The organism is Gemmatimonadales bacterium (assembly GCA_036265815.1).
Taxonomy (GTDB): domain Bacteria; phylum Gemmatimonadota; class Gemmatimonadetes; order Gemmatimonadales; family GWC2-71-9; genus CAVVWJ01.
Genome location: DATAOI010000024.1, coordinates 1 through 57,026, shown reverse-complemented (window position 1 = coordinate 57,026; position 57,026 = coordinate 1). Strand labels below are relative to the sequence as shown.

Below are 57,026 nucleotides of genomic sequence, written 5' to 3'. Positions count from 1 at the left end.
GTCCGCCCGACGTGCTGGTGCTGGGCTGTCATCGTGGTGGACCAGCCGGCGTGATCGAGGCGGGGAGCACCGCCCGGCGGGTGTCCCACACCGCGCCGTGCGCGGTGCTCACCATTCCACTGTAGGAGGGCCCGATGAGCCGCAACATGGAGCGGCTGGCGCGGCTTATTCTCGGCGTGCTGCTCCTGGGCTTGTACGGAGCACTGACTCCCCCATGGCGTTATCTGACGCTGGTGGGCTTGATTCCCCTGGGTACCGCACTCACGGGCCACTGCCCGCTCTATGCCGCCCTGGGCTGGAACCGTGGGTTGAAGAGGGAATCATGAGCCCGGATACAGCATATCTCGGGTCGCGGACGGCGCGACAATTCGCCCGATTCTGCAGCAGATCCACGCGCCCTGGCTTGCTCGAAACGCGCTCAGCCCGCACCCAGGCGAGTCCGCGCGCCGCCGGTTGATTCGGCGGCCCAGGCCGGCGCGTCGTCCAGCGCTGCCACGGCACCGATCACCGTGACCAGCGGCGCCTCCAGCCCCTCGCGGTCCGCCGCATCCGCGATGGTTGCCAGCGTAGCCCGGGTCACCCGCTGCTCGGGCGTGGTGGCCGATTGGATGCACGCCGCCGGCGTGTCCGGGTCACGCCCCGCCTCCATCAGTTGTGCCGTCAGACGAGCGAGCGACGCACGTCCCATCAGCACCACCAGGGTGTCCACGGCGGCAAGGCCGCGGAGATCGAACGTCTCATCGTCCGGACCTGCCTGGTGCCCAGTGACCACCGCGAACGAGCGGGCCAGCCCCCGCGCCGTGACCGGTATGCCGGCGGCCGCCGGTCCGGCGATGGCGCTTGAAACGCCCGGAACGACGTAGACCTTCACGCCGGCCTGCCGACAGGCCGAGGCCTCCTCGCTCCCTCGCCCGAAGACGAACGGGTCGCCGCCCTTGAGCCGCACCACGGTCCGGCCGAGCCGGGCGTGGGCCACCAGGAGCGTGTTGATCTCCTGCTGCGAGTAGGGCGCGAGGCCGGCGCCCTTGCCCACGTCGATCAGCTCGACGCCGGCCCGGGTTTCGTTCAGCAGCTCGGGCGCCACCAGCCGGTCGTGTACCACCACGTCAGCCCGCCGCAGCAGCTCGAGACCGCGCGAGGTAATCAGGCCGGGATCTCCCGGACCACCGCCCACCAGGTGCACCTCCCCGGAGACGCGGTGCGCCGGGCGGCCGGGACGCCCGCGAGATCGTGGCGGCGGCGGCGGAGCGTGCCGGCGGGCGAGGTCGACGACGATCTCCTCCAGTCCGGGATTCTCGCCGATGGCCGCGTCGACCAGGACGAGGCGGGAGCCGACCCGGCCGCGCCGGGGCACCCCACCGTCGGGCAGACCGAGCCGGTGCGGGAGGTCCTCCAGCGCGTGGATTCCGCCGCCGATCAGGAACGGCAGCGCGATCACATTGGGCATCCGGGTCCGGTGCAACACCTCGTCCACCGGTGGATCATCGTCCAGAAACGCCGCCAGCACCTCGCCGGCAACCCGCCGCCTCCGGAGGGTCTCCGCCAGAGCGTGAGTGGATGTGGTGCTCTCGGGGTGCCGCCGGGTGCCGTGGCCCACCAGCACCAGCGAGACCTGGGAGCGGTCGGCCTGCTGCTCCCGAAGGAGCTCAGTGACCCGGCGGGCCACCAGCGGGGCGATACCCCGATGGCTCCCGACCGGCGGGGTGCGGCTCAGCCGGATCTCGGTGTATCGCCGGTTACGCGCAAGCCCCTCCGGCAGGACGACATCGCTATAGTGCCCCGCGCTGGTGAGGAACGGCACCACGGTGACCTCGTCGGCCGTCAGCTCGTCGAGCACAGTATCGAATCCCGGTTCACCCTGGTGAAACGCCACCGCGACCTCGTCGAACAGCCGGCGCCCGCGGAGCGCCTCCGCCATCCGGCGCACCAGTGCGTTGGCGGCCGGATCCCGCCGCGACCCGTGGGCTGCCAGGACCAGGGCGCGTCCGCTCATCGCGCCACCTCGACCGGGATCCGGTCGATGGTCGGCAGCTCCCGGCCGGTCAGGGTGGTGCGCCGGGCACGGAGGCCCATCAACCGCTGGTAGAAGTCGCCCAGGCCTTCCCCCTGGGCCCGCTCCGCGGCCCAGCGCACCAGCAGCGGCCGGACGGCAGCGAGCAGCGCCTCCTGGGGCACATCCGCCCGGTAGAGGTCGACCAGGCGGTCGCCGGCCAGGCCGCCGCCCACGTAGACGTTGTAAAGGCCCAGCGAGCGGCCGACGAAGGCGAGGTCCGCCGTGTAGGGCCGCGCGCAGCCGTTGGGGCAGCCGGTCATCCGGATGGTGATCGGGGCATCCCGCAGGCCCAATACGTCGAGCTCCGCCTCGAACTCGTCGAGAATGCCGGGGATGGCGCGCTCCGACTCGGCCACCGCCAGGCCGCAGGTCGGGAGCGCGGGGCAGGCCATGGAGAAGCGACGCGCCGCGGAGAGCGCGGTCGGCAGCGCCACGCCGTGGGCCTGGAGGATCCGCGCCACCGTCTCGATACCATCCGCGTCGAGATCGGTGAGCAGCAGGTTCTGCTGCCCCGTCAGCCGCACGCCCGGCCGGAGCCGGGTGACAATCTCGTGCAACGCCGTCTTGAGCGCGTGACCCGGCGTGTCCACGATGCGCCCGCTCTGAATGAAGACGCCATAGAACAAGCGTCCGTCGTTCTGCCGGTGCCGGCCGAGATGATCGTGGAACGGCAGCGGAGGGAGCGCCACCGCGGGGCCGAGCCGGAACGAGGCACGCCGCTGGAACTCTTCCCTGAACCGCTGAATGCCCCACTCCGCGAGCAGGTACTTGAGCCGCGCGTGCCGCCGGTCGGCCCGGTTGCCGTGATCGCGGAAAATGGCCGCCACGATGCGCACCGCCTCGACCCCGTTGAGGATCGGCACGAAGCCGAGGGGCTCGGCCAGTCGGGCAGCGGTATCGCCCTTGTTGTGGGTCATGCCGAGCCCGCCGCCCACCAGGAGGTTGAATCCCTGCAGCCGGCCATCGGAGACGATGGCGAGCAGTCCGACGTCCTGAGACCAGATGTCGACGCAGTTGTCGTTCGACAGGCCCACCGCGGTCTTGAACTTCCGCGGCAGGTAGCGGTCGCCGTAGAACGGCTCCTCCTCTTCGGTGGAGATCTGTTTCTCGCCGTCCAGCCAGATCTCGTGGTAGGCGCGGGTGGCGGGGCGGAGCTCGCGGGCGATCGCACTCGCCACCTCGCGGACGGCCGCGTGATCGGCGTCGCCCAACGGTGCGGAACAGCCCATCACGTTGCGCTCCACGTCGCCGCAGGCGGCGATGGTAGTGAGCAGCTTCTGGTTCACCCCCGCGATGGTGGCCTTGAGGTCGCCCTTGAGGACGCCGTGGAACTGAAATCCCTGGCGGGTAGTGACCCGGAGGGTGTAGTTGCCATGCTGGTCGGCGATCTCCTCCAGACCGAGGTACTGCTCGGCGGTGACGGCGCCAGCGGGAATGGCGACCCGCACCATGAAGCTGTAGGCCTTGCCCTCGCCGGCGGTCTCCCGCGCCCGGCGGAGGTCGCGGTCGTCCTGCTGATACGTCCCGTGAAACTTGAGCAGGCTGACGTCGTCCTCGCCGAAGCGGGCGGCCTCGGAGGCGAGCGTCTCCCCGATGGTGCCGCGAAGATGTCTCCCCTCCCGCTTGGCGACCTCGACCTTCGATTCCGCGGTGACTCTAGGGGTCATCAGGCCTCCTTCCTGACCAGCTCGAGGCCGTTGGTGTGGAGCCCGCACTCGGTCTTGCTGGTCCCGGACCAGCGGCCGGCGCGGGAGTAATGGGTCGGCGACGCACCCAGCACCGCGATGGTGCAGTGGGTGCAGCCGATCGATGGGTAGCCCCGCTCGTGCAGCTCGTTGTAGGGCACGTCGTGCTGCCTGATGTAATCCCACACCCGCTGGCGGTCCCACCCGGCGAGCGGGTTGACCTTGATCAGTTGGTACTGCCAGTCCCATTCGACCACCCGGATGGCGGCGCGGGAGGCTGACTGGCTCCGCATCAGGCCGGTCACCCACACGTCCACGCCGGCGAGGGCCTGGCGCATCGGCTCGACCTTGCGCAGGCGGCAGCAGGCGTCGGCATTCCGGCGCCAGAGCTCGGGCCCGTACTGGGCGGCCTGCTGGTCGGGTGAGAGCGAGCTTCCGCGGTTCTCGAAGCGGAGCTGGGAATAGCGCGCGACCATGATGTCCCGCAGCCGATAGGTCTCCGGGAAGAGAAACTTGGTATCGAGATAGATGACCGGGATCGTGCCGCCGTGCCGCGCCACCATGTCGATCAGCGCGCAGCCCTCCATCCCGAACGAGGTGGTGAGCACCAGGTTGCGGTCGGCGAAGTGGTCCAGCATCCAGGCCACGATCTGTTCCGGCGGCGCGTCTTCTCCCACCATCGGTGTCTCAAGCGTCTCCACGGACATGTCCGCTCCAGCTCGAGGTAGCAAAAAAGAAAAAGCCCGCAGGACGGTACCTGCGGGCTTGGCATGGAAATGCGTGTGAAACGCGAGCCGCTAGGTCGTCCCGTAAGTGTGGAGAGTGGCCATACAACAACACGCCATGGCACCCGCGCGCGTGGCGGCGGGCGAGGCGAGTTCAGGGACGAGCGTGCAACGGAGGCTCATGAGGGTAGGTTACCGCTCCATGGGAAGGTTGTCAACACGGGCGGCCGCCACAGCCCTCGGGGCGCGCACTCCAGGAGGCCTGATGCCTGCGATCGAGTTCTCCCCTGCCGACGTCGTGCGCGAGGTCACCCTGGCGAAATCCCGCATCCGCGGGTTCGTGCGCGAGACGCCGCTCGAGCACTCCCCCACGCTGAGCGCCGCCGCCGGAAGCCCGGTCTACCTCAAGCTGGAGAACCTCCAGGTCACCGGCTCCTTCAAGGCGCGCGGCGCGTTCAACAAGCTGCTCTCCCTCACCGAGGAGGAGCGGGCGGCGGGAGTGGTCACCGCGTCCACCGGCAATCATGCGCTCGCCATGGCGCACGCGCTCGGGCTGCTCGGCATCCGGGGCGAGATCTTCCTGCCGAGCACGGCCTCCCCCCTCAAGCTCGAGGCGCTCCGGAGCCGCGGAGCCGAACTCCGCCTGGTGGACGCCGATCCGGGTCGGGTGGAGACCCTCGCGCGGACGCAGGCGTCCGACACTGGCAGAGTGTTCGTCTCGCCATACAACGACCCCCAGGTGATCGGCGGCCAGGGCACCATCGCGATCGAGCTGCTGCGGGACCTGGAGGGGGTGGACACCGTGCTGGTGCCCGCGGGCGGCGGGGGCCTGATCGCCGGGGTTGGGGCAATGCTCAAGGCGGAGCGTCCGGCCATCCGGGTCGTTGGCTGCCAGCCGGCGGCATCGCCGGTGCTTGCCGCCAGCGTCGCCGCCGGTCGCATCGTGGAGCTGCCCTCCGGCCCATCGCTCTCGGACGCCACCCTCGGCCTGGTGGAGCCGGGCGCGATCACCTTCCCGGTCTGCCAGCGCTGCGTGGACGAGTGGGTGACGGTCCAGGAGCCCGAGCTTCGGGCGGCGGTGCGGCTGATCCTGGAGCGGCATTCGCTGCTGATCGAGGGAGCGGCGGCGCTGCCGGTGGCGGCGCTGCTCGGTGCGGGCCCGCGCTATCGCGGGGGGAGCACCGTTCTGCTGTTGAGCGGATCGCACCTCGGACTTCATGACCTCGCCGAGGTGCTCCCAGCGTGCTGAGGCGAACGAAGGGGCCGAAGAGCTCGCCCCCGGCGGGCCTGACCGAGCCGGTTCTTGCGTCGGAGCCGCCGGCCGGTATAGGAATCGTCATGCCTCTATCCAGTCCTGCCTCCCTCGGAGTCGAGGAGGAGCGCTACCGCCGCCGGACGCCCGCCTCGGAGCGCTGCTACATCGAGGCTCGCCGCTACCTGCCCGGCGGCGATTCGAGGAGTCCGCTCTTCTACTCTCCCTATCCAGCCGTCATGGACCGGGGGGAGGGCTGCCGGCTGTTCGATCTGGACGGCAACGAGCTGATCGACTTCACCGGCAACCACTCGGCGCTGGCGCTCGGGTACGGGCACCCGCACGTGCTCGGGGCGGTTGAGCGGCAGCTCGAGCGGGGCACCTGCTTTCCCGGGCCGACCGAGCCGCAGGTGCGGCTCGCGCGGATGCTCGTCGAGCGCATCGGTTCGGTGGAGCGGGTGCGGTTCACCAGCTCGGGCACCGAGGCGGCAGCCAACGTCATCCGGGCGGCCCGCGCCTTTACCGGCCGGCCCAAGGTGGCCAAGGTCGAAGGCGGTTATCACGGTACCTCGGACGATGCATTGGTGAGCACTCATCCGACCGGCCCGGACGCCGGTGAACGCTCGCGCCCGCGCTCGCAGCCGAGCGCGCTGGGCCTCGCGCCGAGGACACTGGAGAACGTGGTGGTGATCCCGTTCAACGACGGCGCCGCCGCCGCGCGGGTGATCGAGGCTGAGCACCACCGGCTCGCCGCCGTGCTGGTCGAGCCGGTGCTCGGCTCAGCCGGCATGATCCCGGCCGAGCGGGGCTATCTGGAGACGCTGCGCGAGGTGACTCGCCGCCTGGGCGTCCTGCTGATCTTCGACGAGGTGGTGAGCTTCCGGGTGGCCTACGGAGGCGGGGAGGAGCACTTCGGGGTGGTACCCGATCTTACCATCCTGGGGAAGCTGATCGGCGGTGGCTTCCCGCTCGGCGCGTTCGGCGGACGGCAGGACGTCATGGCACTCTTCGACCCGAGCGCGGGCCGCCCCGGCATTCCGCACCCCGGGAGCCTCAACGCGAATCCCATCAGCCTGGCCGCGGGGATCGCCACGTTGGAGCTCCTGACCCGCGACGCGATCGAGACGATCAACCGCCGCGGCGAGTCACTGCGCGGCAGGATGCGCGGCGCGTTCGCCGAAGCGGGGGTCGCGGCGGAGATCACCGGGCTCGGCTCGCTCTTCGGCATTCACCTGACCGGCCATCCGGTGCGGGACTTCCGGGATACGCTCGACGTGGATACGGCGCTCCGGCACCGGATCTTTCTCGGGCTCCACAACGAAGGCGTGCTGATCGACCCGCGGGGCGTGGGCACGATCTCGACCGCGCTGGGAGAAACGGAGCTCGAGCGATTCATCGAGGCGCTTCGAGCGGTGCTGGCGAGGGTCGGCGATCGCACGCCGATCCGATAATGTATCCTGAGGAGGAGGTATATGAGCATCAAACCACAGACGCCTGGTATTCACCACGTAGGTTTGCGAGTCAGGGATTTCGCGCGTGCCAAGCAGTTCTACACGGAAACCCTCGGCTTTCCAGTTCTGCTCGACTTTCCGGAGGTGTTTCTCTTCGCCGCCGGGGGCACGGCAGTAGGCGTCCGCGGTCCGGCGGCGAATACCCCGCCAGGCGATCGCTTCAATCCGTTTCGGGTCGGGCTCGACCACGTCGCGTTGGGATGTGCCGACGAACTGGAACTGAAACGGGTGGCTGGTGCGTTGACGGCAGCGGGCGTCGAGAACACCGGCATCAAGCTGGATGAGGCGCTGGGGAAACGCTACGTCGGGTTCAAGGATCCGGACGGGATTGCCTGGGAGTTCTACAGCGTCTGAGTCGGGCCAGCGCCGATCGCTACAGCCGTCGGATCTTGAGAGCGGTGTAGGTCTCCTCGAGCTCGCCGACCAGCCGTTGGAATGCGGGCTTCTCCCGCAGGCTTTCGAGATAGGGATCGAGCCGGAAGAAAGGCCAGCAGGCAAACCCCGTTTCTACGCTGCGCTCCATCCACGCCATTGCGGTGTCCGTTTCCCCCAGCACCGCGTGAATACAGGCGATGTTGTAGTAGGTGTGGTGCGTGTGGCCGAAGGAGCGCGGGGAATCGAGTGCACGACGAACACACTGCAGGGCGAGGTCGCTCTCGCGCCGCCGGGCGTACAGCATACCTTGAAACGTGACAACCCAGGGCTCGTCGGGTAGTTGTCGCAAAGCCGCAGTCAGCCGGTCCTCGGCAAGCTCCAGGTCTCCACTCAACAGCGGAGGGTAGATGCGAGTACCGAGCACGTAGGAGCTTTCCGGGCGTTCTCGGAACCAAGCCTCCACTGCCTCTTCGGCCCGCGCGAAGTCCCCACTCAAGATATAGAACCACTCGGCGTTCCCGCTCCGGGTCTTGGGATTCGAGCGCTGACTCTGCTGGTGGGCCAGCAGCGCTTCGGGGAGCCGTCCGATATGGAGACAAATGCCCGACATCCGATTGTGGGCCCGCTCAAGATTTGGCCGTGCGGCCAACACCCGCTCCAGCGCGGCGATAGCATCCGAGTGCTGGAAGTTCTTCGCCGGGCTCCACAGGATCCAGGCCCGCGCCAGGTGTCCCTCCGGCAGTGCCGGGTCGAGTGCCAAGGCCCGGCGGCAGTGATCCTCCGCCTGTTGGATCCAGGTGCGCTGCGAGTCGAAGTGAAAGTGCATGTCCATCGAGACAAGGGCCAGCATGGCATGCGCCAACGCAAAGCCAGGGTCGCGCTCGACGGCCCTGGACAGATGCTCCGCGGCGCTCCGCAGCGTGTCTTGCCGATCAGGTGTGCTCTCTCGCAAGCCCGCCATGTATTCGTTGTAGGCGTCCTGGTCACTGCTGTATCGATCACGCGACTTCGGCACCGCCAGAGGAAACCGGGTCTGCAGGGATTCCACGACCCTGCGCCCAATTTCATCCTGGACCTCGAACACGCCGTCCAGGGTGAAATCATGTTTCTCGGACAGCGTGGCCTTGTGCGTCGCCGCATCGAACAGCTGGATCGAGACCCGCCATTGAGACCCGAACTGCTGGACCGTTCCCTGGAGGATGTGGCGGACCCCGAGATCGCGGCAGACCTGGGCCGGGTCGGCACCCGAGGCGTAGTTCAGGATCGCCGACGTCGGCGCGACGATCACGTCCTCCAAGTTGCCGAAGATCGTAATGAGCGCATCCGCAAAGCCCAGTGACAGCGCCCTGGTGTTGTCACCATCGCTCAGAAAGACGAAAGGCAAGACGGCAATCGACGTGAGCAGTGTCTGGCTGGTCCACTCCGCCGTAGCAGATTCGGGGGCAGCGTTCTCTTTCAACGCCTCAGCAAACTGAGTCGCGGTGGCGAACCGATCGGCCGGCAGGCGGGCCAGCGCCTTCCTCACGGCCCGCTCGACGGTGAACGGCACCATCTCACGGACGGTGCGCAGGTTGGGGATCTGGTCCACCATCTTGCGCGCCAGGATGGCCTGGGCGCTCGAGCCGGTGAACGGTGGGTCACCTCCCAGCATCTCGTACAGCACGCACCCCAGGGCGTAAATGTCGCTCCGACCGTCGAGGTGTTCCTCTCCGAAGGCCTGCTCGGGACTCATGTATGCGGGCGTCCCGACCGCGATCCCCTTCTCGGTCAGTCTCTCGCTCCCGGTGGCCGATATCACCCGGGCAATCCCGAAATCCGCCACCACCGCGTGTCCGGATTCCAGCAGCACGTTCTCCGGCTTGATGTCCCGGTGCACCACGCCGTGGCGGTGGGCGAAGCTCAGCGCGTCGGCGACCTCGCGGGCGATCTGGAGCGCGTCGTCGAGGGGGAGTTGCCTTTCGCGGGTCAGGCGGTCCCGGAGCGACTCGCCGTCCACAAAGGGCATGACGTAGAAGAGGAATCCCTCCGCTTCGCCCGAGTCGTACAACGGCAGGATGTGGGGATGATGCAGGCCGGCGGCGATCTCGATCTCCCGTAGGAACCGCTCCGGTCCCAGCGCGGCGGCGAGCTCCGCCCGCAGCACCTTGACCGCGACCTTGCGGCGATGCTTAGGGTCCTCGGCGAGATACACAGTGGCCATGCCTCCCCGGCCGAGCTCTCGCTCAAGGCGGTAGCGGTCGGCAAGAGCCGTAGTGAGGCGCTCACGCTCGTCGGCTATCTGCTACCTCGCATGGGCCATGGATGTTTGGTTTCGCTCATAAGATCGTGGCTCATTCGTCCCTTGTCGAGGTTGCTGACCTGGATACGAGCGAACACTGGGAGGTGCCTCCTCCAATACTTCCTCTTCTACTCCCTCCACGACCGGTTTAACGTTCCTGTGCCGCCAGGGGTATGGGGTGCGGTCGGCCCCATTGAGAAATCACCCTTGGAACCTGATCCGGCTCATACCGGCGAAGGGAGCGCGGCGCCCGCGAAGCTCCGCCAGCGCTGTGCTCCTCGCCGCCACTTTGGAGCGACAGCAATGGCCACCCGCACCCCCCGACGTCGGCCCCGATCCGCCAAGCCCGCCCCACCGACTCCGGTGTCGGGTCTCGAGCAGGCGTTCCCGAACTCAACCAAGGTGTACGTCGAGGGAAGCCGGAGCATCCGGGTTCCCTTCCGCGAGATCGCTCTCTCCGGCGGCGAGCCGCCGCTCCGGGTCTACGACAGCAGCGGCCCGCAACACTTCGACGTGCGCCAGGGCCTCCCGACGCCCCGCCGCGGATGGATCCTGGGCCGCGATATCGAAAACACCGGCCGTCGCACCGCGGGCAACCCGTCGCTCATACCCGAAGGGCTCCGCCGCCAGGTGCTGCGGGGCCGCGGACCACTCACCCAGCTTCAGTACGCCCGCCGCGGCGAGATCACGGAAGAGATGGAGTTCGCCGCGTTGCGCGAGGGCATGGCTCCCGAGCTGGTCCGGAGCGAGGTGGCGCGAGGCCGGGCGATCATCCCGGCCAACATCAACCATTCCGAGCTCGAGCCGATGGTCATCGGCCGCGCCTTCCACGTGAAGATCAACGCCAACATCGGCAACTCCGCCGTGCGATCCTCGATCGAGGATGAAGTCGAGAAGCTCCGCTGGGCCACGCTCTGGGGCGCGGACACGGTGATGGATCTCTCCACCGGCAGGAACATTCACGAGACCCGAGAGTGGATCGTCCGCAACTCCGCGGTCCCGATCGGGACGGTGCCGATCTACCAGGCGCTGGAGAAGGTGGGCGGCGCGGCGGAAGATCTGACCTGGGAGGTCTATCGCGACACGCTGATCGAGCAGGCGGAGCAGGGGGTGGACTACTTCACCGTCCACGCCGGCGTGCTGCTCCGCTACATCCCGCTCACCGCCAACCGGGTGACCGGCATCGTCTCCCGCGGTGGCTCGATCATGGCCAAGTGGTGCCTGGCCCACCACCAGGAAAGCTTCCTCTATACCCGGTTCGCCGAGATCTGCGAGATCATGGCGGTGTACGATGTGAGCTTCTCGCTGGGTGACGGGCTCCGGCCCGGCAGCATCGCCGACGCGAACGACGAGGCGCAGTTCGCCGAGCTCAAGACCCAGGGCGAGCTCAACCAGATCGCCTGGGAGCACGGGGTGCAGGTGATGAACGAGGGGCCGGGTCACATCCCCATGCACCTCATCAAGGAGAACATGGAGAAGCAGCTCGAGTGGTGTCAGGAGGCGCCGTTCTACACGCTCGGTCCGCTCACCACCGACATCGCACCGGGCTACGATCACATCACCAGCGCCATCGGCGCCGCGATGATCGGCTGGTACGGCACCGCCATGCTCTGCTACGTCACCCCGAAGGAGCACCTCGGCCTGCCGGACCGCGACGACGTCAAGGCGGGAGTGATCGCCTACAAGATCGCCGCGCACGCCGCCGACCTGGCCAAGGGACATCCTCGCGCCCGCCAGTGGGACGACGCGCTGAGCAAGGCCCGCTTCGAGTTCCGTTGGGAGGACCAGTTCAACCTCGCGCTCGATCCGGTCACCGCCCGCGCCTATCACGACGAGACGCTCCCGGCCGAGGGGGCCAAGGTGGCGCACTTCTGCTCCATGTGCGGGCCGAAGTTCTGCTCGATGAAGATCACCCAGGACGTCCGCGACTACGCGGCGGAGATGGAAGCCAAGTCGGCGGAGTTCAGGGCACGCGGTGGAGAGGTGTACGTGCCGCTGTCGCCGCGCGCATGAGCTGGATCACCGATCCAGCGGCGTGGGTGGGGTTCCTCACGCTGGTCGTGCTGGAGATCGTGCTCGGCATCGACAACGTGGTCTTCATCTCCGTGCTCGCGGGGAAGCTGCCGCGCGAGCAGCAGGGACGGGCGCGCCGCCTGGGCCTCGGCCTGGCGATGATGATGCGCATCCTGCTGCTCCTGTCGCTCACCTGGATCGCGCGGCTTACCAGCCCACTGTTCACCGTCGTCAACCACGAGATCTCCGGGCGCGACCTGGTGCTGATCGTGGGCGGACTCTTCCTCATGTGGAAGAGCACCCGGGAGATTCACGACAAGCTCGAGGGCGAGGAGGGCCAGGCCTCGGCCAAAGTGGCGCCCAGGCTCGGCGCGGTGCTCGTTCAGATCATGCTGCTCGACGTGGTCTTCTCGCTCGACTCGGTCATTACGGCGGTCGGCATGGTGGACGAGCTCGGCGTCATGATCGCCGCCGTGGTGCTGGCCGTAGGGTTCATGTTCATCTTCGCCCGGTCGATCGGCGACTTCGTGGAGCGGCATCCGACGGTGAAGATGCTGGCCCTGAGCTTTCTGCTGCTGATCGGCGTCGCGCTGATCGCGGAGGGGCTGGACCGGCACATTCCCAAGGGCTACATCTACTTTGCGATGGCGTTCTCGGTGGGGGTCGAGCTGCTGAATCTCCGGGCCAAGCGGGTGCGGGAGGAGGCCGTCAAGCTGCGGCACCCATACTCGGCGGTGGAGGGGGATGTAGGGTCATTTCAATCTTGAGCGGGCATGGCTGTTCTGGCCGCGGTCGAGATGCTCCTGGTGCTCCAGGTGACGCAGCCGGCGGTCACCGGCACCGTCCGGGACGGGGAGAGCGGTGAGCCGCTCGCCCAGGCCACCGTAGCGCTCGCCGACCTGGACCGCTCGGTCATCTCGGATGCCGGCGGGCGGTACCGGTTCCTCGCCGTGCCGCCCGGGCCGCAGCACCTCACGGTTCGCCGGGTCGGCTACGCGCCACGGACGCTCGATGCACTGGTCCCGGCAGAGGGCGAGCTGGAGATCAACATCGCGCTCCGGCCGGCGCCGATGCAGCTGCCGGCCATCGTGGTGCGCTCGAGGGTGTCACTCCGGGGCCTCGACGTCGGCGACACCGCCTCCTTCCCCGACCGCAGTGTCTCGATGGCAGCCGTGCGGAACGATCCCCGCCTCTCGGAGCCCGATGGGCTCCTGGCCCTGAGTGGTGGCGAGATCGGCGCGAGCCCCGAGTCTCCCAGTGGCGTTCATCTCCGGGGCGCCGCCTCCGACCAGACCGGCTACCTGCTCGACGGAATTCCGGTCTTCAGCCCCTACCACAGCGCCGGGACCTTCAGCGCGTGGAATCCGGACGCGCTCGAGCGCCTGGAGGCCTCGTCGTCTTCGCCATCGCCGGTCTTTCCCGATGCGCTTGCCGGCACCGTGGCCGCGGTGACCCGCACACCGGGCCCGGTGGTTCGGGGTCAGGGAGGCGTGAGCACTACGCAGGCGCATGTCGCTTTCGACGGACCGATCGGCGGGGGAGGCGCGGGTTACCTGGTGAGCGCCCGGGGCGGCTTTCCTGAGCTGGTGGCTCCGCACCGTGATCCTTCCTATGTAAGAGGCCAGACTCGGGACCTGGTGAGTAAGCTGGAGAGCCCGCTGCTCGGCGGCCGGGTCCACCTGCTGCTCTATGACAGCGGGAACCGGATCGATGCCGCGGCGGCCGCGCCGGATTCGGTGCGCGTGGCGCCTCTGCGTAACAGCTTCCGCTGGCACAGCCGGTCCATGGGCGCCGGCTGGACCGGTGCCGCGGGAAGCGCGGAGATCCGAATCCAGGCCTGGGGTGCCTGGGGCGAGGCCGACGCGATGTGGGCTCCGGACAGCGCGTCGGTGATCGTACTGGCGGCCGAGCGGCGGGATCTGGGGCTCCTCGGCGTAGTCGAGCGGCGCGCGGGATCAGCGATCAGCGCTGGGGGTCTCCGGATCCAGGCGAGCCGGACCAGTTATCGCGTCGAGCCCGTGACCGGTGCGAGCTCCGGCCTCGCGCTGCGCGCCGAGACGCCGACGGGGACGGTGTTTCTCCAGCACCAGCGCGCGCTCGGACGCCGACTCACCGGCAATCTCGCCCTCTCCGCCACCGCGGCCGCTGGCGGGGTCCGCCTCAACCCGCAGACCGCGCTCCGCTGGCGTCCGTCAGCCGCCCTGCTGCTGACTGCGACCTACGCGCGAGCGCATCAGTTCTCCCAGTCTCTTCGGAACTCGGAGTCGGTGGTCGGCAACGTCTTCCCCGCCGACCTCTACATCGGTGCCGGTGCTCCCGGCGTTCCGGTTGCCCGCAGCGACCGAGGCGTGCTCGCGCTCGACTACCGGCCGCGCGCCGGAATCCGGCTGGGCGTGCAGGCGTATCTGAGCGAGTATGCCGGACTCGTGCTGGTGGCGCCGCGAACGGCGGAACCGTTCGCCACCTCCGGCTTCGCCACCGGCTCAGGTATCGCGCGGGGATTCTCGATCGATGCGGTGCAGGCCGGAACCCGCTACGGGCTGCTCGCGAGCTATGGCTGGCAGCGGATTCGCCTGGAGCACGCCGACTCGAGCTACACGCCGGAGTACGGGACCAGTCACCTCTTCGAGCTGGGGGCGGTCATCTTCCCGTCGGCGACCTCATCGATTCGGCTGGCCGCCACGGGTGCCATCGGGCGTTCGGCAACCGGCATCGCCGGAGCGTTCGAATGGGAGTCCTGCAACCTGCTCGACCGTGGATGTGAGTTCGGTGGCAGTCCCCGAAGCACGGGTGCGCTGGGCCACAGCCGTCTTCCGGCCTATGTCCGACTCGACCTGAGTGTTCGCAAGCACTGGCATGTGAACCTGGGGGGCCGGGACGTGATGCTGGCTGTCTTTGGCGCCGTCAGCAACCTGCTGGGCCGCACCAACGTGCTGGCGTTCGCGACCGATCCGGCCACTGGCCAAAGCGCGCCGGTCGAGATGCGGCCGTTCGGACCGCTCGTGGCCGGCCTCGACTGGCGATTCTGACCCGCGACGCCCACGCTGTCACAACCCGAGCGGATCACCGGCTCCATCTCCAGATGACACTCCCCTTTCCGGAGCGCTTCGTGGCGTTGTTCGAGGCGGAGTTCCCCCGATTGTTCCGGTACCTGGACCGGGTGTCGGGTGAGCCGGAGCTTGCCGCCGACCTGGCGCAGGAGGCGTTCGTCCGGCTGCACCGCCGGGGGGCGATGCCGGACCGGCCGGAGCTCTGGCTGATCACCGTGGCCCTGAACCTCTTCCGAAACGTGAGGTCCACCGGTGCGCGCCGCCGCCGGCTGCTCACGGCGGCGCGTGCCGAGTCGGTCCTGGCGGACCCGCCGCCGACGCCGGCGCAGGCCGCGGATGCCGGTGAGTCGAGCGAGCGCGTGCGGCTCGCGATCGACCAGCTGCCCGAGCGGGAGCGACGGATGCTGCTGCTCCACGCGGAGGGCTACCGGTACCGGGACATCGCGGCGGCGCTGGAGCTGAACGAGTCCAGCATCGGAACGCTCCTGGCCCGGGCCAAGCGGCAGTTCCGCGAAGCGTATGGGAGCGAATCCGATGCACCTTGACGAGGAACAGGTTCAGCGGCTGCTGCACGGGGAGACGTCGCCGACGGACGGAACTCTGGCGCGCGATCATCTCGCGGGGTGTGAGGAGTGCCGGTCCAGAGTCGCCCTGGCTGAGCGGGAGGAGGCCTGGGTCCTCGAGCGGCTGCGCCAAATGGACCACACGCTGCCGCCGGTGACGGTCGAGTCGGTCGCGGCGCGGGGCCGGCGCCGACGCGCGGGATGGGAGCGACTGGCAGCGGCCGTATTCCTGACGCTCACCGCGATCGGGGTCGCCTACGCGGCGCCCGGCTCGCCCTTCCGCGGCGTGCTGCAGCACATCGTGGCGTGGCTCGGAGGGTCCACCAGGCAGCCGGGGTCTGGGGTTCCGCGGCCGGGGACGGGAGGAGCGCAGGCAGGCATCGCGGTGGCGCCGGGGGAACGGCTCACCATCGGGTTCGCCTTCGAGCGATCCGGCGGGTGGGCCACGGTCTCCCTGACCGATGGGGCCGACGTCGTGGTCCGCGCGCAGGGCGGCACGACGGTCTTCACCTCCGAGGTGGATCGCCTGGCGGTCGTGCATCGAGGGCCGCCCGGCCAATTCGAGATCCTGATTCCGCGCGCTGCTCCGTCTGTCGAGATCCGAGTGGGCGATCGCCGGGTGCTGCTGGTGACGGCGTCCGGCGTGGAGACCCGATATCCGGCAGATAGCAAAGGCCGCTACCTCGTGCCGCTCGACCAGCCGACACCGTAAGCCGCCCGGCAGCGTCCGCCTTGAGCTGTCACAAGACGGATGCTCTGTGGGTTCCACTAGACAGAAGGCACCCACCGTACGTCTCTGGGACGAAGGAGCCCCGATCATGCGTCGCCAATCAGTTCCATCGCTCGTGGCCGCCCTGACCGCTGCTCTCATACTCGCCTGTGACCGGAACGAGCCGACCCAACCGGCCGATCTCCCTGCCGACACCCCAGCACCCGACCTCCAGCCCGCGGCATCGAAGTCCCAATTCGATCCCGCCGATTTCGTGGATGTGGTCGACAACAAGTACCTGCCCTGGCTGCCGGGTACCCGCTTCGTGTATGTCGGCGAAGAGGACGGTGAGCCCGAGCGGGACGTCACCGTGGTCACCCACCAGCAGAAGACCATTCTCGGCGTCAACGTCACCGTCGTGCTGGATCGGGTCTATCAGAGCGGCTCCCTCACCGAGCAGACCTTTGACTGGTACGCCCAGGACAAGAAGGGCAACGTCTGGTACTTCGGGGAGGACTCGCGGGAGATCGAGGACGGTGAGGTCGTCAGCACCGAGGGCTCCTGGGAAGCCGGGAAGAACGGCGCGAAGCCCGGCATCATCATGTCCGCGCACCCCCATGTGGGCCAGAGCATGCAGCAGGAGTTCGCGCCCGGTGTCGCCGAGGACATGGCGCGGGTGCTCCATCTGGGACTCAAGGTGTCGGTGCCGTATGGCTCGTTCAACCATTGCATCGAGACCGAGGAGTTCACCCCGCTGGAGCCGGGAGTGAGAGAGGTCAAGTTCTACTGCCCGGGCATCGGGCAGGTAAAGGAGCAGGACGTGCAGGGAGGCACGGCGCATCTGGTGCTCACGCAGCTCAGCCACTGAGCGGCAGCACAACTTGCGGACGCCAGCGGGCTGCGATAGTGTGCCCAGGCTCCTCCGGATGACTCTCTCTCGGAGACCTCACATGCTACGCTCCCTTTCGCTGTCCCTCGCGGTGGCCGGGCTGACTGGCGGCGTCACCGTTGCCTGTTCCGATGCCTCCGATCCCTCTCCCGACTCGCTCGTGGCTGCTAAGAAGGCCAAGGGCGGTCCTACCCTCACGCCGCAGCAGAGCGGCACGACCAACCAGCTGGTGGCGATCAGCCCCGTCAATGCACGGGTGGCCTGGGCTGCGGGCGCCCATGGGACCTTCACCCTCACCACGGACGGCGGCAACACCTGGCGGGCCGGTGTGGTGCCGGGGGCAGAGGCCGTCGATTTCCGCGACGTCGAAGGCCTCAGTGCCCGGGCGGCCTATGTGCTATCGATCGGCAACGGCACGGATTCGCGGATCTACAAGACGGAAGACGGCGGGGGCACCTGGGACCTCCAGTTCCAGAACCAGATTCCCCTGGCTTTCTACGACTGCTTCGCCTTCTGGACGCCCAAGCGTGCGCTGGTGTTCAGCGACGCGGTCGACGGCCGCTTCCCCGTGCGCCGCACCACGGATGGCGAGACCTGGCAGGACATCGGCGACCGGCTTCCGGCCGCGCAGCCGGCCGAGGCGGGGTTCGCCTCGAGCGGGACCTGCGTCGCCGCACAGGGTGGCAAGCGGGCGTGGATCGTGACCGGTGGCGCGACCAAGTCGCGCGTCCTCGCTACCACCGATGGCGGCGATAGCTGGGCCGCGTACGATACGCCCATCGTGCAAGGGACCCCGGGATCCGGCGGTTTCAGCATTGCATTCCGCGATCCATTCCGCGGGATCGTTGCCGGCGGCGACCTGGGCGCGCCGAACGCTCTGTCCGACAACGTGGCGGTGTCGAAGGATGGTGGAAAGACCTGGACGCTGGCCGCGGGCACGCCGTTTCCCGGCGCGGTCTATGGACTGAGCTACGTCCCCGACTTCGGCCAGCGGACGGTGGTGGCTACCGGACCTGCCGGCGCCGCCTGGTCTCCCGACGAAGGCGCGTCCTGGTCCACTCTGCCCGGCGTCCACGACTTCTGGGCGGTCGCGTTCGCCGGGCACAAGGCGGGGTGGCTGGTGGGGACGGAGGGGAGGATTCTGAAGGTCAGCTTTTAGAAGGTGGGGCAAGGTGAGGCAGGGTGAGGCAGGGTGAGGCAGGGTGGGGCAAGGTGCGGCAAGGGGCCCGTCACCCTGCCCCACCTTGCCTCACCTTGCCCCACCTTCCGTCCCCCAACGTTCCCCAGCTCCGTGGTGTACCCCCGATACACAATCGAATGGAGTTGCTGGAGCGTCATATGCTGACATCACTGTTGTTGCTGGCCTCGACTGCAGGACTCGTCTCCCCGTCCGCGAAGCAGGACCCCCCGATTCGTGTCTGGTACAGCTCCGCCGGCGACTTCGCCTACGGTGACCGTGCCAAGGTGTACGCCCGCGCGGCCGAGAGCGGATATATGGTCGTGCTGCGAGCGGGCCTGAATGGACAGGTGCGGGTACTTTCGCCAGTCGATCCCGACGGAGACCAGCACGTGAGTGGCGGGAAGAAGGTAGAACTGAAGGGTCGCGGTGACCGCGAGGCGTTCGTGGCCGAAGGTACCTCCGGGCAGGGCACCGTGCTCGCGGCCTGGTCGAAGACGCCGTTTACCTTCGACCGCTACGTGAAGGACGGACGATGGGACCTGGATGCACTCTCGGCAGAAGGGCAGCGCTCGGATGACGCCGAGGCCCAGCTCATGAGTATCGTCGACGACATGCGGGCGCCCAGCGCGCATTTCGACTACGACCTCGCCGTCTACACGGTCTCGGCGCCGCACTATGTGCGCGTACTGTACCCATACCACCCCTACGGGTGGCCTGGGTGGGGAGGCTACAGCGCCTGGTGGGGATACCCCTCGCCGCTGGTCACCAGGCGGATCATAGTGGTCCAGCCGGTGCGGCGGGCAGGTGAGAGAAGGTGACAGGGTGAGGCAAGGTGGGGCAGGGTGAGGCAGGGGAAATGCCGTCGCCTCAGTCACCCTGCCCCACCTTGCCCCACCTTGCCTCACCCTGTCTCCATACCCCCCACACATCACAGTCCGCGTGTGATTGCGGAATCAGCGCCCGCAGCCCGCGTTGAATCTCGTAGGCTCGCTCCAGGTCCGACAGCAGCCCTTGATCCGAAAGCTCCCCTCCCGCGAACAGCTCGTCGTAGCCTCCGCAGTTGGTCAGCGCGCTTACATCGCCGTGAACATCGAGCAGATCGAATCCGACGAATCGAAAACCGGGCAGGAGGGTGCGCTCGAGCTCTGCGGCCGATGGGTTCTGGAGCACGGCCAGGAGGTTGAGGTCCGGTTCACCCGCGACCCGCTGGCGCAGATAAGGCAGCGAGCGGAAGTACGAGGTCTGATAGTCAGCATGGACGTTGTGCTCCCAGTCCGCCGCGGTGAGCGTCTCCGGCACGGTGGGGCAGAGGATCTCGTCGAGTGACACGACCTCGGAAAGCTGAGTGAGTCCGGACCAGGCGATGTAGCGCATCCAGCGCTCGCCCGCGCCAGGATCGAAGCGCCGCTTGGCGACGAACAAGGGTTCCGTACGGGTCTCGCTCAGCCGCCCGCCTCCTCACCCCTCAGGACCCGCTCGATCCGCCGGTCCGGCACGAACCAGAGCAGCGCCACCGCGACGTAGAGCGCCCACGCGATCCACGGACGGACGAACGCCACCACGATTCCCGCCATATACATGAGCCGCGACACCAGGCCTTTCCGGTCGGCGCCGACCGCCTTGGCCAGCTGCGACGACGGCCCGTCGATGGCGACGATCGCGCTCTGCAGCACCAGATAGGAGTACGCCGCCATCAGTAGCACGACCCCGTACACCGCCGTCGGCAGCGAGGCGAAGTGGTTCTCGCCCATCCAGCCGGTGCAGAAGGGGAACAGCGAGAGCCAGAACAGCAGCAGGAGGTTGGCCCACAGCACCCGGCCGTTTACCTGCCGGGCCGCGTGCAGCAGGTGGTGATGATTGTTCCAGTAGATGCCGACGATGACGTAGCTCAGCACGTAACTCAGGAACACCGGGACCAGGGGCCGGAGCGCGGCAGGATCGGTGCCGTGTGGCACTTTCATTTCCAGCACCATGATGGTGATGATGATGGCGATGACGCCGTCGCTGAACGCCTCGAGCCTGCCCTTGCTCATCGCTTGGCCGCCGGCTCAGGCGGGCCCGAGATCGAGCGCGCTCGCGGGCCGTCCCGCGCTCGCCGATCTGCGTTCCATCCGCTCGAGCGCTACCTCCACCGCGGCCAGGTCCTGCACGCCCAGCCCGATCAGCTTGCAGATGGTGATTTCATCGTCACCGGTCCGGCCCGGCGTGGTGCCGGCCGCCACCTCGCCGAGCTCCCCCGCAATGCCGCTCGGGTCGATGGCACCACTTCGAAGGGCCCGGGCCACGTCGCCGAATTCTGCCGAGAGGGTCCGGCTATCCACCACGATGCGATCGGCGGTGGCCAGGCAGTCGGGCGCGAGCTCGCATTTGGTCGCGTCGTCGGCGCCCACGGCGGTGACATGCATCCCGGGCTCGAGCCAGCGTCCCTCGATCAGCGGCTCGAGGCTGGCGGTGGTGGTCACCACGATGTGCGCTCCATGGCACACCTGTTGGGGGGTCTCGACGAGGTCGATCGAAAGATCCGGCCGCCGGGTGAGGACCGCCTGACGGAGACGCTCGGCCCGGGCCCGTTTCCGAGCCCAGATGCGGATGCTTCGCACGGGACGCTCCGCGGCGGCCGCGAGGGATTGGAGATACGCCTGAACCCCAGAACCCAGGACGCCCAGGACCGACGCATCGCTCCTGGCCAGGAGGCGCGCGGCGAGCGCCCCGGCGGCCGCCGTGCGAACGTCGGTGAGATGACCCTCGTCCTCCAGAACGGCCCGCAGGTCACCCGTCCGCGCGTCGAACGCGGCCACGACCCCGCCACCCGGCAGTCGGCCGCTCTCCGCGCGCGCGGTGAACCAGGTGGCGATCTTCACCGTGAAGATGGAGCGACCCGGGAGCCAGGCGGACTTCACGTGGACGTCGCCGTCGTGCCCCATCGGCGCGAACATGGCGACCGGCGCCTCACCGAGGCCGCGGCTGTAGTCGGCGAGCGCGCGGGCCACCGGGTCCGTCAGGTCCTCGAATCCAACGGCGCCGCGGATCCGGTCTGCCCCGTAGCGGACGAAACCAGCGCGGACGCTTGGAACGGGTGTGCTCACGCCGAACCTTCGCGGAGCTGATCTAGGTGTACGTCGTCCACCGATGCTTGTTTCACTGGTTCAGCCGAGTTTCTCCAGCAAGGCGAGGTAGCGTAGGTCGTGGCGCAGCGGGTCCCAGGCCGGATCGACGCGGAAGAAGCTGAGCCAACCGCTGCGCAGCGCATAGGCGCGCTCAATCAGGTCGAAGGCTCCATCCAGGTCGCCCAGCGAAGCGAGCACGTGCGACTCATAGAGGGGCGAAAGGTAGTGCTGCCCGGCGAGCTCCCGGAGCTCGCGAACAATGTCGAGCGCTCGTTCCCGCTGTCCCAATTTGGCGTACGCCGATCCGAGGTACATCAACAGAATGGGCGCTCGGCCGATCAGCTGGATGCCCTGCTCCAGGATCGCGGCCGACTGCGTGTGCATCCCCAGGAGCTGATACACCCGGCCGAGCTCCCAGTAGGTCGGCGGATGGGTGGGCTCCATTTCCAGCGTGGCCAGCAGTTTCGCCAGCGCCTCCCGATATCGACCAGCCCACACCAGGCAGCGTCCCACGGTCAGGTGGAGGCCGAGTGAGAGGGGGTCGAATGCCAACGCCGTGGTGACTATCTGGAGCCCCTCCTCGGGGCGACCCATCGCGCAAAGGAAGAGCGCGTGCCACACATGGGTCGGCGGCGATTTTCCGCCAAGGCTGAGCGCCAGATCGAACTCGCGTTCCGCTTGGGCCCAGTCCCAGTGGAAGAGCGCGGCGACGATCGCCTGGGCACCGTGCGCTTCGGCAAGGGCTGGATCGAGCTCCAGCGCCTTCGATACCGCCGCCTGGGCCTGCGGCATCGCCTCCAGGGGAGACATGACACCGAACGTGTCGAAGCCGGCCATAGCGAGGCAGTACGCCAGGTTGGCGTATGCCGCTGCATACTCTGGGTCCCGCTCAATCGCTTGCTGAAAGTGCTCGATGGCAGCGACGAATCCTTCCGCCGTGCGCTTGTTGAGGAAATAGCAGCCCTGGAGGTAAAGCGCGTACGCCTCGGGGACAGCCGTGGCGGGGCGGACCAGCAGGTCGCTCGGCGTCCCCACCACCCGGGCGGTCAGCTCGGTGACGATCGCCCGGGTGAGCTCGTCCTGCATCACGAAGACGTCATCGAGCGTCCGCTCGTACGTGTGGGACCAGAGGTGATACCCGCTTGACGCGTTGATGAGCTGCACGGACATGCGAATTCGGTTGCCGGCCTTGCGCAGGCTCCCTTCGAGCAGGGTGCGCACCTTGAGCCGCTCACCGATCTCGCGGGCGTCCACGCTCTTTCCCTTGAACATGAAGGATGAGGTTCGCGCAGTAACCCGGAGGCCGGGGATCTGGGCGAGCGCATTGATGATCTCGTCGGTCATGCCGTCGCTGAAGTACTCGTTCTCCGGATCGGAGCTCAAGCTGAGGAACGGCAGCACCGCCACGGATGCCTCAGCGGTCGTTTGGGGGCCCGGGACCAGGGTGATCCCTCCCCCCGAGCGACCCCCCGCCACGTCGGCCAGAGCAGAGGAGAAACCGGCGGCGGTGGCGAACCGGTCGGCCGGCTTCCGGGCGAGTGCACGGGCGATGGCTGCTTCGACAGCTTCGGGGACCTCCGGCTGTATGCTGCGCAGGCGCGCCGGCGTCTCCAGCAGCCGCTGCACCAGGATGGCCTGCACGCTGGACCCCGAGAACGGGGGCACTCCCGCGAGGGCCTCGAACAACACGCACCCGAGACTGTAGATGTCGCTGCGGCCATCGATGTCGGGCTCGCCCGCGGCCTGCTCGGGACTCATGTACATCGGCGTGCCCACCGCCATGCCGCCCCCGGTGAGCAGCTCGGTGCCAGCGCCCAGTGCACGGGCGATCCCGAAGTCGGCCAGGACGGCCTCGCCATTCGCGATCAGGATGTTTTCCGGCTTGATGTCCCGGTGTACCACGCCGTGCTGGTGCGCGTAGTCGAGCGCATCGGCCACCTGGCGTCCCAGGTCCAGCGCCTCGTGCAGGGCGAGCCGGTGCTCCCGCTGCAGCCAGGCCCGCAGTGATTCGCCCTCGATGTAGGGCATGACATAGTAGAGCAGCCCGTCCACCTCGCCCGAATCGTGGAGCGGCAGGATGTGTGGATGGGTGAGCCGGGCGGCGACCCGGATCTCGCGCAGAAAGCGGTCCGAACCGACGGACGGGCCAAGGTCGGGCTCGAACACCTTCAGCGCCACCTGGCGTCCGTGCTTCGGGTCCAGCGCGAGGTAGACCGTGGACATGCCACCCCGGCCAAGCTCACGCTCGATCTGATAGCGTCCGGCAAAACTCGCGCGTATAGAGTCGAGTAGGTCGATCATGTCACAGAGGATCTGGCCGTGAGCCGGGTCAAGGCATTGCAAATCCCCTGGACGATCGCCTGAGCCAACTCATCCTGCACCGCGAACGGGTCCTCGACTCGGCGCTCGAACTTCTCGGACCAGAGATGACATCCGTCCGATGCCGCCATGAGGTGCGCATTGAGTCGGATGCGGTCACCCGATTGCCGAATGCTCCCCTCCAACAACATCGCCACGCCGAGGCGACGGCCGATCTCGCAGGCGTCCGGCTGGTCTTTTCGGAATGCGTCGACCGACGTGCGCGCGGCCACTCGCAAGCCCGAGTGCTGGGCGAGGCCGCTCATGAGCTCTTCGGTGAGTCCCTCGGAGAAGAAATCGTTGCTGGTGACGGAGCTCAGGTTGGCGAACGGAAGCACGGCAATGGAGACCTCGCCCGGTCGCGCTGCCCTCGCCATCGCCGTGCGCTCCGGCCATTGACGAAGCTGATCGGCCAAGGCGAGGACCGCCGGATTGGGGGCCGCCTCGAGCTCGCGCTGAAGCAGCTCCTGATGGACGCGGGCCCACTCCAGCGCCGCGGCTCGATTGCCCGCCGCCGCCAGTGCCGACATCAAGTGGATCGTCACCCGCGAACTGAGGGGATCGTGGTCGGCGATTCGCTGCCACCACCCGGCGGCCTGGCGGGCGTCGCCCTGCGCGGCAGCCTCCGCTGCCAACGTCTCCAGGGCTTCCACGTACTCGCGAGCGAATCCGGCCCGCTCGCTCTCCACCCAATATTCGAACTCCGGCGCGCCGGTCAAGAAAAAGCCATCGAGAAAGGGACCGGCGTAGAGCGACACGGCACAGGCCAGGTTCCCGGCCTGGCGGGCCACACGGAACTCGCACGCATCGGAGCTCAGGAGTGACGGGTTCAATCGCAGATCGGCGGAGCCGACGAAAAGGTCGTCCAGGTCGAGCTCTCGTCGGAGGGCGTAGAGCACTTGGGTGAGCCGGTGCCCGGCCCGCTCCCCGTCGACGTCCGGCCAGAGATAGGCGATGATCTTGTCCCGGCTCACTCCCCGCTCCCCGGCCGGGGCGAGCAACGCGAGGAGAGCCAGGGATTTCCGTTGCGCGGCAGCGCCTCCCAGTGGCCCGGCATCGCCCTGGAGTACGACGGCTCCGAGGGTCTTGAGGTGCAGCATCGGAGATCTGGCCCCACTGAGGCTTAGCTGATGTGCATGTGGGTCAATGGTTTATACTACGTGCCGGTACGACGCGAGGCAACCCAAATCCCTCTCGTCTCGGTCCAGAAGGGCTGGGGGGGAAACCCCGGCAGCCGGCCATCTGAGGAATATCTGACTCGTATAGTGTATGCTGGGCGCGTGCCAGCAACCTGGTTCTCGCGAATCAAGGGAGCGACGCCACGTCGGTTATGTCCATCACTCGACACGAAGGAGCATCCGATGAGCCCCCATGGCCTCAAGGACAGTCCGTCGGCGGCGGACCCGGCCCGCGCCGCGCAGCCCCCGCGGCCGACCGCCGACCGACTACTTGATAGCATGGTCGCCCGGCTTGGCGAGGGCGCTCCGGTCTTCGCCAAACTCTCGTTGGCGGATCGGATTGCCCTCGCTCGCAGCATGCAGGCGGGCTATCTCGCCATTGCCGAGCGAAGCGTTCACGCGGCCTGCGCGGCCAAGGGCCTCCCGCTCGGCACGCCCGCGGAGGGTGAAGAGTGGACGAATCCGTGGTGCGTCGTGCGTCACCTGCGCCTCATCACCGAGTCGCTCCACGCGCTTCAGCGGACCGGCAACACACCGATCGGTCCGGTGAGCGAAACCGTCGACGGGCGGCTCTCCATCCGGGTTTTCCCTGCCAACGGCATTGACGGGGTGCTCTTCTCCGGAATCTCGGCGGAAGTCCACACCAACGCCGGGGTGACCGCGGAGACGATGCAACGTTCCCGCGCGAGCTTCTACAAGGCCCCTTGGCACCAGGGTCGAACCGTGCTGGTCCTCGGCCCGGGCAATCTCACGATGATCCCGGCCATGGACGTGATCAGCAAGATGTTCAACGAGGGAAAGGTCTGCCTCCTCAAGATGAGCCCGGTCAATTCCTACCATGGACCGTACTTGGAGGAGGCGTTTGCCGAGCCGATCGCGCGAGGATTCCTCGCGGTGGCGTACGGGGGCGCGGAGGGGGGCGCCTATCTTGCCAGACATCCTGGCATCGACGAAATCCATCTCACCGGATCGGCTCAGACATACGATGCGCTGGTATGGGGCCCGCCTGGTCCCGAGCGGGAGGCGCGGAAAGTACGCAATACACCAGTTCTGACCAAGCCGGTCACGGCGGAGTTGGGGAACGTTTCGCCCGTGCTCGTCATTCCGGGCCCTTACCGCGATAAGGATCTCGCGTTCCAGGCGGAAGCGATCGCCGGGGCGATGGTACACAACGCCTCATTCAACTGTAATTCTGCGAAGCTCGTCCTCTCAGCCAAGGGGTGGACCGGACGGGCACGCCTCCTCTCCGCCATCGAGCGCGTGCTGGCCGCCACCCCGACGCGCCAGGCCTACTATCCCGGAGCCGAGGAGCGGTGGCAGCGATTCACCCAGGACCGCCAGGCGGTGCGAACGATCGGCCGAGCCGGCCAAGGTCAGCTTCCGTGGACGCTGCTGTCTGGCCTCGATCCGATGGACTCGGCCGAGCCGGCGTTCTCCGGCGAGCCGCTCTGCGCGGTGCTGTCGGAGACGGCGGTCGGCAGCGACGATCCGATCGAGTACCTGGAGCGCGCCGTAGATTTTGCCAACAACCGGGTTTGGGGAACACTCGCGGCGACCGTGGTGGTGCACCCCAAGACGCTCAAGGACCCGCGCCTCGGCCAGGCCGTGGAGCAGGCCATCAGTCGGCTGCGGTACGGTTCCGTCGCGCTCAATGCGTGGACCGGACTGAGTTTCGCGTTGGGCACCCCGCCGTGGGGCGGCCATCCGAGCTCGTCTCCGGCGGATATCCAGAGTGGCAGCGGATGGGTGCATAACACCCCCATGCTCGAGGGCATAGAGAAAACCGTCTTGCGCCATCCGGTCACCATCATGCCCAAGCCGGTGACCTTTCCCAGCCATCGCACCGCGCACACCTTGCTCCGGCGGCTCACCGTATTGGAGCAGACGGCGAGCTGGGCCAAGGTTCCAGGGGTGGTGGCAGCGGCGATGCGAGCCTAGCGCGCCGGCGCGCCGTCGGCCGCCAGGGCTTCGCGAATACGCTGGCGCTGGCCCGCGGTCAGCATGTCGCGGGAGATGACGTCGCGAACCAGCCGGGCGGTGAACCCGTAACCCCGCGGGTCCGAGGTCAGCCACTGGTGCCACTCCAGCTCATCCAGCCTGGCCGTGACCTCCGCCAGCGGAAGCTGGGTGGCCCGGGCGAGCTGATCGGCCCGCACCCGGTCACCGATCGCGGCCGCCGCGGCCAGCACTCGCTGGGCGCCAGGACTCAGCCGGCGGAAGGTCACTCGGAGCGCGGCCACGACCGCCTCGGGCAGACCGCCGGGCAACGTCTGATCCAGCGTCCTGGAGGGCTCGGGCCATACGCTGGTGACGTTCCCCAGATCGAGCCCCACCGCGACCGCGCGGAGCAGCTCGACGGCCAGGAGCGGCAGGCCCGCGGAGTCCATGCTGACCCGCCGGACCACCCGGTCGAGCTCGATGCCGGTGTAGTCCGGCAGCAGGTGACGGGCGAGGGAGCGGAGCGGCTCGCGCCCCAGCGGCGACAGCGACACCGCCAATCCCCCCGCGTCCCGACCGATGCGGGCGCTGAGCTCGTCCAGCTCGGGCCGCGGCCAGCGCGGCTGGACCGCCAGCAGCAACGCCATCGGTACCGTGGCGAGATCCCGCACCAGCGCGCTCAGCGCCAGCGCCGAATCGTGGTCCAGCCAGTGCGCGTCATCGATCGCCAGCAGGAGCGGACGCTCTTCCGCCGCGGCCCGGACCACGTCCCCGAGCGCCTGTGCCAGGGAGCGAGGAGGGCCGGCACCGTGGGCCTGGGGGAAGCGCTCCTGCCATTCGGGAAGGAGCTGTGCCAGCAGGGCGATCGATCCGGCCTGCGCCCCCGCGACACCCGGCGCGTCGACCAGCGCGCCGCGGGCCAGCGCGAGCAGTGCGCCGCTCGCCTGCTCCCGGTCGGCCTCGACCGCCCGGGCCAGGCACACCGTGACGCCCTCCAGCCGGAGCCGGGAGGCAAGCTCTTCCACCAGACGGGTCTTGCCGGCACCAGTGTCGCCCCCCACCACCAGCACGGCGGGTCGCCGGTCGCGAAAGCAGGCGTTCGCGACGTCCAGGAGCGCGCGCAGCTCGGATTCGCGGCCCACCAGCGGGGCCCGCCCGCCGGCCTCGGTCGCACGGGCCGAGTCGGTCGTGGCGCCTGGCGGCCGCACGCTCCGCTCCTGCCGGATCCGGTCCGCCAGCGCCTTGGTGGCCGCCTCCGGCATCGCCCCGAGATCGGCCTTGAGTCTCGCCTGGAAGCTCTCGTAGCGCTGCAGCGCTTCGGTCCGGTCGCCGGCCAGCGCGAGACAGCGCATGGCGCTTCGGATGGCGCGCTCCGAGCGCGGGTCGAGTCCCAGCGCGCGCAGCGCGCAGCTCGCGCCGTCGCCCACTCGCCCGTTGCGCTCCAACTCGTCGGCCTGCTGAACCAGCACGTTCACCGACTGAGTCCGCCAGTGCTCCCGCTCCGCCGCAAGCCAATCCTCGAACGCCGAGGCACCCGGCAGGGTAAAGCCCTCCATGAACTCGCCGGCGATCATGCCAGTCGCCGTGGCCCAGTCTTCCTCCGAGATGGAGCGGGTCAGCTCGTCCAGATCGAGCTGCACCGTCCCCGGCAGGAGCCGGATCTGCCCGCCGCTCGACACCACTCCCTCCTCTCCGGTGAACCGCCGCAGCACCCGGATCGCCTCGTTGAGCGAATGGCGGGCGGACGCGTCGGGGCGGTCGGGCCAGAGGAGACCGATGATGTGGTCGCGGGTGCGCGCCTTCGGGACGGACCGCGCGAGATAGAGCAGCAGGCCCAGGTGCTTGCGCCAGAGCAGCTCAGGCGGTGCGGGGGCATCGTCCACCAGGACTTCGATCGGGCCCAGGGTGCGGCAGCTGATCATTGGTCGCAGCTCTTGGCGAGCGTCCGGGCCTCGCCCAGCAGCGCAGCATAGGGCGGCTCGGCGGCGGCCCACAGCTCGGCAACCCGGGGTACGAATCCGCACGCTCGGGCGGTGTCGTGACGCGCCATGGCGAGCCGGCCGCGGAACAGCCGGACCACGCCGCTGGTCACCGCGTCAACCTCGCCGGGTTGTACCTCGCTGTGCAGCCAGCCCTCGATGCCCGAATCGGAGTTCTCGTACCAGAGCAGCTCGCGGTCGGCCTTCGCGGTATCGCCCAGGGCGAGAAACCAGTGGCCGCGCTCCCAGTGCAGCACCGCCCGGGCGAAGGGATCGTCGACCACGCCGCTGGAGTCGTAGGCGAGGAGCGGCGCGGAGAGCGTAAGCGCGGAATCCAGTCGGCCCCGTGACGCCGCGCGGACCGCGGCAAGCTCGAGGGCGAGACGCGCCGCGCCCCGATGGCCAGGGGCCGCCCGATCCACCAGATCGGCCCAGCGGGCCGCGCGGCTGGTGTCGCCCGTACGGGTGGCCTCCAGAGCCAGCGCCCACGCTGGCCGGGCGCTTGGGTCTCCGGCTCGACTCAGCGCCTCCAGCCGAGCAATGCTCGTGTCCCGATCGGTCGACGCCCACAACGGCAGCCCGAGCATGGCCGGCAGGATGCGCCACTCCGCGCGCTCCAACGCGCTGTCCGGCTGTGCCAGCCAGATCACTGCACTGTCGAGATGGCCCATCGCCTCGGCGGGCCGGCCCAGGAGCATAAGGGCGAGCCCCTGAGCACGCTGGCCGCTCGCGCGCGCCGGCAAACTCTTTCCCTTCTGCGCGAGGATCCCGCCGAGAATCAGCTGGGCACGAGGAAGGTCGAATGCATTCCCCAACCGGGCGTACCGTTGCATCCCATCGAGCATCGTCGAATCGGTCCAGAGCCGCAACCAGCGGTACTTGACCCATGCGACGGCAGGCCGAAACCGCTCGTCATAGGCGAGCTGGAGAAAACGCCGCCGGCGCGCCTCCTCGGCCTCGCCCGAGAACGGGATGCGCAACCGCTCGCGCAGGCTGGAGTCCGCGTCCGCTCGCCGGCCGAGGCGCAAGTGTCCCCAGAGCAGATGATCGTAGGTCGGGGCCTGCTCCAGGTCGGCGTGCAGCATCGTCAAGCGCTTCAGCTCGGCGACGGCGCTGTCGAGCGGAACACCGACGAGGGGGCCGCGATGGAACAACTCATCGGCGTAAACGAATCGGACTGTCGGATCGGTGGGAAACGCCGCCACCACCTGGCGGTAACGCTCGAAGCGGCGATCGAGATCGGGCTCGAGCAGCGCCTCGATCAATTGCCGGTGCTGCTCCGGGAGCTCGTTCCCGCTCACATCATACAGCGCCTTGAGGTCGGCCTCGAACGGCACCCGCCGGAACCGCCGCACGATGGCGAGCCGCAGCGCGGCCTCCACGAAGGCGGGATCCCGCTGGAGGGCGCGACGGTAGTAGCCGTCGGCCTCGTCGTAGGCGTCACGCTGGAACGCGTCCTCGCCCTTGAAGTACTCGTCGTACGCACGGGTGTCGGCGCTGGTGCGCCGGCTCAACTCCCTGAATCGTGCGGCAAGCTCCGGAAACGCCCGGCCGACAATCGAGTCGGCCACCTGCTGGCTCCAGGCCGGCAGGTCGTCAGGCTGCCCAGCCACTCGCATCGGAGTCGGGTTCAGCGCCCTGCCCGAGGAGTCCCGAATGGTGAGCTCCAGCACGAGACCGCCACCGAATTCGACCAGCCGCCCGCCCGCGATGTAGGCGGCCTTGAGCTCCCGCGGTGCGCGCTCCGGCCGCTCGGCCGGAGCCACCGAGTCGGCCCAGGCGAAGGTGCGGGAGCTGGGCTGGAACCGCCAGCGGGTGAACCATTGCAGGCGGTCCCCGGTGTAGCGGGAGAGCTCGCGTCCCGTGCCGCCGATGCTATCGCTGCTGCTCCGTCCTGCGGGGAAACTCTCAAACGGCAATACCGCGAGGTCGGCCGGAACCGAAGGCGCAACCGGCTTGGCCTCGCCCGTGAGCCAGACCGTCAGCATGATTCCGACGAAGGCGCCGAGGCCTGCTATGCCCATGCGCGCGCGCAAGAGGCGGGGATGAATCAGCGCTGCCCTGAACGCCCGGGCGCTCTCCCATCGCCGCGAGGCATCGGGCTCCAGAGCTCGCCGCAAGACCCGGCGCCGGTCCATCGGGATGCCCGACCAGTTGATGCTCTCGTGTCCCGGAAGGCGAGGCACTCGGCCGGTGAGCGCCTCATACAGGACGACACCGGTTGCATAGAGGTCTGCCCGGTGGTTGACTCGTTCGCTCCCCACCCGCTGCTCGGGCGCCATGTACCGGAGCGTACCGACGACTTCACCGGGGCCTGTCAGCGTGGTGTCAGGATCGGACGATGGCTGGGCGATGCCGAAGTCGGCGAGGATGGCGCGGTCCGGGAGGAGAAAGATGTTGGACGGCTTCACGTCACGATGGACGATGCCGTACCGGTGGACGGCCTCCAGGCCGCTCAGCAGATCGGCGCCCAGCGCCACGACCTCCGCCGGATTCATCAATCCGCGCTCCAGGCGCACCGCCACAGTGTCGCCGGGGATGTAGTCCATGACGTAGTAGAAGAGTCCGTTCTTCTCGCCCACCTGATGGATCGGAACGATGTTCGGATGGCTCAGCTTGGCCAGCAGGCGCGCTTCCCGAAGAAAACGCGCCGCAGCGTGGTAGGAGGCGAGCTCGGGCTGGAGGACCTTGATCGCCACCGGGCGGTCGAGGGCGACGTCGTGACCCAGAAAGACGATGCCCATCCCGCCTCGGCCGATCTCGTGCTCGACCGTGAAGGCTGGCGCGACCGCATCCTGCAGATGTTCCAGCAGCGACGGCATCGGGGCCGGGTGAGCCTCGTGGAAGCCGTGTCGAGAGAGGAGCCGGGATGCTGCAAAGATACATCGGACTCATGGGACAGCCACCTCCACCGGGCCCCGTAGCTCGACGGCCGGCACGGTCGGAGGGCCAGATTTTGAACTCCGGCCACGGCTGCGGGTGACTGCTCGCGACGCCTACCCGATGCACCCAGGTACCCGCCACACGGTCGCGGAGATCCGCTGGGGGTGGGAACTCACGATAGCGCGAGGATGATCGCTGTTCATCGCTCACATCGGATCCGCGGGGATGATCATTTTGTGACATTCCACGTTCACATCCGAGACGCCCGAGGGTTGCTCGGCAGGCCCGAACTTCCAATATTCTCCCTCTCACTTTTTTGCGGTAGGAGACCATCATGGCTCAGAAAGCACAGGCGATTCCCAAGGGGTATCACACCGTGACACCCAGCATCGTCGTGGCCGGCGCGGCAAAGGCTATCGACTTCTACAAGAAGGCGTTGGGCGCGCAGGAACTGACGCGGTTTCCCGGGCCTGACGGGAAGATCATGCACGCCGAGATCAAGGTCGGCGACTCGATCATCATGCTGACCGACGAGATGCCCGAGCACGGCTCCAGGGGCCCCAGGCAGATCGGCGGCACGCCGGTCAGCTTCTTTGTTTATGGGGAGAACGTGGATGCGGCTTGGAAGCGCGCGGTCGATGCCGGCGCCAAGGAGATCATGCCCCTTGTCGACCAGTTCTGGGGTGACCGCACCGGCTGCCTCGAGGACCCGTTCGGACACCACTGGTGGCTGGCCCAGCACAAGGAAGATCTGACTCCCGAGGAGTTGCAGCAGAGGGGAGAGCAATTCTTCTCGCAGATGCAGACGGCGTCGTAGCAGCCAAGCGAAGCGAGAGCGTAGACGGCGCGGCGGGCCCACGGAAGTGGCCCGCCGCGTTCGTTTCGCCCCTCAGGGCACCCAGCTGTCGCTCCGCGGCTCCAGCCGGCCATTCTGCTTGAACACGGCCCCTCCCTTCATCACGAAATCGACATGCTGCAGCACCGTGATGTCCTTGAGGGGATCTCCCTTCACCGCCACCAGATCGGCCAGCTTGCCCCGCTGGAGCGAGCCCACGTCGGCGTCCCGGCCGAGCAGCGTGGCAGCGCTCAGCGTGCCTGCCTGGATCGCCTGCATGGGCGTCATGCCGTACTTCACCATGAGCGCGAACTCGCGGGCATTGGTGCCGTGCTGCATCACCCCGGCGTCGGTCCCGAGGGCGATCTTCACCCCGCCATCGAGCGCCAGCTTGAATGATTGATGGATCCGGGGGGCGATGGCGAGCGCCTTGGCGGCGATGGCCGGCGGCAGCTTCTTCGCGGTGGCCAGCGACTCGACGGTGAAGCCCGCGAGCAGGGTCGGCACCAGATAGGTGCCGTGCTGTTTCATGAGCTGCACGGCCTCCTCGTCCAACATCGATCCATGCTCGATGGAGGCGACGCCCGCGCGGACGGCCGCCTTGATCCCTTCGGTGCCATGTGCGTGGGCGGCGACCTTGCGCCGGAGCATCGCCGCGGTCTCCACGATCGCGCGCATCTCCTCTTCGGTGTACTGCTGCAACCCGACCGAGTCGGTGGGAGAGAGCACGCCGCCCGTCGCGCAGATCTTGATGACATCGGCGCCGTACTTCACCATGTACCGCACGCCGCTCCGCGCCTGATCGACCCCATCGGCCACGCCGTCCTGGAAGCCGGCCTCATGGCCGAAGGTCCCCGGATTGAAGCCGGCTGTACCGTCGCAGTGCCCGCCCCGGGCGCCCAGCGCGATGCCGGCACCAAGGATCCTGGGGCCGGGCACCCAGCCGGCGTTGATGGCGTTGCGCAGGCCCAGATCGGCGAAGCCGTCCGCCCCGACGATGCGGACCATGGTGAAGCCGGCCTCGAGCGTCTGCTGCGCGTGGGCAGCGCCCAGCAGCGTCAGCTCGCTCGGCAGCTCGGTGACGCCGGAGTGCTGCCAGTCGCCGTCGCCGATGGTCCGGCCGATCAGGTGCACGTGCGCGTCGATGAAGCCGGGAAGCACGGTCTCACCCGAGAGATCCACCACCGTGGCGCCCTTGGGGATGGCCAGGCCGGGGCCCAGGCCGGTGATCCGGTCGCCTTGCACCAGGATGACGGCGTTCCTGATCGGAGCGTTGCCGGTGCCGTCGATCAGGACACCGGCGCGAACGGCGGTGACGGGCTGCGGCTGCTGGGCGGCGAGAAGTTCGAGAGGCAAGGCGAGGAACAGCAGCAGACCGGCCGGTCTCATGGAGCGTCTCCTGGGTGAGGTTTCGCGCCGTTCGGCGTCAAGCGGCGCCATGTGAGGCCCGCCGCCAGGGCGGCAGCGGCCAGCATCAGAACCTGAGGGCGATCCCGGCCACCAGGGCGGTTCCGAGGCCCGTGGCCTTGCTCAGGAAGAATCGCACCGGGTCTACCTCGTCGCCAGGAACGGCTCCGCATACCGGCCCACCGCGTCGACGAAGGTGCGGTCGCTGTTCACCAGTAGCGCCACAATCAGATGCTCCGCCGGATAGATGAGCAGGTTGGCGGTGCCCCCGACCGAGCCGCCCGCATGGGAGATTCGCCGCCGGCCGTGATCGTCCAGGGTTACGCTCCAGCCGATACCGTATCCGGTAGCCTTGCCGTCGGAGGTGTGCTGGGTGGTCCAGAGCAGTGTGACCGTGGCGGGTTGGAGGAGGCGCCCGCCCAGGAGTCGCTCGGCGAAGAGCGCGAGATCCTCAGTGGTCGAAAGGAAACCGCCGCCGGCCCACTTGTAGCTGTTGTCGACGTAAGGCGCGTTGAGCACGGGACCCACCGAGTCCGACCGGGTGTAGAACCGGGCCCGATCCGGGATGATGCTGTCCGGGTGGTCGGCGATGGTATGGGTCATCCCGGCAGGCCCGAACACGTGGCGCGCCATGAACTCGAGAAACGGCTCCCCGGATGCCCCCTCGACGACGGCACTCAGCAGGTTCCAGCCGTAACTCGAGTAGGCATACCGGGTGCCCGGCTCGAAGAGCAGTGAGTCATTCTGAAAGATCGTGAGACCCTCCAGGACCGAGCCGTAGTGCTTCTGGTTCTCGAACTCACCGGGGGCATAGTGTCGAATCCCGGCGAGATGCCCCGCCACCTGGCGCACGGTGATGGGATAGCGCTTCATCGGAAAGCTGGGTACGTAGCGCTGCACCGGCGCGTCCCAGTCGAGCCGGCCCTGCTCGCTGAGGAGGCCGAGCGCGGTGGCGGTAAGCGGCTTGGACACGCTCCCGATGCGGAAACGGGTCAGGGTCGTGACCGGCACGTGCTGCTCCAGGTTTGCCGAGCCGAAACCTTCGCTCCACACCAGGCGGTCATTCTTCCGTATCGAGATCGATGCTCCCGGCGCGCCGAGCACCCGCATGGTGTCGAGGATGAAACGGCGCACTTGGGCGATGGTGGACTGGAATGCGGCGGGGCTCTGCGGCGCGGCGCCCTGTACCGACGAGCCGGGTGCACACCCGACCATGCCCCAGCCAACCACCAGGGCCGATAGGAACAGCCGGGCTCGGCGACAGCTCATCGGCCGGGTCGCACGAACTCCCGCGCCGTGGCCAGCTCGGGGCGATCGCCGTCGGAGCGGCTCATGAGCCTGAGCAAGTCCCGGTAAGCTGTACGGGCGGCCGATCGGTCACCCGCAAGCTGGGCCGCGCGCGCGAGACCGAACAGGCTTCGCGCCCGGCCGGGCTCACGTTGGAGGGTGGCGCGGTAGGCCGCACCGGCTTCCACGTACCGACCCGCGGCAAGGAGCATGTCGGCCTGCAGCTCTCGCGCGGGCAGCAGCTCGGCCGGCGTCACCGGGTGCTTGCCGGTGACGTCCTCCCCGTCAGCCGCCTCCCGCGCCAGAGCGAGCGCGGCGGTCGTGTCTCCCAGGCCGAAGCGAATCCAGGCGTCGGCCACGTCCCGCTTGATGGCCGCAACTCTGGCCCAGTACGGCTCGTGCTGTGCGGCGAGCGCGGTGGCGAGCGAATCGAGCGCGGAGATCTCGACGCGCGCCGTCGCCGGCCGCCCGCTTCGCGCGGCGCCGAGGGCTCGGGTAAAGCGGCGCAGCATCACCGACACTCCGCTGTCCGCTGCACCCGATGCCGGGAACTCCGCCGCGGCCCGCCAGTCACCTCGCTCCAGGAGAATCCGCGCCGCCATCGCGGTGCGATTGTAGGCGCTCACCAGATTGTCCTTCCCCGGTGCGATCACCAGGTGCTGGCCGGTGGCGACCGCGGCACGTGCGGCCGAGTCCTGGCCAAGCTGGAGATAGCCATAGACGGCGTAGTCCAGGGTGTGGAGCTCTTCGGGAGTCATGCCTGCGAGCTCCAACGTCTTGGCGTAGTTGGCGCCGGCCTCATAGGCCTTCCGGTTCGACGCGACGGTCTCCTCCCAGAGGCCCAGCCGGACGAAGATGTGCGACGGCATGTGCTGGGCATGTGGTACCGCCGGAGCGATGCGCGCATAGCGGCGGGCAGCATCCAGTCCCATGGAGGCCAGCCGGGGCGAGTCGGTCGCGTGAATCGTGTAGTGGGCGAGCCCGGGGTGGTCCGGGTACCGGGCGAAAAGCGGAGCCAGGATGGACGCGGCCTTCCGCTCCTGCGCCAGCGACGTATCGGTGCGAGGAGCCGTCGCCAGCAGCGCCAGCGCGTAGTAGATGGCGACCTCGGTCTCCCGCGGGAGCTCCCGATAGAGCCGCGCCATAGTGTCGGCATAGGCCTGCAGCCGGACGGCGTTGGACGTGCTGGAGGCGTCGCGATAGAGCGCCATGCTCGCCGCGATGAAGCCCTGCTCCCGCCTGGTCGGGGCAGGGTGCGAGGCGGCGCGCTCCGCGGCCTCAACCCCGCGGCGGAGCGCGGCACCAGCCGGACCGCCGACGAATGGATTACCCCAGGCATTGACGGCCAGACCCCAGTAGGCCATCGCGCAAGTGGAATCGGCTTGAATGACCGCGTTGAACGCCTGCTCGCCCTCCTCCCACCAGAACGAGTGGAGCACGGCCATCGCGTGCTCGAACCGGCGTTGCGCCTCGGCGGTACACGAGACAGGAAAGTGAACCTGGCCGAGCCGACCCATCCCGTGCTGGTGCGCCTCTTCTTCCTGGGCCCAGACCGCCGGCGCGAACGCGAGCGCGACGAGGGTAGTGAGCCGAATCGTGACGCGCATGCACGGCGACACAGTCACGGGGTGCATAGACTCTCCGATGCGATGGAACCTTTCGCGGCTCCCATGCGCTACCCCAATGGAACGCCCGAGGCGTGCAGCCTTCAACAGGAGGACCGTAAGATGTACCGATCGCTCTTCACGCCCAGCTCGATCCCGGAGATCCCCGATCCGGGGCCACTCCTGCTCTTCATTCAGCAGGCCCAGCTGGCGCTGGTCTACCGGCGCGAGCGATTGGATTGAGAGCGTCTTTGAGCGCCTCGATGTATGAGGCGCGGTACCGCCCGCGTCAACGGCGGGCAGCCGTACGGTCCTGACCCATCCAGACACCAGCGCGCGCGAGCAGCTTGATACCTTGACGTCTAGGTATGCGGGTGACATTATATACCTAGACATCTATGGGATTGCATTCATGCCTGTCTCCATCCCCGCCACCAAAGACCGCCTCCACGGCACGCTCGACGCCCTCATCCTCAAGACCCTGAGCTGGGGCCCCCGCCACGGTTACGCCATCACCCGCTGGCTCCGGGACAGCAGCGCCGAGGCCATCCAGGTGGAGGAGGGATCGCTCTACCCGGCGCTCTACCGCATGGAGCGGCAGGGGTGGATCGAAGCCGAGTGGGGCATCTCGGAGCTGGGCCGCAAGGCACGGGTGTACCGGCTGACGCCGAAAGGCCGACGGCAGCTCGCGGCAGAGACCGAGCGCTTCGTTCAGTTCGTCGCGGCCGTCTCCCCAATACTGCTCCCCAGCTGACACCCGGATCGACCGCGATTCGCGTGGCGGAGGGTCCATGCCGCAGATCCGAACGGTGGGCCGCCAGTTCAAGTCGCTGATCTGGCGCGACAGCATCGCGGAGCAGGTCGACGCGGAGCTGGAGTTCCATCTCGAGATGCTCACCCGCGAGCTGATGGAGACCGGCCTGAGCCGGGAGGCGGCGCGCGCGCAGGCGCTCCAGCGCTTCGGCGATCTCCCCGCACTCACCGCCACCTGTCGGACGATCGGCCTCCAGCACGAGCGGGAGCTGCGTCGCACCGAGTACCTCGACGAGCTGCGGCAGGATGGCGCCCACGCGGTGCGCCAGCTCCGGAAGTCTCCCGCCTTCGCCCTCATTGCCATTCTCACGCTGGCGCTCGCGATCGGAGCCAACACCGCGATCTTCAGCGTGGTGAGCGCCGTGCTGCTCCGGCCGCTGCCCTATCCGGATGCCGATCGTCTCGCGGTTGTCTGGGCCGCGAGTGCCGGCGAAAAGCAGCTCCTGGTCTCCATTCCGGACGTGAAGGAGTGGCGCGCCCGGAATCACAGCTTCGAGGATATCGGAATCGTCCGGTCGCAGAGCGTCAACCTCACGGGTGGCGAGGCGCCCGACCGCCTGCTGGGCAGCTTCGTCACCGCCCCCACGCTTCGGCTGCTGGGTGCCCGGGCGTCGCTCGGGCGACTGTTCACCGAGGAGGAGACCACCGAGGGGACCGGACAGCAGGTAGCCGTGCTCTCTCAGCAGGCCTGGAAGACTCGGTTCGGCAGCGACCCACGCATACTGGGGCGCATCCTGTTGTTGAATGGCCGCCCTCACGTGGTGATCGGGGTGACCGATCCCGAGTTTCGCGACCTGTTCGATCAGCCGGACGTCTGGCTCCCGATCACCTCCGCGCCCAACCCTAACTGGTTCACCCGGGACAACCCTTCCGTCTGGGCCGTCGGCCGGCTCAAGCCGGGCGTGACGCTGGCCCAGGCGCAGGGCGATCTCTCCGCCATCAGCCGCCGGCTGGCCCAAGAGTATCCTGCCAGCAATGCCGGGTCTGACGCGTCGGTGTTCTCCCTCCGGGACAACCTCGTCGGGCAGGTCCGGCCGGCCCTGCTCATCCTGCTCGGGTTCGTCGGGGTGGTGCTGCTCATCGCCTGCGCCAACGTGGCCAACCTGCAGCTTGCACGAGCCGCCTCGCGCCGGACCGAGATTTCGCTCCGAGCGGCCTTGGGTGCTGGCCGCGCGCGGCTGGTCCGGCAACTCCTCACCGAGAGCCTGGTCCTCTCCCTCATCGGTGGCGGTGCCGGACTGGTCCTGGCCTACTGGATGATCCGAGGGCTGCTGGCCGCCGTGCCGGAGGGGCTGCCCGTGTTCGGCGAGGTCGGGCTCGATCGCGGCGTGCTGCTCTTCTCGGCGGCGATCACCATCGCCACCGGCCTGCTCTTCGGGGCGGTGCCGGCCATGCACGCCGCGCGTGCCGACCTCAACGATTCACTGAGATCCCGAGCCGGTGACGGCTCGCTCGGTGGCAGGGGCGACATCCGCCACGCCTTCGTGGCGCTTCAGCTGGCGCTCAGCATCGTGCTTCTGGTGGGCGCGGGACTCCTCACCCGCAGTCTGCTGGCGCTGCAGCGGGTGAATCTCGGATTCGATCCGGACCACATCCTCACGGCGGAGTTCCGGCTGCCCGCGATCAAGTATGACACGCCCGAGCAGATCGACGCGTTCATGACCCAGGCGCTCGGCGCCATCCGGGCCGTGCCCGGCATCCGCTCGGCAGCGCTGCTCGGCGCGGTCCCGCTGAGCGGCAACTGGGCCAGCACCGGATACCTGGCGGCGGGGCAGCCGGCGCCCGGCCCCGGCCTCCAGCCCACGGCGCGGGTCAATGGCGTCACCGACGGGTACTTCCGAACGATGAAGATCCCACTGCTCCAAGGGCGCGAATTCCTGGCCACCGATCGAGCCGACTCGCCACCGGTCGCGATTGTCAATCAGGAGCTGGCTCGCCGGGCATGGCCCGGGCAATCCGCGCTGGGCCAGCGGCTCAAGATCTATGGGTCGCCGGATGTCTGGGCCACGGTCGTCGGTGTAGTAGGCAACGTGAAGCAGCTCACGCTGGGCGAGCCGGACGGAGCGCAGCTCTACCAGCCCAAACCCCAGGTCTCGGGCATCTTCGCCAGCGTCGCGGCGCGCACCGACGGCGACCCGATGGCGCTCGCCGGCGGGCTGCGTGCGGCCATCTGGTCGGTGGACCGGGATCAGCCGGTGTGGAAGATTCGCTCGCTGCGATCGCTGGTCGAGCGGGATCTGGCCCCGCAGAGATTCACCATGCTGCTGGCCGGCTCCTTTGCCCTGCTGGCCGTGGTGCTCGCGGCGGTCGGAGTCTACGGCGTCATGTCTTACGCGGTGGCGCAGCGCACCCGGGAGATCGGCATCCGCATGGCGCTCGGCGCGGCTCGCGGCCGGGTGCTGGCGATGGTGCTGGGACGTGGAGCGCGGATCACCGCGTGGGCCGCCCTGCTCGGGCTGCTCCTTTCGGCCGGGGCGGCACGGCTCATTCGAAGCCAGCTCTTCGGGGTAAACCCCAACGACCTGCTGACGTTCGTCACGGTGCCGGTGGGTCTGGCCGCGGTGGCATTGCTTGCGTGTTATCTGCCGGCCAGGCGAGCCGCTGGGGTAGATCCGGTCACGGCGCTGCGCAGCGAGTGAGCGAGCGCGCGACCCGATAGGTGGATGCCTTCGCCCCCGCGCGGGCGCCTAGGCTTCCACCTGCTCCAGGGCGTGAAGCATATCGGTGGCGCTCCCCCAGCGGTTCTCCGGTCGGCGCTCGAGCGCCTTCGCAATGATGTGGGCGAGCGCGGCGGGGATCTCGGGATTCAGGTCGATCGGGTCCGGCGCCGCGTCGTTCATGTGTCGGGCCAGGAGCGCCATCGGGGTCGGCGCCTCGAACACGTGCCGGCCCGTGACGCACTCGAACAGCACCGCGCCGGTGGCGTAGAGGTCGCTCCGATGGTCCACCGGTTCGCCGAACAGTTGCTCCGGCGCCATGTACTGCGGCGTTCCCACCACCACCCCAGCCGCCGTGAGCGTCTCCGAGCCGCCCGACCGCCGCTCGGTCAGCCGAGCGATGCCGAAGTCCATCACCTTGAGGAACCCGGTCGGATCCACCAGCAGGTTCTGCGGCTTGATGTCGCGGTGGACGATCCCCTCCTCGTGCGCCACCTCCAGGGCCCGGCAGACCTGCTTCCCGATGGTGAGCGCCGCCGGGACCGCCAGCCGGCCGGCCTCCCGGATCAGCGTGGCCACGGTGGTCCCGCGCACGAACTCCATGGTGATGTAGTAGACCCCGTCCAACTCGCCGATATCGAAGGTCCGCACCACGTTCCGGTGGGTGATCCGGCGCGCCAGCCGGAGCTCCTGCTTGAACCGCTCGAGCATGGTGGGGTCGAACTGGTCCAGCTCCGGGCGGAGCGCCTTGATGGCCACGGTCTCGCCGACCTCGCGGTCGAACGCGCGATACACCACTCCCATCCCCCCGGCGCCGATCGCTTCCTGAATGTCGTAGCGCCCGGCGAACCGGGCCCCGACCACCAGCCTCCCTTCGCCCCGGCCGAAGGTCCGCGGGCCGTCCTCGATCTGGTGCGTTCCGGTGCGGAGATAGGTGACCAGCCGGTCCTTCTCCCGCAGCTCCTCCACCATCCGGCGAAAGGCGGTGGCGAGCTCGCCGATCTCGTCCCGGCTGGTAACCTCGATGCGGCCGGTGTACTGCCCCTCGCTCACTCTTCGGGTCACTTCGACCAGACGATTCACCGGGCGGGTGATCTGCCGCGCCATCAGCACCGACACGCCGAGCGCGAGCACCAGACCCACCACGAACGCCCAGCCGATCGTGCGGCTGAGCTGATGGTACGCCGCGAGATCCGCGTCCCGCGAGTGCAGACCGACGTATCCGCCGATCGGCACTCCGTCCGCCGTGGCGAGCAGCCCGGTGGCTCCCTCGTATCGGGTGCCCCGGGTGGTGAGCCGAAAGCGGGTGACGGACTCGCGCGCGGCGCTGTCGGCCGGGATCGCGCGGACGGCGGCCTGGACCTGGTCCAGGGGGAGCGTCGACAGGATCACCTGCGGCACGCCGAGCGTGTCGCGGGCGAAGAAGACGATCTCGGAGTTGGTGTGACGGCGGAGCTGCCGGGCAAAGGCGCTGTCGATCCGAAGCGCCGCGACGACCACCCCGAAGGGGCGGGCGCTCCCCGGATCGACTACCGGCACGCCGACCGCCTGGTAGAGCTCGTCGCCCGCCTGGCCCGGCTCGATCCAGACGCCCTCGGTGGTCTGCCCCTCGAGCGCCCGGCCGATCAGCGCCCCCCGAGAGAAGTCTTCGTCGAACGCGCTCCGGTTGGCGGTCCATGCCTGGAGCACGCCGGCGCCGTCGGTGATGAGCACCCAGTCGGCGCCGGTCTGGGCCCGGAGCTCATCGGCCTGGTCGAGCAGGTTGGCCCGGGTGCCGGCGCGGAGCGATTCGCCGATGCGGGACACGTAGGCTGGCACCTGCGCCAGCGCGGCGGCCAGCCGCCGCAGGGTTTGGCTGCGGCCGGCGAGAGCATCGCCGATGGCCGATTGGGTGGCCTGGAGGGCGCGAGTGGAGGCGGCGTCGGCAGCGCTGTCGGCCTGGCGCTTGGTCACCAGCAGAGCCGCGCCGAGCACGGCGACCACCACCAGCGCCGTGCCGAGGAAGATCTTCTGTCCCAGGCGCGAGGGCATGCGGGCGGTCAGTAGCGCCGTCCTCGCTGCGGGTACGGCTGGCCGAACTTGTTGAGGTGAGGCTTGAAGTGGTACCCGCGCGCATCCAGCTCCAGGGCGAGGTTCTGGAGACCGGCGGGGGGAACCGTGAGCTGCCGGATGACCTCGGGCGCCCGCTCATGCCAGGCGTGGAGCTGGTAGCTGCCTGGCGGCACCGCCGGCAGCGAGAAGGTCCCGTCGCTGGCGGGCTGGGCGAAATAGGAATTGTCCCGCACCACCACGATCGCGCTCATCTGCGCGTGGACGTTGCAGTAGACCCGCATGATTCCCGGCCGGGTGAACTTGACCGACCGCGCTTCGCCCCTGCCATAGAGACCCAGGTCGAACGGATTCTCCTCGGAGAGCGAGAAGACGTTATGGTTGAACGGATCGTGATTGGGAAAGGAGATGGTGGAGCCGACCGGCACCACCAGCAGATGCGGCGAGAACGCCTTGTCCGCCGTCCCGATCTCGGCGCGCACCGGCACCACCGCCTCCGCCGCGGGAGTGGCGAGCCAGATCACCGCCTGGCCCACGTCGCCCGGATGATCGCCCTTGTCCAGCATGGTGACGCGCCCACCCACCACCACCGCGACCGGCAGCGCCATCGCGGCGGCCAGCAGGACTCGGCGGAACCTGTCGCCGCGCTGTACTTTACCTCGCATGGTCAAAGACTACCGATCGCCGCGGAGCGCGTCAACGCGCCGGGCTGTTCTGGTCGCGCTGCCCCTGCTGGCGGCACCGCTCCGAGCCCAGCAGCCCGACATCGAGGCGCACCTGCACGGCCTGGTGCTGATGAACGCGTTCTATACCAGCAACGCGGTCAACAACAGCGACGTCCCCCAATTTGTGATCCCGGCGGCCGCCAGCTCTCGCACCAGTGCCACCAGCGCCGCGGTGCGGCAGTCGCGGGTCACCCTGACGGCGCTGGTGCCTGAGTTCGGCCGGGGGGCACTGAGCGGCATCCTGGACCTCGATTTCTTCGGCGGACAGCAGCCGTCGAGCGGGGGACGCACCTTCCCGCTGCTCCGGATCCGGCGCGCGTTCGCGGAGCTCACCTGGCGGCGGGCGGCGCTGCTGATCGGCCAGGAGTCGCCGCCGATCGCCGCGGTGAGCCCCTCCTCGCTCGCCAGCATTGGCTTCCCCGATTTCGCGGGTGCGGGAAATCTGTGGCTCTGGATTCCGCAGATTCGGCTGAGCGGGGACCTGGCGCCGGCAGGCGGGGTGCGGGTCGGCGCCGAGGTCGCGGTGCTTGCGCCGACCTCGGGCGAGGCGCAGGGTCCATTTTTCACCCAACCCGATATCGCTGAGCGGAGCGGGCGTCCCTATTTCCAGGGCAGACTCCGGGCCCGCTGGGGCGCCGAAGACCAGCAGGGCGAGCTGAGCGTGGGCGGACATTATGGCTGGCTGGTGGATTCCTCGGGCGGCCGGGTGCCGAGCCGGGCGCTGGTCGCAAGCGTGTGGACTCCGCTCACGACTTGGGCCGAGCTCCGCGCGGAGGCGTTCGTCGGGCAGGCGCTGGCGGGACTCGGCGGAGGTGGGATCGGGCAGAGCATGGTGCTCGATGGAGTGCCGGTGCACACCAGCGGCGGATGGGCGCAGCTCAACCTTCGCCCGACCCCCGCGTGGGAAGTCGGCGGCGGTGGCGGGATCGATGATCCGGACGACGACGATCTTGCCCTGGGCTCCCGCCGGCGGAACGTCGGCGTCGAAGGGCATGTGCACTGGCGGCACGCGCCCGCGGTGATCGGGCTGGAGGTGCGGGGGCTGTGGACTCGCTACGCACCGGCGGTCGGAAGACTGAGCGCGGCGCACGTCAATTTGGCGGCCGGGTTCGAGTTCTGAGCACCGGCGCTCCGCCCGCTCTTGCGTGCCGCCGATCGAACCGGTATGATCTCCGCCGTCGACAACAGTTCTACGCGAGCAGCGATACTCGGAAGCCGGTGTGAATCCGGCGCGGCCCCGCCACTGTAACGGGCAGCAGTCCACCTCGCTTGAGACGCCACTGGGAAACCGGGAAGGCGAGCGAGGGCCCGAAGCCAGGAGACCTCGCCCTCGCGCCACCTCACTGACCCTCGGGGGAGGGAAACGGTGGCGACTCCGGCCTCCACGCCTGTGTCCGCCCATCTTCGGTTCCCCGGGGATGGGCGGATGCATTGACGGCCCGTCTCCGGCTCGCGGCACTCTGTGCCGCGGGGCTCGTCGCGTGCCACCAGCCCGGCCGCCGGCCGGACCTTGAGGCCGCGGTGGTTGCCGCCTCGGCTAGCGCCTCGGCTACCGACGAGGCGGCCACCTCGGTCGCCGATGACGCGGGGAACACGCTCCGCATCGACCGGCCGCCGCGTCGGATCGTCTCGCTCAATCCCACCACTACCGAGCTCCTCTTCGCCTTGGGCGCCGGCGACCGCCTGGTCGGCCGCACCGACGCGTGCGACTACCCCGTGGCCGCTCTGCGGGTGGCGAGCGTCGGGGCCTGGCTCCCGCCCAACGTCGAAGCCGTAGCCGCGCGGTCACCCGACCTGGTCCTGCTGTACGACGGCCCGACCAACGCCGGCGCCCGCGCCCGGCTCAGGTCGATGGGTATCCCGGTGCTGGCCCTTCGCACCGACCACCTCGCCGACGTGCCCAGACTGGCCCGGCTGCTGGGGCGCGTGGTGGGCGCAGACCACGCGGCGGACTCGCTGGCGCGAACGTTCGAGGCGGCACTCGGCCGCCTGCGCCGGTCGGCCGAGCCTGCACTGGCTCCCGGGGTGCTGCTCCTCGCCTGGGACCAGCCGCTCATCGTACTCGGCGCCGGCAGCTTCGTGAGCGAGCTGCTGGAGCTGGCCGGCGCACGCAACGTGTTCGACGACCTATCACTGCCTTCCGCCCCGGTCACGCTCGAATCGGTCGTGGCGCGCGGTCCGCTCGCCATCGTCACGGTGGGCGCGATGAGCGCCGGCTTCGCCTCGCGCCCTGAATGGCAGGCCCTGCGCGCGGTTCGGCGGCACCGTCTCCTCGCGCTCACCGAATCCGTCTTCAATCGGCCCAGTCCGCGGGCACCCGCCGCCGTGGCCATGCTCCGGCACCGCCTCCAGCCGGTGCTGCAGTGACCCCGCTTCAGGAGATCTCATCATGATCCGCGCTCGTCCAGCCTTCCCGATCCGGTGGTGTGCCGCCGCCGCGCTCCTCGTCGCGACCGCCCCCATCCTCGCTGCCCAGGAGCGGAGCGACACCACCGTGCTTCCCGAGATCGTCGTCACGGCGACGCGCTATCCGGTGAGCGCGGACTCGGTGGGTGTCACCGTGACGGTGCTGCGGGGCGAGGATCTCCGGGCCCAGGGCATTCGCTCGGTGGCAGACGCGCTCCGGCAGGTCCCCGGCGCGCAGGTGGTGCAGGGGGGCGGATTCGGGGCGCAGACCTCGCTGTTTCTCCGCGGAGGCGAAAGCGACTACGTGAAGGTCCTGGTGGACGGTGTCGCCGTCAACCAGCCCGGCGGCTCTTACGACTTCGCCAACCTGACCACCGACAACATCGAGCGGATCGAGGTCGTTCGGGGCCCCGGTAGCGTGCTGTACGGTTCGGACGCGATCTCCGGCGTGGTCCAGATCGTGACCCGCGATGGCCGCGGAGATACCGAGCTGAGCGCGACCGGGGAGGGCGGTACCTACGGCTCCTTCCGCTGGGAGGCCGAGGCGCTCGGCGGTGGCGAGGCACTGGGCTGGTCGGCGGCGGTATCCCGCAGGACCACCGACGGGATCTACGGCTTCAACAGCGACTATCACAACACCGTGGCGAGCGGGCGGGTCCGGGCGGCGGCCGGCGGGCGCACCGGGGCGGCGCTCTCGGCCCGCTTCGCGGACGGCGCGTTCCACTTTCCCACCGACTTCACCGGCGCGCCCACCGATCACAATCAGTTCAACACCGAGCGGACCACCACGGTCTCGCTGGACGTCACTCACCGGTTCTCCAGCGCGGTGGAAGGACAGCTCCTGGTGGGTCGGCACGCGGCGAACAACGAGTTCGTGAACCCGCCTGACTCCGCCACCGACTTCAACGGCTTCAGCGACTCGCGCATCGACACCCGGCGCTGGACCGCCGAGGCGCGCGGCCAGCTGCGGCTACCGGCAGACATCCGCGGCCTGGCCGGAGTGAGTCTGGACCACGAGCGCCAGGCCAACCTTCAGCGCTCGGCTGCCGAGGACCCGCTCACGCGGGTCGACCCCTCACCGGAGCGGACCAACTGGGGGTTCTTCCTGCAGGGCTCCGCGATGCCGGTGGCCCGCCTTCAGCTCACGGCCGGCGGACGGCTGGACCAGAACGAGCGTTTCGGGAGCTTCTGGACCTATCGGACCAGCGCGCTCGCGTTCGTCACTCCGTCTACCCGGATCCGGGCGTCGGTGGGAACGGGCTTCAAGGAGCCCTCGTTCTTCGACAACTTCGCCACCGGCTTCGCGACGGGCAATCCGGACCTTCGCCCTGAGCGGACGTTCAGCGTGGAGGGCGGCGTGACCCAGGACGTACCGGGCACCGGCGTCAGTGTCTCCGCTACCGGCTTCGCCCAGCGGTTCCGAGACTTGATCCAGTTCACCTTCGCGCCGCCCTCGCCGGGCGCGCCGAACTTCTTCAACGTCGCGGCCGCCAGGGTGGCGGGCGTGGAGATCGGGGTGAAGCTCCGTCCGACCGCCGGCGTGGAGGCGGACGCCGCCTACACCCACCTGCACACCGAAGTGACCGACGCGGGCTTCGATTCGGGGGAAGACGCGACGTTCGTGAACGGCCAGCGCCTGCTCCGCCGCCCCGACGACATGCTCACCTTCGGACTGCAGTCCACGGTGGCCCGGCGTGGCCGAGTCGGGGCGGTGCTGACGGTGGTCGGCAGCCGGGAGGACGTGCGGTTCGCCTCCTTCCCCGACCCCTCGAAGCGCCTGACGCTTCCGAGCTACGCCACCCTCGATCTCAGCGGCAGCGTGGCCGTGCTGCTTCCGGGCGGCGGCGTGCCCGGCCTGGACCTGACCACGAGGGTCGAGAACCTGTTCGACAAGTCGTACGAGCAGGCGGCCAACTTCCGCTCGCCCGGGCGGACGATTCTCGTGGGCGTCACGACCCATGTCCGCTGAGCCGGTGCGCGTCGCGCTGAGCTGGAGCGGCGGGAAGGATGCCGCCTGGGCGCTGCATCGACTTCGAAAGATGCCGGCGGTGGAGGTGGTCGCGCTGGTGACCACCGTGGTCTCCGCCTTCGACCGGATCGCGATGCACGGTGTCAGGGCCGAGCTGCTCCGCGCTCAGGCGGCCGCCGCGGGGATCGAGCTGGTGGAGGTGCCGCTCTCCTGGCCGAGCACCAACGCCGAGTACGAGCAGCGGGTGGGTGCGGCGCTGGCGAGTCTCCGGACCCGGCTCGGCGTGACGCATGTGGCCTTCGGCGATCTCTTTCTGGCGGACGTGCGAGCGTACCGCGAGCGGATGCTCGAGGGCACGGGGCTCACCCCGCTCTTTCCGCTCTGGCTGGAGCCGACCGGCCCTCTCATGCAGACGATGTTGCGCGAGGGAGTCGAGGCTCGGATCGTGTGCCTCGACCCGCAACGGGTAGACCGGGAGCTCGCAGGCCAGGCGCTGGATGCCGGGCTGCTGGCCGGGCTTCCCGCCGCGGTCGATCCCTGCGGCGAGCGGGGCGAGTTCCACACCTTCGTCACCGCCGGGCCGATGCTCCGCCGGCGGCTGCCGGTGATGGCCGGCGAGATCGTGGACCGGGAAGGCTTCGTCTATGCTGATCTCCTCCCGATCTGAGCTGCGCCAGCGTCGACGGATCGCATCCCTGCTGCCGGGCGCCACCGAGATCGTGCTTGCGCTTGGGCTGGAGGACGCGCTGGTCGCCGTCAGCCACTCCTGCGATTTCCCCGGGCGCGTCTCTCGTCTGCCGCGGGTCACCCGGACCCGCATCCCGGTCGACGCGCCGAGTCGCGAGATCGATCGCGTGGTCCGCTCGGCGCTCGCCAGGGGCGAATCCCTGTATCAGGTGGATGCTGAACGGCTCGACGAGCTGGCACCCGACCTCATCGTCACGCAGGGTCTCTGCGAGGTGTGCGCCGTCGGCCCGGCAGAGGTGCAGCGCGCACTCCCATCGCTCCAGTCCTCACCCGAGGTGCTGGTGCTCGACCCCCACACACTGGAGGAGACGTTCGGCGCCATCGTTCGCGTGGGAGCGGCAGCCTGCGTCCGCGACCGCGCCGAGCGGGTCGCCGCCAGCCTCCGTCGCCGGGTGGATGCGATCCGCGCGCGCCATCCGGCAGGAGCACCGCGCCCTCGGGTGGCGTTTCTGGAATGGATCGATCCACCCATCTCGGGCGGCCACTGGAATCCGGAGCTGGTGGCGCTGGCCGGCGGAGAGGACGGCCTCGGCCGGCCCGGAATGCCGAGCCGAACAATTTCCTGGGACGAGCTGCTGGCGTGGGAACCGGAGGTGCTGGTGGCGGCGTGCTGTGGCTACTCCGCCGAGCGGACCCGACGGGAGCTGGCGTGGTTCCGCGCGCAGCCTGGAGTGCCGGAGCTCCCCTGCGTCCGAAATGGGCGAGTGTACGTGGCCGACGGCGTCTCGCTCTTCAGCCGGCCCGGTCCCAGCCTGGTCGACAGCCTGGAGCGGCTGGACGAGGTTCTCTGCGGCTCAAGAGCAAACTTGCAATGACCGGGGGGGTTCGATCGGCCCGGATACAAGGAGGGACCCTCCCCCCAAATGAGGGGAGGGCATTGTATTGAACAGATGACTCTTGAAGTCGTTTAGTGCGGAGCGATAATCCTAGACGTTCTCGGCGCGGGCGGCAATAGCCCAAAGTGGCTACTGGGTGCCGCGCTCCCCCTCGTCCGCGGCGACGACATGCGGCGCGCCTTCCTTGAGCAGGTGTTCCCGCAGCATGTCCAGGCCCACCCGCTTCTTCGGCCGCACCCGGTACTCCAGCACCGTCGGTCCGCCGTCACCCGGCATCACGTTGGCGAGGGCCCAGCGCTTGGTGTCGCGCTCCAGCACTGCCTCGACCGGCGGGCGCGCCTGCACCTCTCCGTCGACATAGATCCGGAGGAGGCTGGTGCGATCCTCCGACGCGACAGGCCCGGCCCCGAGCGGAGCCTGGCCGTTGCTCGGTTCTTTTGCGGCCGGCTCCCCGATTGCGCTGGAGATCGCCGCGAGATCGGCCCCCGACGGCATGCAGAGCCGGGCGAAGGTGCGCTCGAATTCGGCGCTGAAGTTGAACTTCCAGAGGGCCAGCTCGACCGTCACGAAGAAGATCGAGAGCACGGTGGCCACCGCGAGCGCGTGGATCCCGGTGGCGAAGCCGATCCCGATCGAGCCGAAGATGTAGACCGTATCGCCCGACTCCTTGAGCGTGTTGCGGAACCGCACCGCCGCCACGATTCCCGCCAGACTGAAGGCGAGCGCCAGGCTATCGCGCACCACGACCAGGATCGCGGTCACCACGATGGGGAGCATGATGACGGTCTGGACCAGCGAGTGGTCGTACTTGAGCCGGGTGCGGGTCCGGACGTACACGAACGAGATCGGCAGCACCAGCAGCAGCGCCCCCAGCATCTGCACGGCCGCGTCCAGCCAGCGTGGCGCGCCCTTCGGATAGAGGGCCAGCTGTGACCGCACCCAGGTGAGCGCCCCGCTCATGTCCACCGGAGAAGAAGCTCCGGCCGGTGCCTCGTTGACCGGAAATACCGCCGTGAGGACCAGAAGCACCAGCCCCGCCGCGAGGTAGTACCCGATCAGGCGCATCACCGTCACCCGGCCGATGACGCGCAAGGCCGACGGCTCCGCTCGGGCGCTCTGGGCAGGCGTCGTCATGCTACCGGGAGCGTGAGCGCCGCCCGTGCCAGCGCCGCCACCAGCGCCGAGCGCTCGCGCGGGCCGTCGTAGCGCTGGCCATTGATGAAGAGCGTCGGGGTGCCGTGGACGCCGCTGGTGGACCCGCTGGCGAGATCCTCGCGCACCCGCCTCTCGTGTGTGTGCAAACGCATGTCATTCTCGAATCGCTCCAGGTCCAGGCCGATCTTCCGAGCATGCTTCCGCAGATCGCTCTCGTCCAGCGCCGTCTGGTGCTCGAACAGCCGGTCGTGCATCTCCCAGAACCGTTCCTGTCCTGCCGCCGCCTCGGCGGCCTCGGCGGCCGCGGCGGCGTGGGGATGGGAGGCTGGTAGGGGGAAGTGACGGAAGACGAACCGCAGGTTGGGTCCCAGCGCCTTCTGCACCGCCTTGAGGACCGGGTACGCTCGGCCACAATCGGGACACTCGAAGTCGCCGTATTCCACCAGCGTCACTCGTGCGTCGGCCCCGCCCAGGACGTGATCGCGCTCGCCCACCTCGCCATCGAGCGTACTCACCAGCGCCGGGCGCTGGCCATAGAGAGGTCTGCTCCGATCATGCCGGAGTATACGCCTCGTCGATAGGCCCGGCCAGAGCCGCCGCACGGAAGTCACCGATTGGAACCGGCCCGGCTTGCGCGGCGTTCACCCGCTGAGCGCAGGTGAGACTTCCTCCAGGAGGATTGCCGTGTCCCTCGATGCCGACAGCTATGCGGCCGAACGTGCGAAGTGGCGGAACTTCCCGCGGGTGCGGCCGCCCGATATCGTTGCCCCCGGTCCGGGACAGGAATCGGTCTGGGACTACCCGCGGCCGCCTCGGGTCGAGTCGGTGCTCGCGCGCGTGCGCGTGGAGCTCGGAGGGCGGGTCGTGGCGGACAGCACCCGGGCACTTCGGGTGTGTGAGACCTCGAGTCCGCCGGTGTACTACGTGCCGCCGTCCGACATCGATCTCGAGTGCGTGGCGCCGAGCCAACGCACCAGTTTCTGCGAGTGGAAGGGCGTCGCCCGGTATTGGACCGTCCAGTCGGCCGGCCGGATGGCCAAAGACGCCGGCTGGAGCTACCCGGAGCCGGACGAGGGCTACGAGGCGATCCGCGACTATCTGTCCTTCTATCCCCGCCGCGTGGACGGGTGCTACGTGGGCGAGCACCGGGTCACCCCGCAGCCCGGCTTCTACTACGGCGGCTGGGTCACGCCTGATCTGGTCGGCCCCTTCAAGGGAGTGCCGGGATCCGAGGCGTGGTGAGGCTGGCCCTGGCCCACATCTCAATCGATCCGCATCACCCCGCAATCGGCCAGCAACGGATCATCGAACCGGGCGAGATCTCCCGCCCGTTTGCCGGGCAGGAGTAGCAAGCGAGCCGCGAGCGGTTTCTGGAGCCGGTCCGCCAGCGCGGCCACGTCCAGGATGAGGCGAGCGACCGTCTCACTGGGGATGTCTCCCGGGAGCGGAATGACATCCAGCCCGGTGCCACACACGCTGGAGTAGAGCAGGAGCTCGTGAACGCCGTACCGGCCCTCAGTGGCCCGCTGTGCGAGGACCGGGTCTTCCAGGACCGGCAGCATGAGACCGGCGTAGCCACAGGTGCGGACCCGCAGCGACTTCAACGCCCCGGTGATGGCGGCACAGGCATCCAGCGTAGAGGCACTGCCGAACGGCCGGTGGGTCAGCGCCTCGATGGCCGCGCCGATGCTGCGATCCTTGGCAGGCGCGGGCGACGGATCGATCCCCAGATACCTCCGGCCCTCCCGCTGCGCAAACGCGGCGGCGGTCCGCTCCACCGGGCCAAGGGACTCCTCCAGCCGCGTCCGGAGCCGCGCGGTGGCGTCGCGCGGGTCCCGGGCCGACCGGAGCGCCGCCTCCACCAGGGAGGCCGATTCCAGTCCGATGGCCAACGAGTCCGGGCCCGCATGGTAGGCCACCGGAAAGAACGGCGTACCGGGGGGAATGTGGGCTGCCGCCGCGAAGCGGAAGTTGCCAAGGCCGCCGGGAGTCGACCGGGAGATGGCGAGCATCACTTCGGCGGCCGTCTGGATCGCGTGAGGCTGGGTACCGGTGCCGGGCGCGGCCACCGTCACCGAGAAGCTGAGCTTGGTCGTGGTCCGGGCCAGCTCCGCCGCCCAGGCGGCGAGGCCGGGGTCGGCTCGGTCGGCGAGGAGGATCGGGCCGATGGCCACCAGGACGTCCCTGTCCTGCGCCAGCCGGTCGAGCGCTCGAAGGTCGGTCAGCGCGGCGTCTCGCGCGGCCCCGGTGAGATCGGCCACCAGGGGAGGAGTGGCGACGCGCAGCGTCTCGACCTCGTAGCCTTCGTCTTCGAACAACTTCCTGCCCCGCTGCAGCACTGCGATCGCCGCCTCGACGCGGTCGAGCTCTGTGGTGGAAGTGAGGCCGACGCCGGCCGTGATGGTACGAACCCGGAAGGGCCTGGCTGGGGGCACGGTCGGCTCGGCAGGTCGGCCGGTGGGATCCACTGCGCTCACCGAGAGCGCCGTCGCGACCAACCGGCCCAGAAAGTCTCTACGCGATTGCCCACTCATCAGCACCTTTAGCGTCGGGAGTCGGTGGCGTGACGGATGCACCAGCAGGATGGAGCCCGGATACTACGCCCGATCGATGGCGTGAGCTAGAGCGAGCAGACCCAACCGATCATATTGCCGCGGTCGACACCGGCATCCGCTGAGGAGGATCCAATGTCTATCCGTTGGCTGTTCGCGGCGCTCCACCTTCTGGGCCTGGGGCTCGGCCTCGGCGCGGTCTGGGCTCGCGGGCGTGCGCTCCGCGGTGAGCTGGACCCGGCCGGGCTCCGCCGGGTCTTCTATGCCGATACCTGGTGGGGCATCGCCGCCCTGGTCTGGATCTCCACCGGCCTGGTCCGCGCCTTCGGTGGGCTGGAGAAGGGGAGTGCCTACTACCTGCACAATCACCTGTTCTGGGGGAAGATGACGCTGCTCTTGATGATCCTGATCCTGGAGATCTCGCCGATGGTCACTCTCATCCGCTGGAGGGCGCAGGTCGGGCGCGGCGAGCTGCCCGATACGAGGGCGGCGGGCCGGCTCGCGCAGACCAGTTTCCTGCAGGCGGCGCTCGTGGTGCTCATGGTGCTGGCGGCGACGGGGATGGCGAGGGGGTACGGGGCGGCAAGCTAGGCTGTTCCCGACCGGCTGATGACCCTGGCAGCCGATCGCGCACCTCGAGGACACAGCAGTCTTGCATCGCCTGGCCACCCTGGTACTATGTACAATTGTACATCACCAGGGAGCCGCCGTGGAGCTCGTCGTCGACACGTCCGTGCTGATTGCCGTGCTCACGGGAGAGACGGCGCGGGACCGCCTCATCGCCCGAACTCAGGGAGCCGAGCTGCTCGCGCCGGGCTCGGTGCACTGGGAGATCGGGACCGCGTTCTCGGCCTTGCTCAAGCGCCGCCGGCTGAAGCTGGCGGAGGTCCAGGCCGCGCTCGCCGCGTACGCCGCGATCCCGATCCGGGTGGTGGAGGTCGAGCTGGGCGCCGCGCTGGAGCTGGCGGATCGGTTCGGGCTCTACGCCTACGACGCCTATCTCATGGCCTGCGCCCGGCGTCAGCGGGCACCCCTGCTGACGCTGGATGCGCGGCTCGGGCGGGCGGCACAGGAGGCGGGCGTACAGGTGCTGGAGGTGGGATGAAGGAGTTCACCTATTCCGAGGCTCGGCAGCGGCTGGCGTCATTGCTGGAGCGCGCGCGGCGGGAAGGGGCGGTGCGGATCAGGCGCAAGGACGGGCAGGTGTTCGTGGTGCGGCCGGAGGTGTCTTCGGGCTCGCCCCTGGACGTGCCGGCCATCGGCGCGCGTCTCGGCCGGGACGAGATCCTGGATGCTATCCGCGAGGGGCGCCGCCCGCTCTGATCCGGCGGGATGCTCACGATCAGCCGCCAACTCCTAAGGGCCGCCGCCACCTACTTATAGACCAGCTCGAGCTGGGCCTGGCGGATGAAGACCAGCAGAGGATCCGGCGCCGGCGGCAGCGGCATGGTGCTGGGTGCGTAGAGTGGGCGCATCGTGGACTCCTTGCTCGGTTCATCGGTTGCGGTGGTCATCCTCCCGGCGCCACCCCCGTTTTCGATGAGCCCACGATAGCCCGACCGAATCACGCCGAAATCACCGGAATCTCACCTGGCAGCCGAGGCTGTGTGCCGCAGGACCAGGAACGGCCTCACTTCACCCCGAGCGCCTGTTTGACCGTGCCCGCCAGCCACTCCGCCTCCCGCTTGTCGCGGACCGCGCGGCCGGCGGTGAGCTTCTTCCCCGCCTTGGTCAGGACCACGATGTCGTAATAGGGCCGCGTCCCCGACTGCATGGTGATGCGGGTGGTGACGTCGTCGACGGCGGACGCCGGCAGAGTCTGGCCGCCGCCGGTCACGAGGTAGCCGCTCGCCAGGGTGAGACTGCCGTTCCCCGCCACCACGCGGGACTCCCTGAGCCAGAGCTCCAGCACGCCCACCAGCAGGAGCACGCCGAATCCCCCGAACACGATGGGGAAGACGAGCGGCGCGCGCGAATGCATCAGGGCCCACACCACGCCACCCCACAGCGCCGCGAAGAGCGTGAGACCCGAGGCGACCCCCGGATTCCGGGCGGCGGGAAAGAAGATCTCCGTTCCTCGCCTGGTTGTGCTGACCTCGATACGCGACCCGGGCGGTTGGCGGTAGGTGTCGAGCGCCACCGGTGCTCCCAGGGCGGCCTCGCTCACGGTCGGCGGCTCCTTGCTCAGCTCGGTCCGGAAGACTGGCACCTCGAAGCTCGAGGCGTAGTCGATACCCGGAACCCCGGCCGTCACCTCCAGCCGCCAGAGAATCTGGTCATCCGAGACGCTGTCATCGCAGGCCCGCGCGTCGGGAGGGAGAGCGAATCCGACCGGGATCCTGGTGCCCATCCCGCTCGCGTCCCGGGCCACCTCTCCGGCCACCCGGCGCTCTTCCTGCCAGAGGACGCTTTCGGTGGTAGACCGATTCTTGGAGCTGCCGCTGGTCACCCGCCGGATACAGCGCAGGACGACCTCGAACCCCTCGACCGGCCGCAGCGGGACGGTGGTCCGCACCGTTCCTGCCAGGCTGTGGCCGACGACCCCGGGACGGGTATCCAGCTCCAGCCGCGACACGCCGAACCGGCGGTACCGCAAGGTCGCACGGATGGCCCAGACCAGCAGAGCGATGCCGATGGCGGGGAAGAGCAGGATCAGGAGCGCGGCGGGCTTCTGTTTCCAGACCGCCGCGCGCACTGCGAGCACGACGCCGGGGAGGCTGATGAGATTCCACAAGGTCGCGAAGATCCAGGCGAACCACATGGTCCCGCGACTCGAATCGTCCACCCACCCGGCTGCCCAGTCGGGCCGCCAGAGCCAGGGGGCGGCGGGATTCCTGGCCTTGAGCGCCGCCGCCTCCCCGGCGCGGCGGCGTCCCACCCGCGTGGCCGCGAGTCCGCCGAAGCCGACGCCTCCGAATGTGAGCGCGAAGACCGCGAGCAGACCCGCCTGAGCCCAGTCGCCGGACGTCGCGGAGCGGACGCCCTGGACCGCGGCGAACACTCCCGCGGCGGCGAATGGCAGGAGAAAGAGGGCGAGGCAGCCGAAGCCCAGGTTCGTCACTCCAGGCTCGGCTCGAACGGCTCCTCTTCGCGGGGCTTGAGCTGGGGGTAGCGGGCGAGGAGCCGGGCGCAGGTGTTCCACCGCAGTATCGATTCGTCGTTCCCGGCCGGCCGGTGTGCTTCGGCCCGCTCGTACCACCTCATCGCCTCGCGCAGCCAGTGGTAGGCTTTCTCTCCCGAGCCGGGCGTGCCCAGGCGCAGGTACGCCTTGGCGCACCGCTCGCAGATGATCCCGCCGTAATAGTCCCGTTTGTAGTCGTCGCTCAGGCGGGGGAGCAGCTCGCGGGCCCGGTGCACGCCCGCGGTCGGCGCCTCGGAGAACTGGTCGGTGATGGCCAGGAGCAGACTCACCAGGGCCTGCTGGTTGGCCGGGTCCACCGTCAGCACGTCGAGGCAGATGCTTTCCGCCGACGAGGGATCGTTGATGAGCCGGTAGCGCTCGGCCTTCTGCAGCGCCGCGGCCACGCTCTCCCGCGAGATCGGCTTGGGCTCGAAGCTCACTGCGCGGGTCTCCGGCTGAACACCTTCAGCACCCGGCCCAGCGGGTCGAAGAACTGGTCGACCACCCGCTCCTTGAGCGGGATGATCGCGTTGTCGGTGATGGTGATGTGCTCGGGGCACACCGTGGTGCAGCACTTGGTGATGTTGCAGTAGCCGATACCGTGGGCCCGCCGGAGCTCCTCCACCCGGTCTTCCGCGTCCAGCGGATGCATCTCCAGCGCGGCCACGTGCACCAGGAAGCGCGGGCCGATGAAGTCGTCATGGAGCTGGTGGTCCCGCAGGACGTGGCAGACGTCCTGGCAGAGAAAGCACTCGATGCACTTGCGGAACTCCTGCACCCGGTCGGCGTCCGTCTGCGCCATGCGCCAGGTGCCGTCGGGAGCATCGGGCGGGCGGGGCTTGAACGGCTTGATCCGCCGTTTGACCGCGTAGTTCCAGGAGACGTCGGTGACCAGGTCCTTGATCGGCGGGAAGGCCCGCATCGGCTCCACGGTGACCGGCTTGTCCAGCGGGAGCTGGTTGAGCCGGGTCATGCACATGAGCGTCGGCATGCCGTTCACCTCGGCCGAGCAGGAGCCGCACTTGCCGGCCTTGCAGTTCCAGCGGACAGCGAGGTCGTTGGCCTGTTCCGCCTGGATCTGGTGAATCGCGTCGAGCACCACCATCCCGGGGGACACGCCGGTGGTGTAATCCACGA

Annotated in this window: 47 protein-coding genes and 2 riboswitches; of the genes, 25 read left to right on the top strand and 22 right to left on the bottom strand. The window is 68.9% G+C overall.

Features of this window, described 5'->3' with window-relative positions; genetic code table 11:
* Nucleotides 1-134: 134 nt before the first annotated feature.
* Nucleotides 135-326, top strand: a complete 192-nt coding sequence (locus VHR41_04635; GenBank protein HEX3233457.1) for a DUF2892 domain-containing protein — start codon at nt 135-137, stop codon at nt 324-326.
* 92 nt (nt 327-418) lie between these two features.
* On the opposite strand, the gene cobA is transcribed toward VHR41_04635, so the two are convergent.
* From cobA to VHR41_04620, 3 genes are read right to left on the bottom strand one after another with little or no spacing between them, the layout of a single operon-like run.
* Nucleotides 419-1,993: a uroporphyrinogen-III C-methyltransferase gene (gene cobA / locus VHR41_04630; protein ID HEX3233456.1), complete on the bottom strand. Its 1,575-nt coding sequence runs from the start codon at nt 1,991-1,993 to the stop codon at nt 419-421.
* A complete protein-coding gene (locus VHR41_04625; GenBank protein HEX3233455.1) occupies nt 1,990-3,720 on the bottom strand; it encodes an NADPH-dependent assimilatory sulfite reductase hemoprotein subunit in 1,731 nt (576 codons plus the stop codon). The genes cobA and VHR41_04625 overlap by 4 nt, the downstream gene beginning before the upstream one ends.
* Nucleotides 3,720-4,445: a phosphoadenylyl-sulfate reductase gene (locus VHR41_04620; protein HEX3233454.1), complete on the bottom strand. Its 726-nt coding sequence runs from the start codon at nt 4,443-4,445 to the stop codon at nt 3,720-3,722. The genes VHR41_04625 and VHR41_04620 overlap by 1 nt, the downstream gene beginning before the upstream one ends.
* A gap of 283 nt (nt 4,446-4,728) precedes the next feature.
* Between VHR41_04620 and VHR41_04615 the strand changes: the two genes are divergently transcribed.
* From VHR41_04615 to VHR41_04605, 3 genes are all read left to right on the top strand, one after another.
* Entirely contained in the window at nt 4,729-5,712 is a 984-nt protein-coding gene (locus VHR41_04615) for a threonine/serine dehydratase (protein HEX3233453.1), read from the top strand.
* 89 nt (nt 5,713-5,801) lie between these two features.
* Nucleotides 5,802-7,166, top strand: a complete 1,365-nt coding sequence (locus VHR41_04610) for an aspartate aminotransferase family protein (GenBank protein ID HEX3233452.1) — start codon at nt 5,802-5,804, stop codon at nt 7,164-7,166.
* 21 nt (nt 7,167-7,187) lie between these two features.
* Entirely contained in the window at nt 7,188-7,580 is a 393-nt protein-coding gene (locus VHR41_04605; protein ID HEX3233451.1) for a VOC family protein, read from the top strand.
* Between the two features lie 19 nt (nt 7,581-7,599).
* Here VHR41_04605 and VHR41_04600 read toward each other — a convergent pair whose 3' ends face one another.
* Nucleotides 7,600-9,879 carry a protein kinase gene (locus tag VHR41_04600; protein ID HEX3233450.1) on the bottom strand — a complete coding sequence of 760 codons (2,280 nt, stop codon included), beginning with the start codon at nt 9,877-9,879 and terminating at the stop codon, nt 7,600-7,602.
* A gap of 157 nt (nt 9,880-10,036) precedes the next feature.
* A riboswitch (TPP riboswitch) is annotated at nt 10,037-10,138 on the top strand.
* A gap of 44 nt (nt 10,139-10,182) precedes the next feature.
* Here VHR41_04600 and thiC point away from each other — a divergent pair.
* From thiC to VHR41_04560, 8 genes are all read left to right on the top strand, one after another.
* Nucleotides 10,183-11,892, top strand: coding sequence for a phosphomethylpyrimidine synthase ThiC (gene thiC / locus VHR41_04595; protein HEX3233449.1), 1,710 nt, complete (start codon nt 10,183-10,185; stop codon nt 11,890-11,892).
* On the top strand, nt 11,889-12,659 hold the full coding sequence (locus VHR41_04590) for a TerC family protein (protein HEX3233448.1): 771 nt from the start codon (nt 11,889-11,891) through the stop codon (nt 12,657-12,659). The genes thiC and VHR41_04590 overlap by 4 nt, the downstream gene beginning before the upstream one ends.
* Nucleotides 12,660-12,665: 6 nt before the next feature.
* A complete protein-coding gene (locus VHR41_04585; GenBank protein ID HEX3233447.1) occupies nt 12,666-14,921 on the top strand; it encodes a TonB-dependent receptor in 2,256 nt (751 codons plus the stop codon).
* Nucleotides 14,922-14,974: 53 nt separating this feature from the next.
* Nucleotides 14,975-15,487, top strand: a complete 513-nt coding sequence (locus tag VHR41_04580) for a sigma-70 family RNA polymerase sigma factor (GenBank protein ID HEX3233446.1) — start codon at nt 14,975-14,977, stop codon at nt 15,485-15,487.
* A complete protein-coding gene (locus VHR41_04575) occupies nt 15,477-16,217 on the top strand; it encodes a hypothetical protein (GenBank protein HEX3233445.1) in 741 nt (246 codons plus the stop codon). Before VHR41_04580 ends, VHR41_04575 begins: the two co-directional genes overlap by 11 nt.
* A 106-nt stretch (nt 16,218-16,323) precedes the next feature.
* Nucleotides 16,324-17,082 (top strand): hypothetical protein, encoded by a 759-nt coding sequence (locus VHR41_04570; protein ID HEX3233444.1) that lies wholly within the window; start codon nt 16,324-16,326, stop codon nt 17,080-17,082.
* A gap of 82 nt (nt 17,083-17,164) precedes the next feature.
* Nucleotides 17,165-18,262, top strand: coding sequence for a hypothetical protein (locus VHR41_04565; protein HEX3233443.1), 1,098 nt, complete (start codon nt 17,165-17,167; stop codon nt 18,260-18,262).
* Nucleotides 18,263-18,441: 179 nt separating this feature from the next.
* Nucleotides 18,442-19,101: a DUF4384 domain-containing protein gene (locus tag VHR41_04560; GenBank protein HEX3233442.1), complete on the top strand. Its 660-nt coding sequence runs from the start codon at nt 18,442-18,444 to the stop codon at nt 19,099-19,101.
* A 49-nt stretch (nt 19,102-19,150) separates the two neighbouring features.
* Here the strand turns inward: VHR41_04560 and VHR41_04555 are convergent, their stop codons facing one another.
* Genes VHR41_04555 through VHR41_04535 form a run of 5 tightly spaced genes read right to left on the bottom strand, consistent with a single transcriptional unit; the run spans nt 19,151 to nt 24,848 of the window.
* On the bottom strand, nt 19,151-19,705 hold the full coding sequence (locus VHR41_04555; GenBank protein ID HEX3233441.1) for a hypothetical protein: 555 nt from the start codon (nt 19,703-19,705) through the stop codon (nt 19,151-19,153).
* Nucleotides 19,706-19,725: 20 nt separating this feature from the next.
* On the bottom strand, nt 19,726-20,316 hold the full coding sequence (locus VHR41_04550) for a TMEM175 family protein (GenBank protein ID HEX3233440.1): 591 nt from the start codon (nt 20,314-20,316) through the stop codon (nt 19,726-19,728).
* A gap of 15 nt (nt 20,317-20,331) precedes the next feature.
* Nucleotides 20,332-21,369 carry a hypothetical protein gene (locus VHR41_04545; GenBank protein ID HEX3233439.1) on the bottom strand — a complete coding sequence of 346 codons (1,038 nt, stop codon included), beginning with the start codon at nt 21,367-21,369 and terminating at the stop codon, nt 20,332-20,334.
* A 60-nt stretch (nt 21,370-21,429) separates the two neighbouring features.
* On the bottom strand, nt 21,430-23,691 hold the full coding sequence (locus VHR41_04540; GenBank protein HEX3233438.1) for a protein kinase: 2,262 nt from the start codon (nt 23,689-23,691) through the stop codon (nt 21,430-21,432).
* Nucleotides 23,688-24,848 (bottom strand): BTAD domain-containing putative transcriptional regulator, encoded by a 1,161-nt coding sequence (locus VHR41_04535; GenBank protein HEX3233437.1) that lies wholly within the window; start codon nt 24,846-24,848, stop codon nt 23,688-23,690. The genes VHR41_04540 and VHR41_04535 overlap by 4 nt, the downstream gene beginning before the upstream one ends.
* 261 nt (nt 24,849-25,109) lie before the next feature.
* Here VHR41_04535 and VHR41_04530 point away from each other — a divergent pair, with 261 nt between their 5' ends.
* Complete coding sequence (locus VHR41_04530) at nt 25,110-26,864, top strand: aldehyde dehydrogenase family protein (GenBank protein ID HEX3233436.1); 1,755 nt, start codon at nt 25,110-25,112, stop codon at nt 26,862-26,864.
* Here the strand turns inward: VHR41_04530 and VHR41_04525 are convergent.
* Together VHR41_04525 and VHR41_04520 are read right to left on the bottom strand one after the other, a co-directional pair.
* Nucleotides 26,861-28,786 carry an AAA family ATPase gene (locus tag VHR41_04525; protein ID HEX3233435.1) on the bottom strand — a complete coding sequence of 642 codons (1,926 nt, stop codon included), beginning with the start codon at nt 28,784-28,786 and terminating at the stop codon, nt 26,861-26,863. The genes VHR41_04530 and VHR41_04525 overlap by 4 nt on opposite strands.
* Nucleotides 28,783-31,665, bottom strand: a complete 2,883-nt coding sequence (locus VHR41_04520; GenBank protein HEX3233434.1) for a serine/threonine-protein kinase — start codon at nt 31,663-31,665, stop codon at nt 28,783-28,785. Before VHR41_04520 ends, VHR41_04525 begins: the two co-directional genes overlap by 4 nt.
* 395 nt (nt 31,666-32,060) lie before the next feature.
* Between VHR41_04520 and VHR41_04515 the strand changes: the two genes are divergently transcribed.
* Complete coding sequence (locus VHR41_04515; protein ID HEX3233433.1) at nt 32,061-32,543, top strand: VOC family protein; 483 nt, start codon at nt 32,061-32,063, stop codon at nt 32,541-32,543.
* A gap of 72 nt (nt 32,544-32,615) precedes the next feature.
* Here the strand turns inward: VHR41_04515 and VHR41_04510 are convergent, their stop codons facing one another.
* The 3 genes from VHR41_04510 to VHR41_04500 form a co-directional block, all read right to left on the bottom strand.
* A complete protein-coding gene (locus VHR41_04510; GenBank protein ID HEX3233432.1) occupies nt 32,616-33,950 on the bottom strand; it encodes an amidohydrolase family protein in 1,335 nt (444 codons plus the stop codon).
* Nucleotides 33,951-34,112: 162 nt separating this feature from the next.
* The gene (locus VHR41_04505) at nt 34,113-35,237 is read right to left on the bottom strand and encodes a serine hydrolase domain-containing protein (GenBank protein HEX3233431.1); all 1,125 of its coding nucleotides are present in this window, start codon (nt 35,235-35,237) and stop codon (nt 34,113-34,115) included.
* Nucleotides 35,234-36,862 (bottom strand): bacterial transcriptional activator domain-containing protein, encoded by a 1,629-nt coding sequence (locus tag VHR41_04500; protein HEX3233430.1) that lies wholly within the window; start codon nt 36,860-36,862, stop codon nt 35,234-35,236. Before VHR41_04500 ends, VHR41_04505 begins: the two co-directional genes overlap by 4 nt.
* 409 nt (nt 36,863-37,271) lie before the next feature.
* Between VHR41_04500 and VHR41_04495 the strand changes: the two genes are divergently transcribed.
* Together VHR41_04495 and VHR41_04490 are read left to right on the top strand one after the other, a co-directional pair.
* Nucleotides 37,272-37,613, top strand: a complete 342-nt coding sequence (locus VHR41_04495) for a PadR family transcriptional regulator (GenBank protein HEX3233429.1) — start codon at nt 37,272-37,274, stop codon at nt 37,611-37,613.
* Nucleotides 37,614-37,650: 37 nt separating this feature from the next.
* Entirely contained in the window at nt 37,651-40,311 is a 2,661-nt protein-coding gene (locus VHR41_04490) for an ABC transporter permease (GenBank protein HEX3233428.1), read from the top strand.
* Between the two features lie 48 nt (nt 40,312-40,359).
* On the opposite strand, the gene VHR41_04485 is transcribed toward VHR41_04490, so the two are convergent.
* Both VHR41_04485 and VHR41_04480 read right to left on the bottom strand, forming a co-directional pair.
* Nucleotides 40,360-42,360 (bottom strand): protein kinase, encoded by a 2,001-nt coding sequence (locus VHR41_04485; protein ID HEX3233427.1) that lies wholly within the window; start codon nt 42,358-42,360, stop codon nt 40,360-40,362.
* 8 nt (nt 42,361-42,368) lie between these two features.
* On the bottom strand, nt 42,369-43,043 hold the full coding sequence (locus tag VHR41_04480) for a plastocyanin/azurin family copper-binding protein (GenBank protein ID HEX3233426.1): 675 nt from the start codon (nt 43,041-43,043) through the stop codon (nt 42,369-42,371).
* Here VHR41_04480 and VHR41_04475 point away from each other — a divergent pair.
* The 5 genes from VHR41_04475 to VHR41_04455 all read left to right on the top strand — a co-directional run bounded on the left by VHR41_04475 (nt 43,042) and on the right by VHR41_04455 (nt 49,040).
* The gene (locus tag VHR41_04475; protein ID HEX3233425.1) at nt 43,042-44,223 is read left to right on the top strand and encodes a hypothetical protein; all 1,182 of its coding nucleotides are present in this window, start codon (nt 43,042-43,044) and stop codon (nt 44,221-44,223) included. The genes VHR41_04480 and VHR41_04475 overlap by 2 nt on opposite strands.
* A 90-nt stretch (nt 44,224-44,313) precedes the next feature.
* A riboswitch (cobalamin riboswitch) is annotated at nt 44,314-44,426 on the top strand.
* 108 nt (nt 44,427-44,534) lie between these two features.
* The gene (locus VHR41_04470) at nt 44,535-45,470 is read left to right on the top strand and encodes a helical backbone metal receptor (protein HEX3233424.1); all 936 of its coding nucleotides are present in this window, start codon (nt 44,535-44,537) and stop codon (nt 45,468-45,470) included.
* 22 nt (nt 45,471-45,492) lie between these two features.
* Nucleotides 45,493-47,478, top strand: a complete 1,986-nt coding sequence (locus VHR41_04465) for a TonB-dependent receptor (protein ID HEX3233423.1) — start codon at nt 45,493-45,495, stop codon at nt 47,476-47,478.
* Nucleotides 47,468-48,145: a hypothetical protein gene (locus tag VHR41_04460; protein ID HEX3233422.1), complete on the top strand. Its 678-nt coding sequence runs from the start codon at nt 47,468-47,470 to the stop codon at nt 48,143-48,145. Before VHR41_04465 ends, VHR41_04460 begins: the two co-directional genes overlap by 11 nt.
* Nucleotides 48,123-49,040 carry a cobalamin-binding protein gene (locus VHR41_04455; GenBank protein ID HEX3233421.1) on the top strand — a complete coding sequence of 306 codons (918 nt, stop codon included), beginning with the start codon at nt 48,123-48,125 and terminating at the stop codon, nt 49,038-49,040. Before VHR41_04460 ends, VHR41_04455 begins: the two co-directional genes overlap by 23 nt.
* 150 nt (nt 49,041-49,190) lie before the next feature.
* Here the strand turns inward: VHR41_04455 and VHR41_04450 are convergent, their stop codons facing one another.
* Both VHR41_04450 and VHR41_04445 read right to left on the bottom strand, forming a co-directional pair.
* The gene (locus VHR41_04450; protein ID HEX3233420.1) at nt 49,191-50,195 is read right to left on the bottom strand and encodes a DUF4956 domain-containing protein; all 1,005 of its coding nucleotides are present in this window, start codon (nt 50,193-50,195) and stop codon (nt 49,191-49,193) included.
* Nucleotides 50,192-50,731, bottom strand: coding sequence for a thioredoxin domain-containing protein (locus tag VHR41_04445; GenBank protein ID HEX3233419.1), 540 nt, complete (start codon nt 50,729-50,731; stop codon nt 50,192-50,194). Before VHR41_04445 ends, VHR41_04450 begins: the two co-directional genes overlap by 4 nt.
* A 169-nt stretch (nt 50,732-50,900) precedes the next feature.
* Between VHR41_04445 and VHR41_04440 the strand changes: the two genes are divergently transcribed.
* Entirely contained in the window at nt 50,901-51,458 is a 558-nt protein-coding gene (locus tag VHR41_04440) for a DUF427 domain-containing protein (GenBank protein HEX3233418.1), read from the top strand.
* 20 nt (nt 51,459-51,478) lie between these two features.
* Here VHR41_04440 and VHR41_04435 read toward each other — a convergent pair whose 3' ends face one another.
* Nucleotides 51,479-52,651: a DUF711 family protein gene (locus VHR41_04435; protein ID HEX3233417.1), complete on the bottom strand. Its 1,173-nt coding sequence runs from the start codon at nt 52,649-52,651 to the stop codon at nt 51,479-51,481.
* A 252-nt stretch (nt 52,652-52,903) separates the two neighbouring features.
* On the opposite strand from VHR41_04435, the gene VHR41_04430 reads away from it, so the two are divergent.
* The 3 genes from VHR41_04430 to VHR41_04420 all read left to right on the top strand — a co-directional run bounded on the left by VHR41_04430 (nt 52,904) and on the right by VHR41_04420 (nt 54,091).
* Nucleotides 52,904-53,359, top strand: a complete 456-nt coding sequence (locus VHR41_04430) for a DUF2214 family protein (GenBank protein ID HEX3233416.1) — start codon at nt 52,904-52,906, stop codon at nt 53,357-53,359.
* 118 nt (nt 53,360-53,477) lie between these two features.
* Nucleotides 53,478-53,873: a type II toxin-antitoxin system VapC family toxin gene (locus tag VHR41_04425; protein ID HEX3233415.1), complete on the top strand. Its 396-nt coding sequence runs from the start codon at nt 53,478-53,480 to the stop codon at nt 53,871-53,873.
* Entirely contained in the window at nt 53,870-54,091 is a 222-nt protein-coding gene (locus VHR41_04420) for a hypothetical protein (protein ID HEX3233414.1), read from the top strand. The genes VHR41_04425 and VHR41_04420 overlap by 4 nt, the downstream gene beginning before the upstream one ends.
* Nucleotides 54,092-54,398: 307 nt before the next feature.
* On the opposite strand, the gene VHR41_04415 is transcribed toward VHR41_04420, so the two are convergent.
* The 3 genes from VHR41_04415 to VHR41_04405 all read right to left on the bottom strand — a co-directional run.
* Nucleotides 54,399-55,829: a hypothetical protein gene (locus VHR41_04415; protein HEX3233413.1), complete on the bottom strand. Its 1,431-nt coding sequence runs from the start codon at nt 55,827-55,829 to the stop codon at nt 54,399-54,401.
* Nucleotides 55,826-56,329, bottom strand: a complete 504-nt coding sequence (locus VHR41_04410; protein ID HEX3233412.1) for a hypothetical protein — start codon at nt 56,327-56,329, stop codon at nt 55,826-55,828. The genes VHR41_04415 and VHR41_04410 overlap by 4 nt, the downstream gene beginning before the upstream one ends.
* Nucleotides 56,326-57,026, bottom strand: a 701-nt coding sequence (locus tag VHR41_04405; GenBank protein HEX3233411.1) for a succinate dehydrogenase/fumarate reductase iron-sulfur subunit, incomplete at its 5' end; no start/stop codon positions are given. The genes VHR41_04405 and VHR41_04410, both read right to left, overlap by 4 nt.

Excerpts from the sequence above, each read along its gene's own strand:
- VHR41_04625 (HEX3233455.1), bottom strand. The coding sequence starts at position 3,720 with ATGACCCCTAGAGTCACCGCGGAATCGAAGGTCGAGGTCGCCAAGCGG.
- VHR41_04620 (HEX3233454.1), bottom strand. The coding sequence starts at position 4,445 with ATGTCCGTGGAGACGCTTGAGACACCGATGGTGGGAGAAGACGCGCCG.
- VHR41_04450 (HEX3233420.1), bottom strand. The coding sequence starts at position 50,195 with ATGACGACGCCTGCCCAGAGCGCCCGAGCGGAGCCGTCGGCCTTGCGC.
- VHR41_04520 (HEX3233434.1), bottom strand. The coding sequence starts at position 31,665 with ATGCCGTCGCTGCTGGAACATCTGCAGGATGCGGTCGCGCCAGCCTTC.
- VHR41_04495 (HEX3233429.1), top strand. The coding sequence starts at position 37,272 with ATGCCTGTCTCCATCCCCGCCACCAAAGACCGCCTCCACGGCACGCTC.
- VHR41_04420 (HEX3233414.1), top strand. The coding sequence starts at position 53,870 with ATGAAGGAGTTCACCTATTCCGAGGCTCGGCAGCGGCTGGCGTCATTG.
- VHR41_04605 (HEX3233451.1), top strand. The coding sequence starts at position 7,188 with ATGAGCATCAAACCACAGACGCCTGGTATTCACCACGTAGGTTTGCGA.
- VHR41_04580 (HEX3233446.1), top strand. The coding sequence starts at position 14,975 with ATGACACTCCCCTTTCCGGAGCGCTTCGTGGCGTTGTTCGAGGCGGAG.
- VHR41_04430 (HEX3233416.1), top strand. The coding sequence starts at position 52,904 with ATGTCTATCCGTTGGCTGTTCGCGGCGCTCCACCTTCTGGGCCTGGGG.
- VHR41_04530 (HEX3233436.1), top strand. The coding sequence starts at position 25,110 with ATGAGCCCCCATGGCCTCAAGGACAGTCCGTCGGCGGCGGACCCGGCC.
- VHR41_04460 (HEX3233422.1), top strand. The coding sequence starts at position 47,468 with ATGTCCGCTGAGCCGGTGCGCGTCGCGCTGAGCTGGAGCGGCGGGAAG.
- VHR41_04480 (HEX3233426.1), bottom strand. The coding sequence starts at position 43,043 with ATGCGAGGTAAAGTACAGCGCGGCGACAGGTTCCGCCGAGTCCTGCTG.
- VHR41_04540 (HEX3233438.1), bottom strand. The coding sequence starts at position 23,691 with ATGATCGACCTACTCGACTCTATACGCGCGAGTTTTGCCGGACGCTAT.
- VHR41_04515 (HEX3233433.1), top strand. The coding sequence starts at position 32,061 with ATGGCTCAGAAAGCACAGGCGATTCCCAAGGGGTATCACACCGTGACA.
- VHR41_04635 (HEX3233457.1), top strand. The coding sequence starts at position 135 with ATGAGCCGCAACATGGAGCGGCTGGCGCGGCTTATTCTCGGCGTGCTG.
- VHR41_04565 (HEX3233443.1), top strand. The coding sequence starts at position 17,165 with ATGCTACGCTCCCTTTCGCTGTCCCTCGCGGTGGCCGGGCTGACTGGC.
- VHR41_04455 (HEX3233421.1), top strand. The coding sequence starts at position 48,123 with ATGCTGATCTCCTCCCGATCTGAGCTGCGCCAGCGTCGACGGATCGCA.
- cobA (HEX3233456.1), bottom strand. The coding sequence starts at position 1,993 with ATGAGCGGACGCGCCCTGGTCCTGGCAGCCCACGGGTCGCGGCGGGAT.
- VHR41_04490 (HEX3233428.1), top strand. The coding sequence starts at position 37,651 with ATGCCGCAGATCCGAACGGTGGGCCGCCAGTTCAAGTCGCTGATCTGG.
- VHR41_04610 (HEX3233452.1), top strand. The coding sequence starts at position 5,802 with ATGCCTCTATCCAGTCCTGCCTCCCTCGGAGTCGAGGAGGAGCGCTAC.
- VHR41_04500 (HEX3233430.1), bottom strand. The coding sequence starts at position 36,862 with ATGCGCGTCACGATTCGGCTCACTACCCTCGTCGCGCTCGCGTTCGCG.
- VHR41_04510 (HEX3233432.1), bottom strand. The coding sequence starts at position 33,950 with ATGAGACCGGCCGGTCTGCTGCTGTTCCTCGCCTTGCCTCTCGAACTT.
- VHR41_04475 (HEX3233425.1), top strand. The coding sequence starts at position 43,042 with ATGGTCAAAGACTACCGATCGCCGCGGAGCGCGTCAACGCGCCGGGCT.
- thiC (HEX3233449.1), top strand. The coding sequence starts at position 10,183 with ATGGCCACCCGCACCCCCCGACGTCGGCCCCGATCCGCCAAGCCCGCC.
- VHR41_04570 (HEX3233444.1), top strand. The coding sequence starts at position 16,324 with ATGCGTCGCCAATCAGTTCCATCGCTCGTGGCCGCCCTGACCGCTGCT.
- VHR41_04550 (HEX3233440.1), bottom strand. The coding sequence starts at position 20,316 with ATGAGCAAGGGCAGGCTCGAGGCGTTCAGCGACGGCGTCATCGCCATC.
- VHR41_04575 (HEX3233445.1), top strand. The coding sequence starts at position 15,477 with ATGCACCTTGACGAGGAACAGGTTCAGCGGCTGCTGCACGGGGAGACG.
- VHR41_04590 (HEX3233448.1), top strand. The coding sequence starts at position 11,889 with ATGAGCTGGATCACCGATCCAGCGGCGTGGGTGGGGTTCCTCACGCTG.
- VHR41_04560 (HEX3233442.1), top strand. The coding sequence starts at position 18,442 with ATGCTGACATCACTGTTGTTGCTGGCCTCGACTGCAGGACTCGTCTCC.
- VHR41_04525 (HEX3233435.1), bottom strand. The coding sequence starts at position 28,786 with ATGATCAGCTGCCGCACCCTGGGCCCGATCGAAGTCCTGGTGGACGAT.
- VHR41_04585 (HEX3233447.1), top strand. The coding sequence starts at position 12,666 with ATGGCTGTTCTGGCCGCGGTCGAGATGCTCCTGGTGCTCCAGGTGACG.
- VHR41_04505 (HEX3233431.1), bottom strand. The coding sequence starts at position 35,237 with ATGAGCTGTCGCCGAGCCCGGCTGTTCCTATCGGCCCTGGTGGTTGGC.
- VHR41_04535 (HEX3233437.1), bottom strand. The coding sequence starts at position 24,848 with ATGCTGCACCTCAAGACCCTCGGAGCCGTCGTACTCCAGGGCGATGCC.
- VHR41_04615 (HEX3233453.1), top strand. The coding sequence starts at position 4,729 with ATGCCTGCGATCGAGTTCTCCCCTGCCGACGTCGTGCGCGAGGTCACC.
- VHR41_04465 (HEX3233423.1), top strand. The coding sequence starts at position 45,493 with ATGATCCGCGCTCGTCCAGCCTTCCCGATCCGGTGGTGTGCCGCCGCC.
- VHR41_04485 (HEX3233427.1), bottom strand. The coding sequence starts at position 42,360 with ATGCCCTCGCGCCTGGGACAGAAGATCTTCCTCGGCACGGCGCTGGTG.